The sequence below is a fragment of the Candidatus Pelagibacter sp. HTCC7211 genome (genome assembly GCF_000155895.1).
Taxonomy (GTDB): domain Bacteria; phylum Pseudomonadota; class Alphaproteobacteria; order Pelagibacterales; family Pelagibacteraceae; genus Pelagibacter.
In genome coordinates this window covers 1032330-1090000 of sequence record NZ_DS995298.1, presented here as the reverse complement: position 1 = coordinate 1090000, position 57671 = coordinate 1032330, and the positions used below count along the sequence as shown (strand labels likewise).

Here is a 57671-nt window from a genome sequence, read left to right as displayed (position 1 = left end):
GTAATTCTATATTTTTTAAATGTTTTATCATTGTAAACATAATTTCTTGTCATTAATGATTTTTTTAAATCTAAAATGTATTCATTTTTTAAAAAACCATCTTCTTTATGATCACATTTACTTAATATAATTATTTCAGCATCTAGTTTGAGAAATGTAAAAAAAATTAATATAAAAAATATAAAAAAATTATTTTTTTTCATTTTTATCTACATAAAAAAGAGCTATCAAAAAAATGATAGTCCATAAAAATATTGACATAGTTTTGATGAATGTAGTATTTGCCCCCCAAACATCAAAAAAAAGTGCTCCAATTATAACCCCTAAAATATAAGTAATTATTAATATTTTTAATTTGTTCATTTGAATTAATAGATCTATAGAATTTTAAAGCATAAAATTATCATTTTTTTATTAATTGTCATTGGACAAATAGTTTCAATAATATATAAAACCCCGTAATTTGTGGGGCGATGGCGGAATTGGTAGACGCGTTGGTCTTAGGAACCAATATTTTCGGATGTGAAGGTTCGAGTCCTTTTCGCCCTACCAAAAAAAAATTATGAAGGTAACAATAGAAAACATAAAAGGTTTAAACAAAGACGTAAAAGTTTTAATAGACAAAGAAACGATGAACTCTCATATGGATGAAAAATATGAAGAGATTAAAAGTACCGTCAACTTAAAAGGATTTCGTCCAGGTAAAGTTCCAAAAGAAGTCTTAAAAAGACAATTTGGAAAAGCAGTCTTTGGTGAAGTTTTAGATAAAGTTCTAAAAGACACTTCAGCTAAAGCATTAGAGGAAAACAAAATTAAACCTGCTGGTCAACCTAAGCTTGATCTTAAGACTTATGGTGAAGATAAAGAATTAGAGTATGTTATGTCAGTTACAGAGCTTCCTAAAGTTGAGACTAAATCATTAGAAAGTATTAAATTTGATGAATATTCAGTTAAAATCGATGATAGTGAGACAGATAAAAGAATTAAAGAAATTGCAAAAAATCAACCAAGTTTTAAAGAAGCATCTCCTGAAACAAAGGCAAAAGAAGGTGATTTAGTTACTTTAGATTATAACGCTACAATTGATGGTAAAGAATTTAAAGGTAGCGAAGGTAAAAATACTCAATTAACATTAGGAAAAGACTTATTCCTAAAAGGCTTTGATAAACAATTAATTGGTGCAAAAAAAGATGATGAAAAAATAGTTGAAGCCACTTTACCGGAAAATTTTCCTGAAAAAGAATTAGTAAATAAAAAAGCTAAATTTGTTTGTAAAATTTTAAATGTTAAAAATCCTGAAGATGTAAAAATTAATGATGATTTTGCAAAAAACTTAGGTGCTAAAGATTTAAATGATCTAAAGACATTAATTTCAAAACAAATTAATGATGAATATAAAAATTCTTTAGATCAGTTAGCTAAAAATCAAATTCTTAAGGAAATAGAGAAAATTAAAATTGATGAAATTCCAGAAAATTTAATTGAAGGAGAGATCAAAATTCTTTCACAAGGAATGTCTGAAGATGAAGCTAAAAAGAATAAAGCTAAATTTACTGAAACAGCTAAAACAAGAATTAAAACTGGATTAATTTTAAACGAATTTGGTGAACAAAATAAAATTCAAGTATCTGAACAAGAAATTCAGGCTGAAGTTCAGAAACAATTAAGAATGATGCCTGGACAAGAAAAAATGGTAATGGATTTTTATCAAAAAAATCCTTCAGCTGTAGCTAGCTTGAGAGGAACTGTTTATGAAGAAAAGATTTTAAATTTAATTAAAGAAAAAGCTAAACCCAATAAAAAAGAAATATCTAAAGCTGAAGCTGAAAAAATTTTAAAAGAAGCTCATAATCATGATCACAATCATGATACAGAAGCAATGGATGAGAAAAAAGAAACAAAAAAAGAAGCCAAACCAGAATCTGATGAGAAAAAAAAACCATCAGCAAAATCATCTAAATCTAAGCCTGTAGCAAAAAAAGTTAGCAAAAAGTAATCTCAAGTTGTATAAGTAATACGAATCAACTTATGACAACTAAATTATCTGAACATATGAATACATTAGTTCCAATGGTAGTAGAGCAATCAAATAAAGGTGAAAGAGCTTATGATATTTATTCAAGACTTTTAAAAGAGAGAATTATTTTTTTAACTGGTCAAATAAATGACAATGTAGCATCACTAGTTACTGCTCAATTATTATTTCTAGAGGCTGAAGATCCTAAAAAAGAAATTTACTTGTACATCAATAGCCCTGGCGGTTTGGTTACTGCTGGTCTTGGTATTTATGACACTATGCAATATGTTAAACCTGACATTTCAACTTTGTGTATTGGCCAAGCAGCTTCAATGGGATCATTTTTACTTGCTGCTGGCACAAAAGGAAAAAGATTTTCTCTCCCAAATTCAAGAGTTATGGTACATCAACCCTCTGCAGGTTTTCAAGGACAAGTAACTGATATTGAAATTCATGCAAATGAAGTCTCATCACTGAAAAAAAGATTAAATGAAATCTATTCTAAACATACAGGCAAATCTGTAGATGAAGTTAAGGCTGCTTTAGAGAGAGATAATTTTATGACAGCTGATGTTGCAAAAGATTTTGGTCTTATAGACGAAGTTGTAGAAAAAAGATCTTAATACACCATATATAGAATATCTGATAATCCAAACTTGATTAGTTGGAGTCTTATATAATAAAGTAAGATAATTGATTCGAAATAAATTTTATGACAACAAATAATAAAAATATTCTTTACTGTTCTTTTTGTGGAAAGAGCCAACACGAAGTTAGAAAATTAATTGCTGGGCCTACAGTATTTATTTGTGATGAATGTGTTGAACTATGTATGGATATTATTAAAGAAGAAAACAAAGATACGTTTGTAAAGCATCAAGACGGACTTCCGTCACCAAAAGAAATATGTTCTGTTTTAGATGATTATGTAATAGGTCAACCGCATGCTAAGAAAGTTTTATCTGTAGCAGTTCACAATCACTATAAAAGATTAAACTATGAGAATAAAACTAGTAAAAATGTTGAACTTGCAAAATCTAATATTCTATTAGTAGGACCAACAGGATGTGGTAAAACTTTGTTAGCTCAGACATTAGCAAGAATTTTAGATGTTCCTTTCACAATGGCTGATGCTACCACTTTAACAGAGGCAGGTTATGTTGGTGAAGATGTTGAAAATATTATTTTAAAACTTTTACAAGCTTCTGATTACAATGTTGAAAAAGCACAAAGAGGAATTGTATATATTGATGAAGTAGACAAGATTAGTAGAAAATCTGAAAATCCTTCAATTACAAGAGATGTTTCTGGTGAAGGTGTTCAACAAGCTTTGTTAAAAATTATGGAAGGAACAGTAGCAAGCGTTCCACCTCAGGGAGGAAGAAAACATCCTCAACAAGAATTTTTACAAGTTGATACAACAAACATATTATTTATTTGCGGAGGAGCTTTTGCCGGACTTGATAAAATTATCTCTCAGAGAGACAAGGGTACATCAATAGGTTTTGGCGCAGATGTTAAAAATACTCAAGATAAAAAGACTGGTGAATGGATGAAAACTCTTGAGCCAGAAGATTTATTGAAATTTGGTCTAATACCTGAATTTATTGGAAGACTACCCATGATTGCAACACTTGAGGATTTGGATGAAAAATCATTAATAAAGATTCTTCAAGAACCAAAGAATTCACTAACAAAACAATATCAAGAACTTTTTAAATTGGATGGTGCAAAACTAACATTTAAAGAAAATGCACTAAAAGAAATTGCACAAAAAGCGATTAGTAAAAAAACAGGCGCAAGAGGTTTAAGATCTATCTTGGAAAATATATTATTAAAAACAATGTACGACTTGCCAAGTCAAGATAATGTTGAAGAAGTAATAGTTGACGCAGGAGCAGCTAGAGGACAATCTCAACCTATTTTAGTTCATGCTAAAGGTGACAATAAATCAAAGTCAAACAAACCATCAGCGGCTTAATATCCTTAATAAGTAATAAAAACCTATTGCAATATAAAATATAATATCCATATTATTCCTATGGACGTCAAAATAACATTACCTTTATTGCCTCTCAGAGATATTGTTGTATTTCCAAGTATGGTCATTCCTTTATTTGTTGGTCGTGATAAATCTATCTCTGCTTTAAATGAAGTAATGAAAAAGGATAAAAAGATTATTCTTGTTACTCAAAAAAATTCCGAAATTGATGACCCTAAAAAAACTGATATTTTTATGTACGGTTGTGAAGGTAACATACTTCAACTATTAAAATTACCAGACGGAACAGTTAAAGTTTTAGTAGAAGGTATTAAAAGAATAAAAATCTTAGATTTTAAAGATAATGATAAGTTTATTACTTGTGATTATTCACATTACAATGACGTAGTTTCAAAGGATGAGGATTTATATCCATTAGCTGTAACAGCTCTAAGAAGATTAGAAAAACTGACTTCTATTAACAAAAAAGTTTCAAGTGAAACTATTAACACAATCAAACAATTAAAAGATCCATCTCAAATTGCTGACAACATAGCATCACACATAAATGCTACAATTTCTGAAAAACAACAAATTTTTGAAACAGTTGATGTAAAGAAAAGATTGAATGCCATAATTAAAATAATGGAAAATGAAACTAGCATTATTGGTGTTGAAAAAAGAATAAGAGGTAGAGTTAAGACTCAGATGGAGAAAACTCAAAGAGAATATTATTTAAATGAACAATTAAAAGCTATTCAAAAAGAATTAGGTGAAATTGAAGATGGTAAGGATGAAACTTCAAGTCTCAATAAAGCTATTACAAAAGCTAAAATGCCAAAAGAAGTTGAAAAAAAATGTTTACAAGAATTAAAGAAATTAAAAAATATGAGTCCTATGTCTGCGGAGGCTACAGTTGTGAGAAATTATTTAGACTGGATGACAGAACTTCCTTGGCACAAAAAAAGTGAAGTAGATATCGATCTAACTAAAGCTTTAAATATTCTTGATACTGATCACTTTGGTTTAGAAAAAGTTAAAGAAAGAATTATTGAATTTTTAGCAGTTCAAAAAAGAATGGATAAAATTAAAGGCCCAATACTATGTTTAGTTGGTCCTCCAGGAGTAGGAAAAACTTCTTTAGGTAAATCTATTGCTAAAGCTACTAACAGAGAGTTTGTTAGAATGTCAGTAGGAGGAATGAGAGATGAAGCTGAGATAAGAGGTCATAGAAGAACCTACATTGGATCTTTACCTGGCAAAATAATTCAAATGATGAAAAAAGCGGGTACTAAAAATCCTTTAATTTTACTCGATGAAATTGACAAAATTGGTAATGATTATAGAGGCGATCCATCTTCCGCTTTATTAGAAGCATTAGACCCAGAACAAAATACAACTTTCAACGATCATTACTTAGAAGTAGATTATGATCTTTCAGATGTAATGTTTGTAACAACTGCAAACACTCTAAATATTCTTCCGCCACTTTTAGATAGAATGGAAGTTATAAGATTAGCTGGTTACACAGAGGATGAAAAAATAAGTATTGCCAATAAGTATCTTTTGCCGAAACAAATAAAAGATAACGGTGTTAAAGACAAAGAGATGAAATTAGATGACAATATTATCAAAGAAGTTATCAGAGGTTATACAAAAGAATCTGGTGTTAGAAATTTAGAGAGAGAAATTTCAAAATTAGCAAGAAAAGTCGTTAAAAAAGTTGTAGCTGGTGAAGAAAAGGAAGTTAATATAAATGATAAAAACCTATCTGATTTTCTTGGTGTAGCTAAATTTAAATTTGGAGAGCTTGAACCTGAAAACAGAGTTGGCATTGTAACAGGTTTAGCGTGGACAGAATATGGTGGTGAGATTTTAAAAATTGAAACTGTCACTATGCCGGGTAAAGGTAGAATGCAAATCACCGGAAAACTTGGAGATGTTATGCAAGAGTCAGTTAAAGCAGCTAAATCTTTTGTAAGATCTAAGTGTTTAGAGTATGGAATTATACCTCCGTTATTTGAAAAGAAAGACTTTCACATACATGTTCCTGAGGGTGCAACACCAAAAGATGGTCCATCAGCAGGTATTGGTATGGTTACATCAATTGTTTCTTCAATAACAAACATTCCAATAAGAAGAGATGTTGCTATGACTGGTGAAGTTACTTTAACAGGCCAAGTTTTACCAATTGGTGGATTAAAAGAAAAATTATTAGCGGCCCATAGAGCTGGAATTAAAGAAGTGCTTATTCCAAAAGAAAATGAGAAAGACTTGGTTGATATGCCAAAAAAAATAACTGATGATATTAAAATTTCTCCTGTTGAGCACGCTGATCAAGTTCTGAAAATTGCCTTAACAAAAGATCTTAAGCCTACAGAATGGGTTGAAGTTGATATAGCTAAAAAAGACGATAAGTCACAAGCAAGCATCCAATAAGAGCAATCTTTTTCAATTCTTAATCATTATTAAGCTAGGAATCTGTTCATAATTTATGTAAGTTTTTATATATTAAATAAACTTTATAGAGGGGATAATATGAATAAATTTAGCAAAATATTAGTTGTTTTGTTTTCATCTTTATTTTTAAGTTTCGCAGTTAACTCAACAGAGGTTAAATTTGGACACGTAGGAAAACCTGGTTCACTATTTTCAGCATCAGTTGATCATTTTGCTAAACTTGCTAATGAAAGATTAGGTAGCAAAGGTAAAGTATCAGTATTTGGTTCTTCGCAACTTGGAAAAGATAAACAAGGTATGCAAAAACTTAAATTAGGTACAGTAAATATGTGGTTACCATCATCAGTAATGGCATCAATTCATGATGAATTTGGTGTATTTGATATGCCTTTTATTATTAAAAATAGAAGTCATATGAATAAGGTTGAAAGTCAAGTTTTACCAGGGATGTTTAAAAATCTTGAGGATAAAACTGGATATAAAGTTATTGCTGTATGGGAAAATGGTTTTAGACACATCACCAATAACACTAGACCAATAAACACTCCAAATGATTTGAAAGGAATTAAGTTAAGAACTCCTAAATCAAAATGGAGAGTTAAAATGTTCCAATCATATGGAGCTAACCCTACACCTATGTCTTTTTCAGAAGTTTTTACAGCATTGAAAACTGGAACTATGGATGGTCAGGAAAACCCATATGCGCAAATAGCTAGTGCTAAATTTCAAGAAGTTCAAAAATATTTATCAATCACAGGTCACGTTTACACTCCTGCTTATGTAACAGTACATAAAGATCATTGGAGTAAATTACCTGCAGATGTACAAAGTATTTTAGAACAAGCTGCACAAGATACACAAAAATTTGTTTATGAAGAAGCGGCTAAACTTGAAAAATCTTTGTTAGGAGTAATTAAGTCAGCAGGTGTTCAAGTTAACGAAGCTGATAAGGATGCTTTTATAAAAGCAAGTAAAGGAATATACGATCAATTTGCATCAGAGGTACCAACTGGTGGTGCGTTAGTTGATAAAGTTTCTTCACTAGCAAATTAATATAATTCAAAAATAATTTTTATCAGGCCCTCATTCTGAGGGCCTGAATGAAATATGACATTACAAAAATTTATAAATAGTTACGAAAAATTTTTAAAACTAATATTGTTTGTCATGATGGTGGCACTTGCAGTAACAGTTTTATTAGGTGTATCTTTTCGTTTTGCAGGTAGTGCATTAGTTTGGTATGACGAAGTTGCTGCAGTTCAACTTGCATGGATAACATATTATGGTTCAGCATATGCATCTTTAAAAGGAGCTCATATAAGTGTTCCAAGTATTTTTAAAGCCTTTCCACTATCATTAAGAAAAATATTTTTTGTTTTATCTAAATTAGTGGTTTATGGTTTTTTAATTTTGTTGGCATATTACGGTTATTTAGTTTTGACATTAATAACAGGCGAAACATTAGTAACACTTGAGTGGGTGCCCCAAACATTTGTTCAATCAGTAATACCAATTGCATCTTGTTTATTTATTTTATCTGAAACTTTAAGAATACCAGAAGATTATAGAAATTTAGTTTTGCAAACATCGGGTGTTGAGCAAACAGGAGATATTTAATGATAATATTAACAATGTTTGCAGTTCTACTTTTCCTTCTTTCAATAAATGTTCCTATTGCTATCGGTCTTGCAGTCACAACAATTGTTGCAATGGTTTTGAAAACAGGAACAAGTTTTTTAATAGATACAGCTATTGTTTTATTTGATGGATCAATGAAATTTCCATTAATCGCAATACCTTTGTTTATTCTTGCAGGCTCAATAATGAATAGTGCTGGAATTTCTAGGAGATTAATTGCATTTGCCTCAGCTTTAGTAGGATTTATTAAAGGTGGCTTAAGTATGATTAATATTGCTACATCAATGTTTTTTGCAGAGATTTCAGGTTCTGCTGTTGCCGATGTTGCTGCATTAGGCTCAATACTTATACCTGCAATGAAGAAAAAAGGATATCCGGGTGCATTTGCTGCAGCAGTAACATCATCATCAGCTTCTTTAGCAATAATTATTCCACCATCAATACCTATGATTGTTTATGCAGTAATGTCTCAAAGTTCTGTTGTACAATTGTTTGTAGCTGGAATTATTCCAGGTGTAATTGGAGGTTTCTTTTTAATGTTAGCAGCATATATTACTGCAAGACGTAAAAACTTTCCTGTTGAGGAAACATTTAATATTCCAAATGTTAAAAAAACTGCAAAGGATGCAGCATTAGCATTTTTACTACCTGTAATAATTTTGGGTGGAATTTTTGGTGGTGTTGTAACAGCTACTGAAGGTGCCGGTCTAGCAGTTGTTGCCTCACTAGTTATTGGATTTATTTATAGAGAAATTGATTTCAAAAGATTATACGAATCAGCTACAGAAGGAGCAATTCAAACAGCATCAGTGATGTTATTAGTTGCGGCTTCAGTTTTATTAGGTGAATTTTTAACAATTGAACAAATTCCACAAAAAGTTGCAGCATCAATTATTGATTTTACAAATAATAAATATGCAGTTTTAGCTATACTAAATGTATTTTTATTAATTATTGGTTTCTTTTTACACTCAGTGGCAGCAATAATACTTACTGTTCCAATAGTAATGCCTTTGGTAAATGCAGTTGGAATAGATCCAGTTCATTTTGGAATAATAGTTACTTTGAATTTAGCTATTGGACAACAAACACCTCCTGTAGCAAGTGTATTGGTCACCGCATGTTCAGTTGCTAAAGCTGATATTTGGGATGTAACAAGAGAAAATCTCTCATTTATTTGTGTATTATTGATATTGTTAATGTTGGTAACTTATGTTCCAGCCATTCCAATGACATTAGTTGAATACTTTTATAGGAGTTAAATGAGTAAACTAATTAAATTAAATCAAAAAAATATTTATTTAGCTGAAGTTGTTTTAAATAGACCAGATAAATTAAACGCAATGACTAAGCCGATGTGGATTCAGCTTGGAAAAGTATTTAAAACACTATCAAAAAATAAAAAATTAAGATGTATTATTATTAGAGGCGAGGGTGGAAAATCATTTTCTCCTGGAAATGACATTGGAGAGTTTAAGGAAGAAAGATCTTCATCAAAGCTTGCAAAAGACTATGGAAAATATTTACATGGAACTCTAGGTGAAATATTTAATTGCCCAATACCAACAGTGGCTTTAATTGAAGGAATTTGTGTAGGTGGTGGATTAGAAATAGCAGGTTGTTGCGATATTAGAATTTGCGGTAAAAGTTCAAGATTTGGTGTACCAATCAAAAGATTAGGACTAACAATGGCCGCTAAAGAATTAGAAGTACTTTTAAAGGTAACAAATTATTCAACAGCAATGGAAATTTTATTTGAAGGAAGAGTTTTTAGTGCTGAGGAAGCTTTTGAAAAAAAGCTCGTTAATAGAGTTGTTAATGATAAAGATGTAGAAAAAGAAGCTTATAAATCTGCAGAATTAATATGTGAAGGTGCTCCAAAAGTAGCAAGATGGCATAAGCAATTTGCTAGAAATATTCTTAAAAATGGCAAAGTAACTGAGAAAATAAATAATCTTGGTTATAAATGTTATGATACTGAAGATTTTAAAATTGGATACAAATCATTTTTAAATAAAACAAAACCAAAATTCAAAAATAAATAATAAATGCCAGCTTCATTAAAAGGCATTCGTGTTTTAGAAATGTCTCAAATTATGGCAGGACCAACTTGTGGACTTTTGTTAGCAGACTTAGGTGCAGAGGTAATCAAAATAGAAAAAACTCCTGGAGGTGATGATACAAGAAGATTTCTACCTCCTGATATAAATGGTGAAGCTGCTGCATTTATGATGATGAATAGAAATAAGAAGGGAATAGCATTAAACTTAAAAGACAAAGATGGAATAGAAATTTTTAAGAAAATGGTTAAAAATTCTGATGTAGTTTTAGAAAATTTTAGAAAAGGTACATTAGAAAAATTAGGTATTGGTTATGATGTAATTTCTAAAATAAATCCTAAAATTATTCTCTGTGAAATTTCTGGATATGGTAGAACAGGTCCTTATGCAGATAAAGGTGGGTTTGATTTAGTAGCTCAAGGTATGAGTGGTTTAATGAGTATTACTGGAGAAAGCAAAGATAAACCACCAATGAAAGTTGGTGCTCCTATTACAGATATTACTGCTGGCTTATTGGCTACAAGCGGTATTCTTGCAGCATTGGTTCATAGAAATAAAACAGGCGAAGGTCAAAAAGTTGATACCTCTTTATTTGAGGCTGGAATTGTACACACTTATTGGCAATCAGCTATTGCTGGAGCAACAGGAGAATCTCCTGGTCCATTAGGTTCAGCACATCCATTAACTGCCCCTTATCAAGCATTTAAAACTAAGGATAAGTGGATCACTGTAGGTGCTTCTAATCAAAATACTTGGTTAATGTTATTAAAAGCGATTGATCGAATGGATTTACAAGAAAATGAAATGTTTTCATCAAACTTCAATAGAAAAGAAAATATTACACAACTTGTAGAGATACTTAATAGTGAATTGATAAAAAAAACATCAAAAGAATGGTTAAAAATTTTCGATGAAAACGGTCTACCTTGCGGTCCAATAAATTCGATTAACGAAATGTTCGTGGACCCTCAAACAATTGAAAGAGAAATGATAATTGATGTAGATAATAAAAAAGCAGGAAAAAGCAAAGCTATTGGAATGCCTATTAAATTTTCGAAAAGTAAAACTGAAAAATCTAAAGGTGCACCTAACTTAGGTGAACACACAAAAGAAATCATGAAAATTTTTGATTACAATGACAAACAAATAGATGATTTTTATAATAGAAAAATAATAATTTAATTTACTGTTTCAAAAATTTGAAATAGTAATTCAGATACGTGTTTCCCTTTTTTTTTAGATAAATCAGAAATCTGATGCCTACAACTTGTACCATTAGCTACAATAAAATCTTTTTCATCACTATTATTAATCGCTGGTATCAATGATAAATTTGCCATTTTTTTGGATACTTCATAATTTTTACTATCATAACCAAACGAACCAGCCATACCACAACAACTTGAATCTATCATTTCATTTTTGATATCTAACTCAGATAAAAGATTTTTAAGTCCCTTCATTCTATCTTGCGACTTTTGATGACAATGACCATGAATTAATACATTTTGATCAAATTTATTCATTTTGATTTTATTATCATTCTTAATTTCTTCTAATACAAATTCTTCTAATAAATAAAATTTATTTTTTATTTTATCTTTATTTTTAACATTTTTTAATTTTTGATACTCATCACTAAATGTTAACAAACAAGAAGGTTCAATTCCAACTACTGGTAAATTAAAATAATTATTATCGATAATATAATTATTAAAACGATTTAGTTCCTCTGATGCTTTATCTAATTGACCGTATGATATGTAGGTTCTACCACAGCATAGCGCTCTATTTAATTTGTCTTTTCCAAAACTTGGTATAATCACTTGGTAACCAAACTTATTTAGTACTTTAATTGAATAAATTAAATTTTGATTTTCAAAATTAATATTAAACGTATCTGCAAATAAAATTACTTTTTTTTCTGAATATAATTGATCATTGTAAATTTCTCTTAAAATACTTTGATTTTGCACTTCTGGCATTTGTCTTTCTACTGCAAAACCAAATTTTTCAACTATATTTGAGATTAAAGGTAAATTTTTAATTTTATTAAATATTGGAGCAACAATTTTTAATAGCCAAATAAGTCTTGGCATATCGGATATAACTCTATCTTTAATCCGCATACTAAATTTTTTATAATAATGAGACAGAAACTCACTTTTCATTTTTGCCATATCAACTGACATTGGGCATTCTCTTTGGCAAGCCTTACAACTTACACAAAGTTCCATAGTTTCATACATTTCCTTTGATGCAAATGAACCTTCTGGTAATTGGTTTGATAATGCTAGTCTTAAAGTATTGGCTCTACCTCTAACTAAATCTTTCTCTTCTTTTGTGACTCTATAAGAAGGACACATTACTCCTGAGTCTAATTTTCTACAGGCACCGTTATTATTACACATTTCAACAGCATCACTAAATTGACCCCAACTAGACCAATCATAATGAGTGTTTATATTTTGAGCTTGATATCCTGATTTATATCTCATTAAAGATCTATCATTTGATTTAAGTGGTCTTACAATTTTTCCTGGATTTAATAAGTTTTTACTATCAAAAGTATCTTTAATTTCTTCAAATACATTTGTAATCTTTTTACCAAACATCATTTCATGAAATTCTGACCTTACAATACCATCACCATGCTCACCTGAGTGAGAACCCTTATAGTCTTTGACCATTTCAAAGGTTTCTTCTGAGATAGACTTCATATTTTTTATATCTTCATCAGATTTCATATTTAATACAGGTCTAATATGAAGTGTTCCAACAGATGCATGAGCATAAAACATTCCACTAGTATTATATTTTTTAAATATTTCATTTAATCTCGCTGTATAATCAGCTAAATGATCAAGTGAAACTGCACAATCTTCAATAAATGCAACTGGCTTCTTATCTCCCTTCATAGACATTAAAATATTTAGACCAGCTTTTCTAATTTCAAAAACTTCCTTTTGTTCATCTAGATTAGAATAATATGAAAATTGATTATTTTTATTTTGATTTAAAACTAAATACTCTAAATCTTTAATTTTCTTTTCATAAATACTTTGCTCAGTATCAATAAATTCAACCATCAAAACTGCTTGAGGGTTTCCTTTAATATATTTTTTTATACCCTCTGAATACATGGGTATTTCTCTTGCTAAATTTAATAAATTTTGATCCATTAATTCGACACATGTAGGTTTTAATTTAACTATCTCTTTAGTTAATTCCATTGCTTGATGAAAATTATCAAAATAACAAACACCTAATATTTTATTTTTTGGTATTTCAGAAAGTTTTAATTTTATTTTGTTAAATAAAGATAAAGTACCCTCTGATCCAACCAATATATTTGATGAATTAAAACCATTAGGGTCTATTAAATCAATGTTGTACCCCCCAACTCTTCTTTGTGTAGTTGGCCAATTTTCATCAATCTCGGCCCCAACTCTTTGTCTTAAATCAATAAATTTATCAATTATTTTATAAAATCTGTCTTGATTATTTTTTTGTGCTAAATAGTTTTTTTGTATTTCATCAAAAGTATGTATTGAACCATCATCTAATATTGTCTCAATCGCTAATACATTATGTACCATGTTTCCATAATATAAAGATCTTGAACCACATGAATTATTTGCAGACATCCCACCAATTGTTGCCCTGCTACTTGTTGATACATCAACTGGAAACCATAACCCATAAGGTTTTAGGTATGCATTTAAATGATCTAAAACTACACCTGGTTCTACCCAAACTGATTTTTCGTCAACATTTAAATCCAAAATTTTATTTTGATGTCTTGAGTAATCTAAAACCAAACTTTCTCCAACTGTTTGTCCACATTGCGAGCTTCCACCACCTCTAGCCAGCAAAGGAATTGAGTTTTTTTGTGAGTACTCCATCACATTCAGTACATCGTTGGTATCTTTTGGTAAAACTACTCCAATAGGTTTTATTTGATATACAGATGCATCTGTACTGTATCTTCCTCTTGAGAATTCATCGAATAAAGTTTTTCCATCAACTTTACTGCTAATTTCTTTTTCAATTTTTAAAATTTGATCTGAACTAAACATTAATAAATTAAATAAAGAATTATTTATTTTTGTAAACTAATTTACCGAACTTTTTTAACGCGGCTTCAGAAATTTGTAGCCCTAAACCTGGTTTTTCATTTAAATGTATCCATCCATTTTCCATTTTATGAGGATTTTCAAATAATTCTGCCTGCAAAGGATCTCTTTCATCATCAAATGACTCAACAATTCTGCCAGATGGAGTCGACGCAACTAATGGTGCATGAATATAACAATCATGATGTGGAGCTATATCTATATGATTTATTTCACATAATGCTGAAAGTTTTTTTCCATTAGTAAATCCTCCAAACATTGTGCAATCAAATTGTAAAATTTGAATAGCATCTTCTTCAATTATTGATCTACATCCATAGGTTGTTAGTTCACTTTCACCACCTGAAATGGGTATATCAGTCTGCTTAGATAATAATCTTAGAGTTCTTCTGTCATCTTCCCATCTTAATGGTTCTTCAATCCAAGTAGGTTTAAATTTTTTAAACTCTTTAACACCTTCTATTGCTGTTTTTAGATCCCAAGCTCTATTCACATCAATCATTAAATCTTTTTCTTCCCCAATCTCATCTCGAATTATCTCTAATCTTTTTTCATCTTCCTTAATAGTCAATCCACCTACTTTAACTTTAAAACTTTGATGACCAATTTTGATTAATTTATTTAATTCTTCTCTGAGCTCTGTATTACTTTTACCGTCACGATAATATCCACATGTCACATAAACTGGTACTTTGTTTCTATAACCACCAAAAAGTTTGTAGAGAGGGATATTTGACGATTTTCCAATCAAGTCCCAACAAGCGATATCTAAGGCTGCTGAAATTCTAATTATAGCTTCTTTGCTCCAACCTTTTTCATTACTAATTCTTGTATCGGTTAATTTAAAAATTTTTTGGTAAATTTTTTCAGGACAAAAGGGGTCTTCTCCAATTATTAAATCTGAAAGACCATTTGAGAAAGGTTTTATTAGCGGAGCAATATCTGTATAGCTTGTAGCTAAACCAAAACCAGAATTACCATCTTTATTTTTGATTTTTATAAGTAATTCATTTGCCGTAGGAACTATAAAGTGACTAACCCAGTGCGACTTAACATCAAATGGGTTACTTAAAGTATAAATTTCTAAACTATCTATTAAGTTACTACTATTTGTCATATATTTTAAATTTGATTATACATTTACTTTAACATATACAGCGTTATGGCAATTTCAAATACTATCAGACCTGGAAGACATTTTTTACAGATACCTGGACCTACAAACGTTCCAGATAGAGTTCTTAGAGCTATGGATTATCCTACTATTGATCATAGAGGACCTGATTTTGCAGAATTAGGTCTAAGGGTATTAGATAGAATTAAATTAATTTTTAAAACGTCAGAACCTGTAATAATTTTTCCAGCATCTGGCACTGGAGCTTGGGAAGCAGCAATGGTCAATACATTAAGTGCTGGAGACAAAATTTTGATGTTTGAAACAGGGCACTTTTCTACGCTTTGGTATGATATTGCTCATAAATTTAAATTAGAAATAGATTTTGTAAAAGGTGATTGGAGAACAGGTGTTGACCCAAACATTGTTGAGTCTAAATTAAAAGAAGATACAGAAAAAAAAATTAAAGCTGTATGTGCTGTTCATAATGAAACTTCAACAGGTGTGACGAGTAGAATTGGTGAAATTAGAAAAGCAATGGATAATGCAGATCATCCAGCTTTATTATTTGTAGATACAATATCCTCTTTAGGTTCTATAGATTATAGGCACGAAGAATGGAAAGTTGATGTAACTGTTGGAGGATCACAAAAAGGTTTATTATTGCCTCCAGGACTTTCTTTTAACGCAATAAGTTCAAAAGCATTAGATGCGTATAAAAATTCAGATTTACCCAAATCATATTGGGATTGGGAACCAATGATAGAAAATAATAAAAAAGGTTATTTTCCATATACCCCAGCAACTAATCTCTTATATGGGTTAGATGAAGCCATTAATATTCTTACAGAAGAAGGATTAGAAAATGTATTTAATAGACATAAACGATTTGCAGAAGCTACAAGAATTGCTGTCAATGCTTGGGGGTTAGAAATTTTATGTAAAAATCCTGATGAATATTCGAGCTCTTTGACTGCGGTGCTTGTACCGGAAGGACATGATGCGGACTCATTAAGAAAGATAATTCTAGATGATTTTAATATGTCGCTAGGAACTGGATTAGCGAAAGTAGCTGGTAAAGTTTTTAGAATTGGTCATTTAGGAGATTTTAATGAATTAATGTTAGCTGGAACTCTATCTGGTGTTGAGATGGGTCTTATGAAATCAAAAATTCCTTTTAACAAAGGTGGCATACTTAAAGCACTTGAATTTCTTTGCTAATATTTAGTACATTTTAATAAATTAATATTATTAATTAATAATTCAGCTATTTTTAAATAGTAATAGACCTTGACGTTAGTATTCTAAAAGATATAAAACACTATATTTTTTGGTAATGGGCGGTTAGCTCAGTTGGTAGAGCATCTCGTTTACACCGAGGGGGTCAAAGGTTCGAGTCCTTTACCGCCCACCAAAATTTTTGAAGTGGGGGTGTAGCTCAGTTGGTTAGAGCGATCGCCTGTCACGCGATAGGTCGAGGGTTCGAGTCCCTTCACTCCCGCCACTTTCTTTCAATTAAATTAATTAACAGCTTAAGTAATTGATATTATTAGTTTTTTTAAATTTATTAATCTAAATTATTGAAATTGTTAACTTTTTTTTTATGAAAAATGTGACGTATCAACGCTTCAACATAAAATAAAAACTGATATATAGACTCGCATGTTATCTGATTTTCTAAAAGATTACTTACCAATAATTATTTTTTTGATCATCGCTCTTGGTTTGAGCTGTGCATTTGTGGTAATTAATTTTATTCTTTCGCCAAAAAGACCTGATCCCGAAAAACTTTCAGCATACGAATGTGGATTTGAACCTTTTGAAGACTCTAGAATGGAGTTTGATGTTAGATTTTATTTAGTTGCTATACTATTTATTATATTTGATTTGGAAATTGCTTTTTTATTTCCATGGGCGATTTCACTTGGGAACATTGGATTATTAGGTTTTTCATCAATGATGATTTTTCTATTCATTCTTACAATTGGATTTATTTATGAATGGAAAAAAGGCGCTTTAGACTGGGAATAAATTATTAACCATAATGAATAATAAGATTGATCAAGTTCCTGAGGAATTTAAACAACTTGCAGAAGATTTTAGTAAGAATGGTTTTATAACCACATCACTTGATAACTTAATTAATTGGTCAAGATCAGGTTCACTTCATTGGATGACATTTGGACTTGCTTGTTGTGCAGTAGAGATGATGCAAACAGCAATGCCAAGATATGATTTAGAAAGATTTGGTGCTGCACCACGTGGTTCACCAAGACAATCAGATGTTATGATTGTAGCTGGAACACTTACTAATAAAATGGCACCGGCATTAAGAAAAGTTTATGATCAAATGCCTGAACCAAGATATGTAATTTCAATGGGAAGTTGTGCAAATGGAGGAGGTTATTATCACTACTCATACTCAGTGGTTAGAGGCTGTGATAGAATTGTACCTGTTGATGTTTATGTTCCTGGATGCCCACCATCCGCTGAGGCTTTATTATATGGAATACTTCAACTTCAAAAAAAAATTAGAAATAAAGGCTCTTTCATTAGGTAAACATGATTAACTTAGAAGATTTAGAAAAAAAAATAAATTCAGAGTTAACAACTAAGATTAATAGTACTGAAATTAAACACAATCAATTATATATAGAAACGGATAAGGATGATTTAATTGATGTAACTCTTTTTATTAAAACTAATCAAGACACTAAATTTAGACAACTTATTGATATAACAGTTGTTGATTATCCTGAGAATACACAAAGATTTAAAATGGTATATCTTTTTTTAAGTCATGAATACAATCAAAGAATTATTTTAAGTTATTCAATTAATGAAAATGAAATAATTCCATCATTAACAAGCATTTTTCCTGCATCAAATTGGATGGAAAGAGAAGTTTTTGATATGTACGGTGTTTCATTTAAAGATCACCCTGACCTTAGAAGAATATTGACGGATTATGGTTTTGAAGGTCATCCCTTAAGAAAAGATTTCCCATTAACCGGGCACACTGAAGTCAGATACAGTGAAGATCAAAAAAAAGTAATTAATGAACCAGTTAAATTAGAACAGAATTATAGAAATTTTGACTACGAGAGTCCTTGGGAAGGTACGAAATATATTAAAGAAGAATTAGATAGTAATGACAAAAAAAATTAAAAATTTAAATCTTAACTTTGGACCGCAACACCCAGCTGCACATGGTGTTCTTAGATTAATCTTAGAATTAGATGGGGAAGTAGTTGAAAAAGCTGATCCACACATTGGATTACTACATAGAGGAACAGAAAAATTGATCGAAAATAAAACTTATATGCAAGCAGTACCTTATTTTGATCGACTTGATTATGTTGCTCCAATGAATCAAGAGCATGCTTTTGCACTAGCTGTGGAAAAAATATTGGAAATTGATGTTCCGATTAGAGCTCAATATATAAGAGTTATTTTTTGTGAAATAGGAAGAATTTTAAGCCATATTTTAAATGTTACTACACAAGCACTTGATGTTGGTGCATTAACTCCATCACTGTGGGGTTTTGAAGAGAGAGAAACATTGATGACTTTTTATGAAAGAGCTTCAGGCTCAAGATTGCATGCAAATTATTTTAGAGCAGGTGGTGTTCATCAAGATTTACCACACGGATTAGAAAATGATATTGGCAAATTTTGCCAAACATTTCCAAAAATAATAGATGATCTTGAGAGTTTGTTAACTGATAATAGAATTTTCAAACAAAGAAATGTTGATATAGGCATAGTAACTAAGGAAGATGCTTTAGATTATTCATTTTCAGGAGTGATGATAAGGGGTTCAGGTGTACCATGGGATCTAAGAAAATCACAACCCTACGATTGCTATGATCAGTTAGATTTTAAAATTCCAGTTGGAAAAAATGGAGATTGTTACGACAGATATTTGTGCAGAATTGAAGAAATGAAGGAAAGTGTTTCTATTATAAAACAATGTTTATCTAAAATGGAAAAAGGTCCAATTAAATCGTTAGATGGAAAAATTAGTCCACCTGCTAAAAAAGATATTAAACAATCTATGGAAGCTTTAATTCATCATTTTAAACTTTTTACAGAAGGATACAGAGTACCTAAAGACGAGATTTATACTGCAGTTGAGGCACCAAAAGGAGAATTTGGTGTTTACTTAATATCTGATGGATCAAGCAAACCTTACAAATGTAAAATAAGAGCACCTGGATTTTCACACTTACAATCAATGGATTATCTAATTAAAGGACATATGTTGGCTGATGTACCAGCAGTATTGGGTTCATTAGATATAGTTTTTGGTGAGGTTGACAGATGAGTTTAAAAAGACCAGCAAAAGATCAACCAGAGAATTTTGAATTTAATTCTTCATCTTTAGAGGCTGTCAAAAATATTGTTTCAAAATATCCAAAAGGTAAGCAACAAAGCGCAGTAATGGCTCTACTTTACATAGCGCAAAGACAAAACAATAACTGGATACCTTTAGCTGCCATGAAGTATATCGCTAAATTTTTGGAGATGCCGTATATAAAAGTTTATGAGGTAGCAACTTTTTATACTATGTATAATTTATCTCCTGTAGGAAATTTTTTTGTTCAAGTTTGTACAACTACCCCATGCATGATTAGAGGAGCTAACAAACTTGTTGAAGCCTGCAAAGAAAAAATTTCTGAGAATGAGTGTGAGTTGTCAAATGATAAAAGCTGCTCTTGGATGGAAGTAGAGTGTCTAGGAGCTTGTGTAAACGCTCCAATGATGCAAATCAATGACGATTATTATGAAGATTTGGATAAAGAAAAAACATTAAAAATATTAGATAAGATTTTAAAAGGTGAAACACCTAAACCAGGTTCTTATAGAGGAAGAGTTAATAATGAGCCTGAAAATAATAGAAAAACATTAATGGATTTAAAAAATGCTTAAAGATAAAGATAGAATTTTTCAGAATTTATACAATGATTTAGGTTCTGATTTAAACTCATCGCAGAAAAGAGGTGATTGGGTCAATACAAAAGAATTAACAGACAAAGGTAGAGACTGGATAATTAATGAAATTAAATCCTCTGAATTAAGAGGAAGAGGTGGAGCAGGTTTCCCAACAGGGTTAAAATGGTCATTTGCACCTAAAGAAGTTGGATCAAGACCACATTATTTAGTAATCAATGGTGATGAGTCAGAACCTGGTACTTGTAAAGATAGAGATATCTTAAGATTTGAACCTCACAAATTGATTGAAGGATGTTTAATAGCATCTTACGCGGTTCAAGCCCATGTTTGTTACATTTATATAAGAGGTGAATATTTTATTGATGGTCAAAAACTTCAAGCTGCAATAGATGAAGCCTATAAAAAAAAATTGATTGGAAAAAATGCAGCAGGAACTGGATGGGATTTAGATATTTATATTCACTATGGTGCAGGTGCATATATTTGTGGTGAAGAAACAGCATTACTTGAAAGTATAGAAGGAAAAAAAGGTCAACCTAGATTAAAACCTCCTTTTCCAGCATTAATAGGTTTGTATGGATGTCCAACAATAATTAATAATGTTGAAACAATAGCTGTAGTTCCAACTATTCTTAGAAGAGGTGGTAAATGGTTTTCTTCACTTGGTAGAGAAAGAAACACAGGTACTAAAATTTTTTGCATATCAGGAAATGTAAATAATCCTTGTAACGTTGAAGAAGAAATGAACATTCCTTTAAAAGAATTAATAGAAGTTCATGCAGGTGGTGTTATTGGTGGATGGGATAATTTACAAGCTGTAATTCCTGGTGGATCTTCAATGCCGTTAATTCCTAAAAAAAAATGTGAAACATTAACGATGGATTTTGATTCATTAATGGCTGAAAAAAGCGGGTTAGGTACGGCAGGTATAGTTGTAATTAATAAAGACCAGGACATAATTAAATGTATGGCACGAATTGCAAGATTTTATAAACATGAAAGTTGTGGCCAGTGCACACCTTGTAGAGAAGGATCTGGATGGATGTGGCGTATGCTTGAGCGTATGGCAAAAGGTGAAGCTACAAAAGATGAAATTGAAATGTTAGGAGATGTAACAAATCAAATTGCTGGACACACAATTTGTGCATTTGGCGAAGGATCATCATGGCCAGTTCAAGGTCTTCTTAGACATTTTAAAAAGGAAATAGAGGAAAGAAATAATTTAGATCTTATTGTGGAGAAAAAAAATACAATTCCATACTTAGTAGATCAACATTTATTGGATAAAAAAAATGCTTAAACTTAAAGTAAATAATATTGATGTAGAAGTAGAAGAGGGTCTTACTGTCCTTCAGGCTTGTGAAAAAGCTGGAGTTGAAATTCCGAGATTTTGCTATCATGAAAAATTATCTATTGCTGGAAATTGTAGAATGTGTTTGGTTGAAATGGAAAAGTCTCCTAAGCCAGTAGCTTCATGTGCTATGCCGGCAGCAGATGGAATGAATATTAAAACGAATACAGCTTTTGTAGAAAAAGCAAGAAAAGGGGTTATGGAGTTTTTATTGGCTAATCACCCTTTAGATTGTCCAGTTTGTGATCAAGGTGGAGAGTGCGATCTTCAAGACCAGTCAATGTTTTATGGTGTAGATAAATCAAGATTTAAAGAAAACAAACGATCAGTTCCAGAAAAGAATATGGGACCATTGATTAAAACACAAATGACAAGATGTATTCATTGTACACGATGTGTAAGATTTGCAACGGAGGTAGCTGGTGTACCTGAAATTGGAGCGATTGGAAGAGGTGAGGATATGCAAATTACAACTTATTTAGAGCAATCCATGCAATCTGAGCTATCTGCCAATGTAGTAGATTTATGTCCAGTAGGAGCTTTAACATCAAAACCATATGTGTTTGAAGCAAGACCTTGGGAGCTTAAAAAAACGGAGTCCATTGATGTAATGGATGCAATCGGATCTAATATTAGAGTTGATACATATGACTGGGAAGTAAAAAGAATTTTACCAATAATTAATGAAGATATTAATGAGGAATGGATTTCAGATAAAACAAGATATGCTTGTGATGGTTTACTTCATCAAAGATTAGACACACCTTTCATTAAATATAATGGAAAATTTGAAAAAGCTTCATGGAATGAAGTTTATAAAATCATTAAATCAAAGTTTGAAAATATATCAAAAGAAAAAATTTGTGGATTTGTTGGAGATTTAACAAACATGGAGACTAGTTATATTTTTAAGGAATTTTTTGACAGAACATTAGATAATAATAATTACGAGTCTAGAACTGATAATCGATATTTAGATTTAAGTGAAAGAGAAAATTATTTATTTAATTCATCAATAAATGGCATTGAAGATTCAGACTTAATTTTTTTAATTGGTACAAATCCTAGATACGAAGCAACAATCTTAAATGCAAGAATTAGAAAATCATACTTAAATAATAATACTAAAATAATTTCTTTAAATGAATTAGGTGATTTAACTTATCCTTATGAAAGTTTAGATGGCCAAACTCAAACTTTGAAAGATATTTTTGATGGAAATCATGAAATTTCAAATTTTATTTCAAATGCAAGCAAACCAATAATAATTTTAGGTGAATCTTTTTTAAACTTAAATTCTTCAAAATATTTTTTCAAAAAAATTAAAAAATTTCTAATAGAAAATAATAAGATAAATAATGAGTGGAACTCTTTAAATACATTGTCTTGTGATGCTGCAACAGTAGGTAATTATGATCTTAAATTAATTAATAAAGATAAAAATTTATTAAAAGATTTGAAAGATCATAAATTTGAAATTGTTTACTTAGTTGGACAAGATAATTTGAACTTTGAAAAAAAAGATGAATTTGTAATTTATCAAGGAAGTCATGGTGATAAGGGAGCAGAATTAGCAGATATTATTTTACCAGGCTCTGCTTACACAGAACAAGATGGTTACTTCACAAATTTAGAGGGCAAATTACAAAAAGCTTATAAAGCTTCATATCCCCCAGGTGAATCCAAAGAAGATTGGTTAATTATCAATGAAATTGCTGAGTTTATGAACAATAGAAAACTATTTAACGATAAGGATGAATTAGAAAGCAGCATGTTTAACTACCTGAATTTACAAAAAGAAAAGCACTCAGATACAAAAAATAATGAAGAAAATGACAAAGCAAATGAATTTAATAACGAAATGTTAAAAATTAAAATTAAGGATTATTATTTTTCTAATGTTATAGCCAGATCTTCAAAAACAATGATTGAATGTAATAATTCAAAACATAACCTCAAATCTACAGGTACAGAAGGATAATATGGAATACTTTAATATTTTTTTTCAGGAAGTTTATAAGATTTTATTTTTGTTAGTTCCAGTCCTTGTCTCTGTTGCAATGATTGTTTGGCTTGATAGAAGAGTTTGGGCTTTTGTTCAAAAAAGACAAGGCCCTAATGTAGTTGGTCCATTTGGATTACTACAATCTCTTGCTGATGCTTTAAAATATATTTTTAAAGAAATAATCATCCCGTCTAGTTCAAATAAAATGATTTTTATTTTAGCTCCAATTGTAACAATGACATTAGCTTTAATATCATGGGCCGTAATACCTTTTAGCGCAACACAAGTTTTAGCAGATATTAATGTTGGAATTCTTTATTTGTTTGCAGTTTCATCTTTGGGAGTTTATGGTATTATTATGGGTGGATGGGCCTCCAACTCAAAATATCCTTTTCTTGGAGCAATTAGATCTGCAGCACAAATGGTATCTTACGAAGTATCAATAGGAGTTATTATTATCAATGTCTTACTTTGTGTTGGATCATTAAATTTAAACGACATTGTAGAAGCTCAAAAAAATTTATGGTTTGTAATTCCACTATTTCCAATGTTTGTTATTTTTTTTATTTCAGCTTTAGCCGAAACTAATAGACCTCCATTTGATTTACCTGAAGCTGAAGCAGAATTAGTTGCAGGATATCAAACTGAATATTCAGGAATGATGTACGCTATGTTTTGGTTGGGTGAATATGCAAATATTTTATTAATGTGTGCAATGGGTGCAATTTTATTTTTGGGTGGCTGGATGTCCCCTGTTGAAATTTATCCCTTTACACTAGTACCAGGGGCAATTTGGTTAATTCTTAAAATATTATTATTATTTATTTTATTTGCTTTAGTTAAAGCCATTGTTCCTAGATATAGATACGATCAATTAATGCGTCTTGGTTGGAAAGTTTTCTTGCCTCTTTCTCTAATATGGGTGGTACTAACAGCTAGCTACTTATTTTATTTCAATCTTTTACCGACAAATTAATTATGAAATTATCAAGATTTTTTAAAACAATATTTATGACCGACTTTATTGGAGGCTTAGTTATTGCAATTAAGGAATTATTTAAATCAAAAAAAACTATCAATTATCCTTTTGAAAAAGGTAAAATTAGCCCGCGGTTTAGAGGCGAACACGCACTTAGAAGATATCCAAATGGAGAAGAGAGATGTATAGCATGCAAATTATGTGAAGCAGTTTGTCCAGCTCAAGCAATTACCATCGAGTCAGCAGCTAGAGAAGATGGAAGTCGAAAAACTACTAGATATGATATCGATATGATGAAATGTATTTATTGTGGATTATGTGAAGAGTCATGCCCTGTTGATGCTATCGTTCAAGGCCCAAATTTTGAATTTTCTACAGAAACAAGAGAAGAGTTATATTACACAAAAGAAAAACTATTAGATAATGGTGATAGATGGGAGAATGTTTTAGCAGCTAATATTAAAGCTGATAATCCATACAGATAGATTAATGATCGCTCATGCCATATTCTTTTATTTATTTTCTTTAATTGCAATTGTTTCCGCAATTATGGTTACTGCATCTAAAAATACAGTTCATTCTGTTTTTTTTCTAATCTTAGATTTTATTAGTATTTCATGTTTATTCATTATGATTGGTGCTGAGTTTTTAGGAATGATAATGTTAATTGTCTATGTTGGTGCAGTAGCAGTTTTATTTTTATTTGTTGTAATGATGTTAAATGTCGCTCAACAAAAAAATCAATGGTTTGCCTCAGAAGAAAGTTCAGGTCATATACCTGTAGGATTAATTATAAGCACTCTTATATTTTTTGAATTAATAATTGTTATTGGAGGCTGGAAATACAAACCTGATTTATTTGATTTAAATAATTCAATGACAAATTATAGCTTAAGTAATACCCACTCAATTGGTCAAATTTTATACACTGACTACATTCATATTTTTCAAATTAGTGGAATGATTTTATTGGTAGCGATGGTAGGGGCTATAGTATTAACTTTTAGAAAAAGAGAGGGCGTTAAAACTCAAAGTTATTTAAAACAAATATCAAGAGAAAGATCTGAGGGAGTTAAGATTATTGAAGTAGAATCGAATAAAGGAGTTAAAATTGATGACTGAAATTGGTTTAGGACATTATTTAACTTTAGGTGCAATTATTTTCTCAATTGGAATAATTGGAATTTTTCTTAATAGAAAAAATATTATTGTAATATTAATGAGCATTGAATTAATATTACTTGCAGTTAATATAAATTTAGTTGCGTTTTCTATTTTCCTGGGCGACCTTGCAGGACAAGTTTTTACATTATTTATTCTAACAGTGGCTGCAGCTGAGGCTGCTATTGGTCTAGCTATTATAGTAGTTTACTATCGAAACTCCGGGACTATACGTGTGGAAGAAATAGATAAATTGAAAGGATAATATGGAAATTTCAATTTTGTTTCTTCCTTTGATAGCGTCAATAATATCTGGTTTTTTTGGAAAAATGATTGGTGACAGAAATTCAGAAATTGTTACTAGTTTACTCGTATCGATATCAGCACTGTTATCTATTTTTGTTTTATATCAAGTAATTGTTAATCAATATGAGGAAAATATTGTAATTGCTACTTGGATTAATTCAGGTTCACTTGATGTAAATTGGTCAATGCTGATTGATCCACTATCAGCGGTTATGTTAGTTGTAGTGACGTCAGTTTCATCTTTAGTTCATATTTATTCTATTGGATATATGTCTCACGATCCTCACAAACCAAGATTTATGGCTTATTTATCATTGTTTACTTTCGCAATGTTGATGTTGGTAACTTCAGATAATTTTATACAATTATTTTTTGGTTGGGAAGGTGTTGGTTTATGTTCATATTTCTTAATTGGATTTTGGTTTAAAAAAGAAAGTGCAAATGCAGCTGCAATTAAAGCATTTGTAGTAAATAGAGTAGGTGATTTTGGATTTGCCTTAGGGATATTTTTAATTTTTTATTTATTTGGAACAGTTAATTATTCAGAGGTATTTCAACAAATTCCAACTGTGGTAGATCAAAACTTATCTTTCTTAGGTTTTGAAGTCAAAGCTATAGATTTAATTTGTTTATTTTTATTCATAGGAGCCATGGGTAAATCTGCTCAGATTTTACTTCATACGTGGTTGCCAGATGCAATGGAAGGTCCAACTCCTGTATCAGCTTTAATTCATGCGGCTACAATGGTAACGGCAGGCGTATTTTTAGTTGTAAGATGTTCACCTATTTATGAGTACTCTCCATTGATATTAAACTTAATTACAATTGTAGGGATGACAACAGCTTTTTTTGCTGCAACAGTTGCATTAGTTCAAACAGATATAAAAAAAATTATCGCTTACTCAACTTGTAGTCAGCTTGGATATATGTTTTTTGCAGCAGGTGTTGGTGCTTACAATGTTGCAATGTTTCATTTATTTACTCATGCTTTTTTTAAGGCTTTATTATTTCTAGGATCTGGTTCTGTAATACATGCATTTAAAGATGAGCAAGATATAAATAATATGGGAGGTGTTTGGAAAAAATTACCTTACACTTATGCTTTAATGATCATAGGAACTCTGGCTCTTACTGGGTTTCCATTTTTATCAGGATTTTATTCTAAAGATGCTATTATTGAATTTGCTTATCTTAAAGGAAATACCACAGGTTATTATGCAGCTGGTATTGGAATTTTTACCGCTTTTTTAACTTCAATCTATTCATGGCGATTAATTTTCAAAACGTTTCATGGAGAATACAACAATAAAGAAGTCAAAATAGAAGAGACACATGAGTCACCGTTAGTGATGTTAATTCCTTTGTTAATATTATCTATTGGTGCAATTTTCGCTGGCTTTGTATTTAAAGACTTATTCATAGGACATAGTGGTGATAATTATTTCTGGGCAGAGTCTATAAAATTTTTAGAACCTCTTAGTAAAGAACATCCTCCTACTTGGTTTTTACTTTTAACACCTTGTTTAGTACTGATTTCGATACCAATAGCTTATTATTTATTTGTAAAAAATAAAAAATTACCCGAAGAAATTACAAATTTGAACAGGCCTTTATATAAATTTTTAATAAATAAGTGGTATTTTGATGAATTTTATGAGGTCACAATCATTAAACCTTCAAAAAAATTAGGTTTATTTCTATGGAAATTCTGTGATGGAAAGTTAATTGATGGGTTTGGACCTGATGGAATTTCATCCTTTATCAAAAAATGTTCTATTAAAGCAAATAAATTTCAAAGTGGTTTTATCTATCAATATGCATTTGTAATGCTATTAGGATTTTCAGCTTTATTAACTTTTTTAATTGTTAGATAATGAATTTTCCAATTTTATCTTCTTTAATTTTATTACCAACTATTGGTGCTTTATTTTTATTCTTTACTAAAGATAAAGAAGGAAACAACTCAACAGCAAAATATGTCTCTCTTTTTACTACATCTGTTAATTTTTTAATTTCTATTTATTTATGGGTTTCTTTTGATCAATCTACATCTAATTTTCAATTTATTGAGGATAGAACTTGGATTGAAGGATTTATTAATTATAAAGTAGGCGTTGATGGTATTTCAATCTTATTCATTATATTAACTACGTTTATTACACCACTTTGTATTATTTCAGTAAACAACTCAGTTAAAAAAAGATTAAGAGATTTTCTTATTGCAATATTAATATTGGAAAGTTTCATGATAGGAGTTTTTTGTGCTCTTGATTTGGTAGTCTTTTACTTATTCTTTGAAGCAGGTTTAATTCCTATGTTTTTAATAATTGGTATTTGGGGTGGACCTAAAAGGGTTTATTCAGCATTTAAATTCTTTTTGTATACTTTGTTAGGTTCAGTTTTAATGTTAGTTGCAATTATTTCAATTTACTGGATCTCAGGTACTACAGATGTCATTAAGTTATACGAATTGGGAATTGATGCAAAATATCAAAACCTATTATGGTTAGCTTTTTTTAGTTCATTTGCTGTTAAAACACCTATGTGGCCTGTCCATACTTGGTTGCCAGATGCTCACGTTGAAGCACCTACAGCAGGATCAGTATTACTTGCAGCTATATTGCTTAAAATGGCTGGGTATGGATTTATAAGATTTTCATTAGGTCTTTTTCCAATTGCATCAGAAGTATTCACACCTTTAATTTATGCTTTAAGCGTTATTGCCATCATCGTCACTTCATTAATTGCTTTAATGCAAGAGGATATGAAGAAACTTATAGCTTATTCTTCTGTAGCTCATATGGGTTTTGTAACCTTAGGTGTTTTTACAATTCAGCAACAAGGTATTGAAGGAAGTATAATCCAAATGATTAGTCATGGATTAGTTTCTGCAGCATTATTCTTATGTGTTGGTGTTGTTTACGATAGAATGCATTCTAGATTAATCAGTTCATATGGTGGTATTGTTACAATTATTCCTAAATATTCTATATTATTTATGATCTTTACCCTTGCTGCTCTTGGATTACCTGGAACAAGTGGATTTGTTGGTGAATTTTTAATTTTAATGGCTGTTTTTAAAGATAATTTCCTTGTAGCTGTTTTAGCAAGTATAGGAGTAATTTTAGGTGCTGCATATATGCTTTGGCTTTATAAAAGAGTTATATTTGGAAAATTAATTAATTCAGATTTAAAATCAATGATGGACTTAGATAGATCTGAGTATTTTATATTAACATGTTTAGCTATACCTACTTTGTATTTTGGATTTTATCCTGATCCTTTAATTAATACAATTGAAGTCTCGGTTAATGATTTAATTGATATGTATAATAAAAATTTACTAATCAAATAATATGGAAAATATCGATTTAATATTACCTGAAATATTTATTGCACTTTCAATTATGTTTCTATTAGTTTTAGGAGTTTTTAAAAAAAAAAGCTCTAAAATTGTTTTTAACATTTCTCAGTTAATACTTTTAATAACTGCAGTAATAACAATCAATGAAACTTTTGCTATTGATCGTATTACTTTATTTAAAGACAGTGTTGTAATAGATCACATGTCATCATTGATGAAAATAATTACTCTACTTGGAGCTTTTTTAGTTTTAACTATTTCTACAAATTATCTTAAAACATTTAAATTATTTAAAATTGAATATCCTGTTTTAATACTGAGTTCTGTTTTAGGTATGATGGTTATGATTAGCTCAAACGATTTAATTGTATTTTATATGGGTCTAGAACTACAATCTTTAGCACTTTATGTTTTGGCTACTTTTAATCGAGATCAATTACAATCTTCTGAAGCAGGATTAAAATATTTTGTTTTAAGTGCCCTATCATCAGGATTACTTTTATACGGTTGTTCATTAATATATGGATTCTCTGGATCAACAAATTTTGACATTATTTCAAGTCAGCTTAATTCAAACGAATATGTTCTAACATTTGGAATAGTATTTATTCTTGTAGGTTTAGCTTTCAAAATTTCTGCTGTTCCTTTTCATATGTGGGCGCCAGATGTTTATCAGGGATCACCTACATCTGTTACTTTATTTTTTACAATGGTACCAAAGATTGCTGCATTGACAGTATTCATTAGATTTCTCTACGTACCCTTTTTAAATTTAATAGATCAATGGCAAATGATAATAGTTTTTTTATCAATCGCCTCTATGCTTTTTGGAGCAATTGCTGCAATAGGTCAAACTAATATAAAAAGACTTATAGCTTACAGTTCTATTAGTCACATAGGTTATACGTTAGCTGGATTAGCAGCTGGAACTAATAATGGAATTCAGAGTTCAATTGTTTATATATCAATATATATAATTATGAATTTAGCACTATTTTCGTGCTTATTAATGTTGAAAAGAAATAATAAATATTACGAGGATATCAAAGATCTTTCAGGGCTTTCTAAAAATCATCCTTTATTGTCTTTATCTTTACTAGTAATTCTTTTTTCATTAGCTGGAATTCCACCACTTGCTGGTTTTTTTGCAAAATTCTATATTTTTAAAGCAGTAATAGAGCAGTCTATGTTCTTCTTGGCTGTAGTAGGTTTGCTATCAACTGTTGTAGCTGCATTTTATTATTTAAGAATTATAAAAATTATTTATTTTGATGAAGAAAAAGAAAAGTATGACGAAGATCATAGTATCTGGTTAAAATTTTCACTCACTTTTTCAACAATATTAATTCTACTATACTTCATTTTCCCAAGTCAATTAATTGACGTTGTATCAAGAATTAATATTATTTAATGAAATTTAAAAAATTTAATTTTAAAAAAGTTAAAAGTACAAACAACACAGCAATTCGAATTATTAAAAATACAAATTTTAAATTTGGTATGGTAATTTCAGATACTCAATTAAGCGGCAAAGGTCAGTATGGGAATAAATGGATTTCATATAAAGGAAATTTGTTTGTAAGTTTTTTCCACGAACTTAAAAATATTAATATGTCTTTATCAGCCTTAACTAAAATTAATTGTTTATTAGTCAAAAAGATATTAATCAAATATTGTAAAAAAAAAATTGTATTTAAAAAACCAAATGATTTATTGATAAATAAAAAAAAGGTAAGTGGAATACTGCAAGAAATTATATCAATATCAGATAAAAGTTTTCTAATTATTGGCATAGGCATAAATTTAATTAAAAGTCCTAAAATAAAAAAATATCCAACAACAAATTTATACGAAATAACAAATAAACGAATTAATAAGAAAAAATTCGAAAATGATCTAAAAGAAGTTTTTGAAAAAAACTTATCTAAAATGTATAAGATAAATTACAAAATGAATGGAATGTAAATGTACTTATTAGGTGATATTGGAAATAGTGAGACCAAACTTTTTTTGGTATCTAAACAAAATAAAATTCTTAAAAAAATAATTTTTTTAACTAAGGACATAAATCAAAAAAAACTAAAAAAAAATTTTAAAATAGATTTTAAGAAAATAGAAAAAATATTATTCTGTAGTGTTGTTCCAAAATCTTTTAATTTAATTAAGAAATATTTAATTAAAAAAACTAAAGTAAAATGCAATGAAGTTAAAAATTTGAATTTAAAATCTTTAATTAAAATTAAAGTTAATTATAAACAAGTTGGTTCAGACAGAATTACTAATGCAATAAGTTTAATGAATAATAAAGATAATTTTATAATTCTTGATTTTGGTACTGCTACAACATTTGACGTACTTATAAAAAATACTTATACAGGTGGAATAATTGCTCCAGGTATAAGACTTTCTTTAAATACCTTGTCAGACAAAGCAACTTTAATCCCTAAAATTAATCTAAAATTAATAAAAAAAGTTATCGGTAAAGACACAATCTCAGCTGTTAGATCGGGTTTTTTCTGGGGTTATGCTGGTTTAATTGACAATATCATTAATTTAATTAAGAAAGAGACAAGAAAATCTTTTAAAGTAATTATTACTGGGGGATTTTCTGAATTATTTAAAAAATCAATAAAAACAAAGGTTATTCATAATAAGGATATTACTATTAACGGACTTCTAAAGATCACAAAATTAATCAAATAAAATGAAAGATGAATTATTATTTTGTCCACTAGGTGGATCAGGCGAAATAGGCATGAACATGAACTTGTTTGGTTATGGCCAACCAAGCGACCATAAATGGATTATGGTGGATATAGGTGTTACATTTGCTGATGACACAATTCCTGGAGTTGATTTAATTTATCCTGACCCTGGTTTTATTGTAGAGAGAAGAGATAATTTACTTGGGATAGTTTTAACCCATGCTCATGAGGATCATATTGGAGCGATTGCTCATTTGTGGCCTCAATTAAAGTGTAAAATTTATGCAACTCCGTTTACAGCTGTTCTTATTAAAGAAAAATTTAAGGAAAAACAAATAGATATAACTAAAGATTTAAAAATAGTTGAACTAAATGGAAAGGTATCATTGGATCCTTTTGAGATCGAATATATAACACTTACTCATTCAATTTTAGAACCTAATGGTTTGAAAATAAAAACTCCTGCTGGATCTATCCTTCACACAGGTGATTGGAAAGTTGATCCAAATCCATTAGTAGGTGACAAAATTAATCAAGAGAGATTAAAACAAATAGGTGAAGAAGGTGTTCTTGCAATGATTTGTGACTCAACCAATGTTTTTAGCGCAGGAAGATCAGGATCTGAATTAGATGTTAGAAAAAATTTACTTAATGTAATGACACGTTTAAAAAAGAGAATAATCATTACCTCATTTGCATCCAATGTTGCGAGAATGGAAACAGCTTTTTATTGTGCTGAAAAAACAGGAAGACAAATTTCATTGGTTGGTAGATCAATGCACCGCATTTATAAAGCTGCTCGACAATGTGGCTACTTAAAAAATACCATTGAACCAATAGACGCAAGAGAGGCTAAGAATTTTTCAAGAGAAAAAATTGTTTATTTATGTACTGGTAGTCAAGGTGAGCCAATGGGTGCAATGATGAGAATTTCAAGCTATATCCATCCAGATGTCTTTATAGAAAAGGGTGATGCAGTTATTTTTTCTTCAAAGATAATTCCTGGAAATGAAAAAAAATTATATAAACTTCATAATCAATTAGTCAAAGATGGTATAGAAGTAATTTCTGAAGAAACAGAATTTATTCATGTTTCAGGCCATCCAAACAGAGAAGATCTTAAAGATATGTATAATTGGGTAAAACCCAAATGTGTAATACCAGTGCATGGTGAACATAGACATATGATTGAACACATAAACTTTGCAAAAGAAATGCAAGTTCCTCATCCTGTACAAGTTGAAAATGGTGATATTGTCAAATTATATCCTGGAGATAAACCAGAAGTATATGATAAGGCGCCAAGTGGAAGATTATATCTCGATGGAAGTATAAGTGTAGATGGTGACTCTCAATCGATTAAAGATAGAAAAAACCTAAGCGCAAATGGATATATGGAAGTAACAATTATCATCACTCCAAAAGGAAATATTCACAATAATCCAGTGCTTTCTTACAGGGGTTTGCCTGTATATGATAAAGATGAATTTGATTATGGGCTAGAATACGAAATAGAAAAGACAACAAGATCATTCAAAGTTGGTAGTCGACAACAAGAACATAATTTAATCGATGCTCTTAAAATAGCATGCAGAAAGTTTTCAAAAGAAAAAACTGGAAAAAAACCATTTACAAATATTAATTTAGTCCGGATTTAATGAGCATTACTGGTTTAGCCATCATTTATATAATTATTTGGTGGATTGTGTTTTTTGCTATTTTGCCAATAGATGTGAATAGAACAAAAACGGTTAAAATTGAAGGTGAAGATCCTGGATCACCAGAAAATCCAAAAATGTTAAAAAAGTTTATTTATTGTACTGGTATAACAAGCTTTATTTTCGTAATAATTTATTTATTGATGAAATATGAATACTTAAACTTAAGAAATATTATTAATTAATATGCTTTTATCAAAATCATTTATCCCAATTTTAAAAAACAATCCTTCAGAGGCCAAAATAAAATCTCATCAATTGATGTTGAGAGTTGGAATGATTAAACAAGCTTCTGCTGGTATTTACTCATGGTTGCCACTTGGCTTTAAAGTAATGAAAAAGATTGAAAAAATTGTCAGAGAGGAACAAGATAAAATTGGTGCTCAAGAAATTTTAATGCCAACAATTCAATCAAGTGAAATTTGGAAAGAAAGTGGTCGATATGATGATTATGGCGAGGAAATGCTTAGGATTAAAGATCGTCAAAATAGAGAGATGCTTTATGGACCAACCAACGAAGAACAAGTTACTGAAATATTTAGATCGTCTTTAAAATCTTATAAATCATTACCACAATTACTTTATCATATACAATGGAAATTTAGAGATGAGATTAGACCTCGATTTGGAATTATGAGGGGAAGAGAATTTTATATGAAAGATGCATACTCATTTGATATTACAGATGAAGATGCTTTTTTCTCATATAATAAATTTTTCTTATCTTATTTAAGAACATTTAAAAGATTATCTTTAACAGCTATTCCAATGGCAGCTGATACAGGGCCAATAGGCGGAAATTTATCACATGAATTTATAATTTTAGCTGATACTGGTGAAAGTAAAATTTTTACTGATAAAAGAATTTTTGATTTAACTAATGATGATACCGAACTAGAAAAATCATCTCTAGAACAAATGAGAAAAAGATATGAGAAATTTTATTCTGTAACAGATGAAAAATTTAATAAAGTTGAATTTGAAAAGATGGTCAGTGAAGAAAATAGATTAATAACAAAAGGTATAGAGGTAGGTCATATATTTTATTTTGGAGATAAATACTCAAAAGCAATGGATACAGCTGTAGATCTTCCTGGTGGAAAAAAAGATTTTGTTAAAATGGGCTCATATGGAATTGGAGTTTCAAGATTAGTTGGGGCTATTATTGAGGCTAAATATGATGATGAAAATGAAATCATGAAATGGCCATTGTCTGTTGCTCCATATGATATAGCACTAATTCCAATGATAAATAAAAATGACAATTCTGCTCTTGAAAAAGCAAATAAAATCAATTCAGAATTAATTAGAAATAATATTGAAGCAATTATAGATGATACAGATGAGAACTATTCGTCAAAAATTAAAAAGATGAACTTAATTGGTGCACCATACCAAATAATTATTGGAAAAAAATCAGATGGTGACCTTTTAGAATTTAAAGAACCTGGTGGTGAAACTCAAAATTTATCATTAGAGAAAATAATTGAGATTATAACAAAACAAAAAGCTTCCAATTGATTTCTACGTTAGAAAAAGAAATTACTTTTAGATTTTTAAAGGCTAGAAAAAAAGATGGCTTTCTGAATATCATTTCAATTTTTTCATTTATTGGCATCAGCTTAGGTGTTGCTGTTTTAATTATAGTTATGTCTGTTATGAACGGTTTTAGAACAGAACTGATCAACAAGATTGTTGGTTTTAACTCCCATATAACCGTTAAGTCTTATGAAGAAAACGGTATTAATCAAAATAAACTTAAGAACAATAATCTAAAACTTATTAGTAATGATATTATTTTTAGCAACTCAGGAGAAGCAATAATCTTAAAAAATAATACATCAAAAGGAATTGTTTTAAGAGGATACAAAAGTGATGATTTTTCAAAATTAACAATTATAAAAAATAAAAAATTTAAAGGAATAAGATCTCATTTAGACGAAAATTCTATATCGATAGGTAATGAGCTAAGTTTTAGTTTAGATCTTAAAATTGGAGATAAGATTACACTGATGTCTCCATCTGGAGTTGAGACTATTATAGGCAGTATGCCAAAACAGAAAATTTTTAAAGTCACTTCAATTTTTAACAGTGGATTAGCTGATTTTGATAATAATATTGCTTTAATTAACCTGGACACTCTTGATGATTTTTTTGGCTTTGAAAAAAAAGATAGAAACTTAGAAATCTATTTAAAAAATCCAAATAATATTGAAACTCAAAAACAAATTGTGCAAGAAATTTTTGATCAAGAATTTATTTACACTTGGGCTGATATGAATAAGTCATTATTTTCAGCTTTAAAAGTTGAACGAAATGTTATGTTTATTATATTATCACTAATAATTATTGTTGCAGCGTTTAACATAATATCCGGTTTAACAATTTTAGTTAAAAATAAGACACGTGATATTGCTATTTTAAAATCAATTGGTGTTTTAAATAAATCAATTATTAAAATCTTTTTTCTAATTGGAATATTAATTGGTACTTCAGCTACTTTATTTGGGATTTTTTTAGGAGTAACTTTTTCATTATACATTGAAAATTTAAGGCAATTTCTAAGTTCAACTTTTAATATTAGTTTATTTCCTGAGGAAATTTATTTCTTAAGTAAAATGCCCTCAGAAATTGATCCTTCATCAATATTATTGATATCAATTTGTTCAATATTAATAACAATAATTGTGTCAATATTTCCAGCATTTAAAGCTGCTAAACTAGATCCAATTAAAGCGTTGAAATATGAATAATTATCTTCAATTAAAAAATATTTCAAAAAACTTTAATATTGATAAAAAAATTAAGGTATTAAAAAATTTATCATATGATTTTCATAAAGGAAAAGTTTATGCTTTAATGGGTCCCTCTGGATCTGGTAAATCTACATTACTTAATTTAATTTCTTTGATTGATAGACCTTCACTTGGGTCTATTAAATTCAGTAATAATCAGATTAATTTTAACAACAAAAATAAGAATGACATCTTTAGAGCCAAAAATATTGGTATTGTTTATCAACAAAATAATTTGCTTCCTGATTTTACAGCGTTAGAAAATGTTTATTTAGCAAATCTATCTTTGAACAATAATAAAGATTTGGCAATATCAAAAGCAGAAAATTTATTAAAAAAAATTGGTTTATCAAATAGATCAAATCATTTTCCCTCTCAATTATCTGGAGGCGAGTCTCAAAGAGTTGCGATTGCAAGAGCTATTATTAACGATCCTGAAATTATTCTTGCAGATGAACCAACTGGAAGTCTAGATTTAAATACAGCAAAAGAAATTTTTCAACTTTTGGAAAGTCAAAAAAATCCTAATAGGCTCATAATATTTGCAACTCACAATAGATTTTTTGCAAATAAAGCAGATTTACTATTGGAGATGAGTGATGGTAAGATAAAACCTTCACATGGCTGAGTCTGCAATTCAAAACTTTAATCATCTTAAAATTCACACACAATATTCTATATGTGAAGGTGCTGTCAAAATTGATGATTTACAAGATTTTGCAAAATCAAATAAAATTAAATCATTAGCTCTTTGTGATACTTCAAATCTTTGTGGGGCACTTGAGTTTGCTGAAAAAATTTCTAAAGTTGGAACACAACCAATTGTAGGAACTCAAATTAATTTTAAATTTGGTGATACCGTTGGTTTGCTACCCTTATTTTCGCTAAATGAGAAGGGCTATAAAAGAATAATCAAACTTTCGTCTCTATCATTTCTTGAAAACGATAAGCTCTCTGATCCACATGTTGATTTTAATAATTTGTTAGAAAATAATGAAGGTGTAGCAATTTTTTCAGGTACAACATTTGGTTTATTTGGTGAATTATTTAATAAAGGAAAATTCACTGAAATTCATGATTTATACAAGAAACTTAATTCAACATTTGATGACAGGTTTTATATTGAGATACAACGTCATAATGATCAAAATGAATTAGGATTTGAAAAATTTAATTTAAATAAATCATTGGAATTAAAAATTCCTATTATTGCCACAAATGAAGTTTTTTATATTAATCAAGATATGCACGAAGCTCACGATGCACTAATTTGTATTGGAAACAAAACTTATATTAACGAAAAAAATAGAAAGCATTTAAGCAATCAACATTATTTTAAAAGTAATTCTGAAATGTCAGAACTATTTGCAGATTTACCAGAAGCATTAGAAAATAATTATAATTTTCCACTAAGATGTAATTTTAGACCTTTATTTTCAAATCCTATTTTACCAAATATAAGTTCTGAAGAAGGGGGAAATGCCGATGATCTTTTGAAGAAAGACTCATTAAGTGGTTTAAAAATTAAATTTAATAAAATTTTTGGAATTAAGGAAAATGAATTAGATAATGATAAAAACTACTTAGACTATAAGGATAGACTGAATCACGAATTATCAATAATAATTGAAATGAAATACTCAAGTTATTTTCTTATTGTTTCTGATTATATTAAATGGGCAAAAAACAACGATATTCCAGTTGGACCAGGTAGAGGTTCCGGTGCAGGTTCACTAGTTGCATGGTGTCTCTCAATTACGGATGTTGATCCAATTAAATTTAATTTAATTTTTGAAAGGTTTTTGAATCCTGATCGTATTTCAATGCCTGATTTTGATATAGATTTTTGTGAGGAAAAAAGGGATTTAGTTTTTGAATATTTAACAAAAAAATATCAAGATAGTGTTGCTCACATAATTACATTTGGAAAATTAAAAGCAAGAATGGTTGTTAGAGATGTTGGTAGAGTGTTGGGTTTGCCTTATGGATTTGTAGATAGCATTTCTAAAATGATACCTTTTGATCCATCAAGACCTCAAACATTAACCCAATGTATTTCTGGTGAACCAAGATTACAAAAATTAATAAATGAAGATCAAAGAGTAAAAAAATTAACAGATCTTTCTTTAAAATTGGAAGGTTTAAATCGGAATGTTGCAACACATGCTGCGGGTGTTGTTATAGCAGATAAAAAGCTTACAGAGGTTGTCCCTCTGTATAAGGATGCTTCATCAGAATTGTTATTACCTTCGACACAATTTGATATGTATTCAGCAGAAAATGCAGGATTAGTAAAATTTGATTTTTTAGGTCTTAAAACACTAACTGTAATTAATAATACTCAAAAATTAGTAAAAAAAATTGATAAAAATTTTGATATTGAAAAAATTAGTTATGAAGATCAAAAGGTTTTTGAGCTCTTATCTAGTGGAAATACAGTTGGGTTATTTCAAGTTGAAAGCTCAGGTATGAGAGAGGCATTAGTTCAAATGAAACCTAACCATATAGAGGATATTATTGCTTTAGTTGCTCTTTATAGACCTGGACCAATGAGTAATATTTCAACTTATAATGACTGTAAACATGGAAGACAAACACCAGACTACTTACATCCACTTTTAGAAGATATTTTAAAACCAACGTACGGTGTAATTATTTATCAAGAACAAGTAATGCAAATTGCACAAAAGTTGTCAGGTTTTACAGCAGGTCAAGCTGATCTTTTAAGAAGAGCAATGGGAAAAAAGAAAAGAGCTGAACTAGAAAAACAAAAACAGGGTTTTATAGCAGGAGCGGTACAAAATGGGATAGCCAAAGATGTAGCTGCTGGAATTTTTTTAAAAATTGAACCTTTTGCTGAATATGGATTTAATAAAAGTCATGCAGCTGCTTATGCAATTATTTCTTATCAAACAGCATTCTTAAAAACTTATTATCCAAAGGAGTTTATTGCAGCATCAATGACTATGGATATTTCTAATCAAAATAAACTTAGTGAATTTTATGAGGAATTAAAAAGACTGAATATTAAAGTTGTAAGACCTAATATCAATGAATGTTATGCAGACTTTAGAACAGAAGGAGATAAATTTTATTATGCACTTGGTGGCATCAAAGCAGTTGGCTATGAAGCCATATCTAATGTTATAAAAGAAAGATCTGAAAACGGTAAATTTGACTCTATTAATGATTTTTTGAAAAGAGTTAATCCAAAAGATATGAATAAATTACAATTGGAAGGATTGGTTAAAGCAGGAGCATTTGATAATTTAAATAATAATCGTCAGTCACTTTTTAACTCAATTCCAAACTTTATTCTGAAAACCAAAAATATATTTGATAACAAATCAGCAAATCAAATAGATTTATTTTCAGAGGATGAAAGTTTACAAAATGATATAACTCATGATATTGAAGATTGGAATTTTGAAGAACGATTATCAAAAGAGTTTGAAGCCGTTGGATTTTTTATTTCAAATCACCCTCTAAATCAATTTACTGAAATTTTTGATGATTATAAAATTAAAGATTATTCAAATTTTAATTCCAATGATGAAATTAAAGATGCAAATATTGCTGCAACTTTATTAAAACTTCAAGAAAGGAAAACTGCAAAGGGAAACGCATATGCTGTTTTAAAATTAACTGATCTAAATAGTGTTTTTGAATTGTTTATATTTTCTGACATCTTAGAATTAAATCGTGAGATTTTAAAAGAAGGTAATTCCTTAATATTAACTCTTATTAAAAATATTTCTAATGATGAAAATAGATTTAAACGTATCAATGTACAAAAAATTGGATCTTTAAAAGAACTTTATAATAGCCCTATTAATGAAGTTTCTTTTGATGTTAAATCTCATATTGAAGTTGATGAAATCTCAAAAATATTAAAGGAAGATGGCAAAACGATTGTTAACATTAATATGACCATTAATGAAAAAACATTAAAATTTAAGCTCAAAAACTTAAGAAATTTAGATAGAAAATCACTATATCTTCTTAGAAAAGAGGATATTTCAAGCACTATTAACTAAAAAAGCCTTGTTTTATTATCATAATCTTAGTAAATACATCCACAATTAAATTAACACGCACACAGTTGTTGGTTTTATACCTCCGGTCCTTAATTGGAAATTACTGTGGTGGCTTAACCGGGAATAAATATGAAAATACCAGAAATAACAATACAGCAATTATTAGAAGCAGGCGTTCATCTAGGTCATAAAACTTTAAGATGGAACCCAAAAATGAAAAAATACATTTTTGGAAAAAGAGACTCAATTCACATTATAGATTTAACACAGACTTTAGAGTTAACAAAAGTAGCTCTCGAAAAAGTCTATAATATTATTGCAAATAATGGCAAAATTTTATTTGTATCAACTAAAAAACAAGCATCAGAGGCTATTGCTGAAGTTGCAAAAGAAACAGATCAATACTTTGTAAATTACAGATGGCTAGGTGGTATGCTTACTAACTGGGGAACAATCTCTGGCTCTATAAAGAAGATGAAGAAATATGAGACTGCCTTAGCAGCTGAAAATAGAGGTTTCACTAAAAAAGAACTTTTAAAGATGAGTGTTAAAAAAGATAAACTTGAAAGATCTTTGGGAGGTATAGCAGAAATGAAAAAAACTCCTGATTTAGTATTTATTATTGATACGAATTATGAGTCTTTAGCAATAGCAGAATCTGTAAAACTAGGAATTCCAATAATTGCAATTTTAGATAGCAATTCAAATCCTGATAATATTGATTATCCTATTCCAGGCAATGATGACGCAAGACGAGCAATAGATCTTTATTGCAACTTAATTAAAGAGACAATTAATTATGCAAAAAGTTCAATTCCTTCTTCAGCACCAATAACTGAAAACTCTAATAATGATAAAAAGGATATTCAAGTTAAAACAGTTCAAGAATTAGATAGAGAAAAATTAGAAAAAAAATTTTCTACAGAAGATAAGGAGAAATTAAATTAAAATGAGCGATATAGAAAAAGTAAAAAAACTTAGAGAAGTTACTGGTGCTGGTTTTAAAGATTGTAATCTTGCTATTAAAGAGTCAGGTGGTGATATAGATAAAGCAACAGAGATACTAAGAGTAAAAGGAATTTCTAAAGCTTCAAAAAAAATGTCTAGAGACGCTAAAGAAGGTGTTGTAGCAGTCAGTGGAGATGAAAATAAAACATCTGTTGTAGAGGTAAATTGTGAAACAGATTTTGTTGCAAAAAATGAGGATTTTACAAACTTTGTTAAAGAATTAAGTGAATTAAATAACGAAAAAAACTCAAATATTGATGATTTAAAAATTTCAAAAATGTCAAATGGTGAGACAGTTGAAGATAATATTGTTGCTTTAATTGCAAAGATAGGTGAAAAAATTACAATAGGAAAAACAAAAACTATTGAAAATTCTGGATCATTAAACAATCATTATTTACATACAGTCGTAAAAGATAATATTGCAAAATTAGCAGTTGTTGTATCTTTAGAGACTCAAGATAAATCAGAAACAGTTAAAACTTTTGCAAAACAATTATCTATGCATATTGCTGCTTCAAATCCTTTAGCTTTAGAATCTAATTTAATTGATCAATCAATAATTGATAAAGAACAAGAACTTGTAACGGAAGAATTAAAAAACTCAGGCAAACCTGATGATATTGCAAAAAAAATTAGCATGGGTAAAATGAACAAATTTAAGGAAGAAAATGCACTATTGTCTCAAGCTTGGGTAATGGAGCCAAAAAAGAAAGTAGAAGATGTTTTGAAAGAACTTTCAATTGCTGACTTAAAAGTAAAAGAGTTTTATAGAATAAAGATTGGAGAATAAATGTTTGATGAAAAATCATACAGCCTTAAAATGGATAAAGCCATTGAGGTTTTCTCAAAAGAATTAACATCTTTAAGAACAGGTAGAGCTAATGCTGCAATGTTAGACTTAGTTAAAGTTGATGTTTATGGACAACAAATGCCAATCAATCAAGTTGGAAGTATAACAACACCTGAACCAAGGATGATAAATATTCAAGTATGGGATGCTAATAACGTATCGCTTGTTGACGCCGCAATACAAAAATCAGATTTAGGATTAAATCCTCAAATAGATGGTCAATTGATTAGACTACCAGTACCTGAGCTTAATGAAGAGAGAAGAACAGAATTAAAAAAACTTATAAAATCAATTGGAGAAAAATGTAAAGTTTCCATTAGAAACATTAGAAGAGAAGCTAACGAAGAATTGAAAAAACTTTTAAAATCAAAAGAAATTGGAGAAGATGAAGAAAAATCATCTGAAAAAAATGTTCAAACAATAACAGATGAACATATTAAAACTGTAGATGAAAAGGTTTCTTTAAAAGAAAAAGAAATAATGACAATATAAAATGAACCCTATAAATCACGTGGCCATTATTATGGATGGTAATGGGAGATGGGGCCTTAAACAAAAAAAATCAAGAAACGCTGGACATAAAGCTGGTTTAAAATCAGTTGAACGTATTATTAAAAAATCTATAGAATATAATATAAAGTTTTTAACATTATTTGCTTTTTCTACCGAAAATTGGAAAAGACCAAAAAAAGAAATAGATTATTTATTCAATTTATTAGAAAGTTTTTTAATTAGTAGAATTGATGAATTTGATAAACAAGATATTAAATTTAAAGTTATTGGTAAAAAAAATTTTTCTAAAAAATTGAATTTATTATTAAATTCAGCAGAAAAAAAGACTTCCAAAAATTCAAAAATCCAAATTAATCTCGCATTAAATTATGGTTCTAAATTTGAGTTAGTAAATGCATTTAAGAAAATTATAAAAAATAATATCAATATCGACGAAAAAAATATTGAAAAATTTCTATATACCAAAAATATACCCAACCCAGATATATTAATTAGAACTGGTAACACAAAAAGATTAAGTAATTTTTTATTATGGCAAATTGCTTACTCAGAAATTTTCTTTGAAAAAAAATTATGGCCAGATTTTAATGAAACAGATTATTCAAAAATAATTAATAAATTTAAAAAAGTGAAAAGAAATTACGGAAACATATGATTAAAAATGAATTTATAATAAGACTTTTTAGCGCCCTTATAATGGCTCCAATAGTACTTTTTATAATAATTGAAGGTTCCATTTTATTCAATTTTTTTATTTTTATATGTTTTGTCATAACCGCATATGAATGGCTACAAATGTCAAAATTTAATAACCAAAAAATAATTGGTTTATTTTTTATAATAATTTCATTTTACACAATATTTAAAATTAGAAATGATTTTAACCAAGATTATTTTCATATTTTGTTAATAGCAATAATATGTGTCTCAACAGATACCGGTGGTTATATTTTTGGGAAACTATTAAAAGGACCAAAATTAACTAAATTGAGTCCAAATAAAACATATGCCGGAGTGATTGGAAGTTTTCTGTTATCAATTATTACTACCATCTTATTTTTTAAATTAACTTTAAAAATCTATAATTTTAAATTTACAGAAGAAACATTTATCTTTGTATTATTTGTATCCTTAGTAAGTCAAATAGGAGATATAATTATTTCGTATTTTAAAAGACTTTCTAAAATTAAAGATACCGGAAATATCATTCCAGGACATGGCGGGATTTTAGATAGAATTGATGGTATGATTTTTGCTTATCCTTTCTCTTATCTTGTATTTTTGAATTGGAATTTTCAATGAAAAAAAAAATTGCAATACTTGGATCAACTGGATCTATTGGAAAAACTTTATTAGACATTGTAAATAAAGATCGTAAAAACTTTGAAATTATTCTTTTAACTGCAGACACAAATTATAAGTTATTATACAAACAGGCTAAAAATTTTAATGTAAAAAATTTAATTATTACAAATCCAGTGAAATATAATTTGTTAAAAAAAATTAATAAAAAAAAAAATTTGAATATTTATAATGATTTTAAAAATTTACATAGAATATTTAAGAGTAAAATTGATTATTCAATGAGCTCAATTACAGGTATCAATGGTTTAGAGCCAACTTTAAATATAATAAGGTATTCCAAAAAGATTGCTATCGCTAATAAAGAGTCAATTATATGTGGGTGGAATTTAATTAATAAAGAATTAAAAAAAAATAAAACACAATTTATACCAGTTGATTCAGAGCATTTTTCACTCTGGTATGGTTTAAAAAATTTGAAAATAAATAATATTGAAATGATATATTTAACAGCATCTGGCGGACCATTCAGCAAAATTTCATTGAATAAATTCAAAAGTATAAAAATTAATCAAGCTTTAAAACATCCAAATTGGAAAATGGGTAAAAAAATCTCCATAGACTCAGCTACTATGATTAATAAAGTTTATGAAGTTATAGAAGCTAGAAATATATTCAAAATTAATTATAAAAAGATTAAGATTTTAATTCATCCCAAATCTTATGTTCATGCAATTTTAAAATTTGATAATGGACTAACAAAAATTATTGCACATGATACAACTATGAAAATACCAATATTTAATACTCTTTATGATAATAATAGCAAAAAATTAAAGTCAAAAATAATAGATATAAATATTCTAAATAATTTAAATTTAAAAAATATAGAATTAAAAAGATTTCCTATGGTAAATTTATTGAATTTTTTACCATCAAAACAATCTTTATTTGAAACTGTTGTTGTTTCAGCAAATGATACTTTGGTTGAATTATTTCTTAATAATGAAATTAAATTTGTCGATATACAAAAAAAATTATTTAAAATTATAAACAAAAAGAAATTTTCAAAATATAAAAAAAAGTATCCAAAAAAAATTAAAGATATAGTTGAATTAAATAATTATGTTAGATTGATAACCCTTGAAAACAGTATATAAATCATCAATTATATATGAACAATGTTAAAGTAATTTTTTTGTCGTTTGTTTTAAATGTACTATTTTTGTCTTTTGCATTTAGTGAAATAATTAAAAAGATTGAAATTAAAGGTAACAAAAGAATTTCTGATGAAACAATTTTAATGTTTTCCAAAATTGATGAAGGTCAAAATTTTAATAATTTAATATTAAATGAAATATTAAAAAATTTATATGACTCAAATTTTTTTAGTAATGTTTCAGTTAAATTTGAAAATAGTATAATTGAAATTAATGTCAAAGAGGCTCCACTTATAAAAGATATAAAGATTAGTGGTATAAAAGCTGAAAAGTTTAAAAAATTAATCAAAGAAAGTTTAATTTTGAAACCAAGAGGATCTTTTAATAATTTTTTTTTATCAGAAGAAACAAAGATTATTCAATCAAAACTCAAATCAGCTGGATTTTATTTCTCTAAAATTGATCCTTTTATAGAAATATTAAATGACAATATGATTAGTATTGATTATCGTATTGATCTTGGTGAAAAATCTAAAATTGGAAAAATTTCTTTTATTGGCGACAAAGTTTTTAAAGATAATAAACTAAGAAGTATTTTAGTTAGTGAAGAATATAAATTTTGGAAATTTATTTCGGGTAAAAAATTTTTAAATGAAGATTTGATTGAACTTGACAAAAGATTACTTAAAAATTTTTACTTAAATAAAGGATATTACAATGTTGAAATTAATGCTTCATTTGCAAAATTAATCGATAAAAATAAATTTGAGTTAATTTATAATATAAATGCAAATAAAAAAATTTATTTTGGTGAAATGAAAGTTGTCTTACCAAATGATTTTGATGAAGAAAATTATAAGAATTTAAAGAATTTATTAGTAGATCTTAAAGGTGAACCTTATTCACTCTATTCTGTTGATAAAATTTTAGATGAAATTGATTCGATTACTACAACTGAAGAATTTAAATCATCCAATGCTTTCGCCCAGCAAAATATTGTATCTGATAAATTAAATATTGATTTTGTTGTTGAGAAAAGCAAAACTTTTTTTATTGAAAAAATTAATATACTTGGAAATAATGTTACGAGAGAAAATGTAGTAAGAAACCAGTTAGAAATCGATGAAGGTGATCCTTATAATGAAATCTTAGCAAAAAAATCTGAAAATAATTTAAAAAGTTTAAACTTTTTTAAAAGTATTAAATCTACAATAGTTGATGGTAAGAATCGAAATTCTAAAGTAATAAATTATGAATTAGTTGAAAAGCCAACTGGTGAATTAACTGCTGGAGCAGGGGTGGGTACTGATGGTGGATCTTTCTTTTTTGGTGTTAAAGAAAATAATTATCTTGGAAAAGGTGTTGCTGTTGATGCTGATATTACTTTTTCAACAGACTCTGTTAAAGGAAGTTATTCAATAACTAATCCAAATTATAATAATTCAGATAGATCAGTTTATTTTAATATTAAAGCTGAAGAAACTGATAAATTAAAAGACTTTGGATATAAGACTAATAAAACAGGATTTGAAGTAGGTACTTCATTCGAATATTTAAAAGACTTTAACTTAGGATTAGCAACAAGTTCTTTTTTTGAGAATATGGAAACTGACTCAACTGCTTCTGCAAGACAAAAAAAACAAGCAGGAAATTATTTTGATTCATTTTTGAAATTTAATTTTGACTACGATAAAAGAAACCAAAAGTTTAAAACATCAGATGGTTTTAGGTCAAATTATAGTATTAACTTTCCTATTATTAGTGAAACGAATACTTTTACAAATAGATATAATTATAAAGTATTTAATGAATTTTATGAAAATAATATAACTTCTTTTTCTGTATCTTTGGCGGGTGCCAATTCTGTTACAGATGATGATGTTAAGCTATCAGAAAGACTTTTTATTCCTTCTAGACGTTTAAGAGGTTTTGAAGCTGGTAAGATAGGTCCAAAGGATGGTGATGATTTTATAGGTGGTAACTATAGTGCTACATTTAATGCTCAATCAAATATACCAAGAATTTTTCAAAATTTTCAGAATTTAGATGCTATTATGTTTTTTGATGCTGGTAGCCTTTGGGGTGTAGACTATGACTCATCTCTTGATGATGGAGGTAAATTAAGAAGTTCAATTGGCGTTGGAGTTGATTGGTTTACAGTTATTGGTCCTTTAAATTTTACTCTTTCTGAGGTTATAACAAAAGAGGATAATGATATTACAGAAAGTTTTAGATTTAATCTAGGAACAACATTTTAATGAAATTTATAAATAATTTTTTTTTTATTTCTATATTTTTTTTTTTAAATATAGCTCAAGCTTATAGTAGTGAACCCATAGCATATATTGATATGGATTTTATTATAAAGAATTCTGAAATAGGAAAAAAAACTTTAAATTCTATAAATAATTTAAATGAAAAAAATTTAAATGAACTTAAAAATAACGAAAAAATATTAAAAGATCTTGAAAACGATATTATCAGCAAAAAAAATATAATTTCCAAAGAAGAATTTGATAAAGAGGTTTTATTTTTCAAAGAAAAAGCAAATAAATTTAAAGAAGATCAATCTAAAATGGTTGAAGATTTTAATAATTATAAAAAAAAAGAATTTGATGGTATTATAAGCAAGATCAGTCCAATCATAAATGCTTATATGGAAAAAAAATCGGTCAAAATTTTGCTAGATTCTAAAAATATATTAATTGGCAGATCTAACTTGAACTTAACAAACGAAGTAATAAAAGAAATAAATGAAAAAATTAAATAACTATGCTTAAATTGAATAAACAAGATATCGTAAATTTATTACCTCATAGAGAACCAATGCTTCTAATAGATGAATTATCAGACATAAAAAAATTATCATCTGCAACAGCTGTTGTAAAAGTTAGAAAAGATAGTTTTTTTGTTCAAGGCCATTTTCCAGATAATCCAGTAATGCCGGGTGTGCTAATTGTTGAGTCTTTTGGGCAAGCTGCTGCAGCATTAACTGCTCATGGACTAGATAAAACTACATATGAAAATAAATTAGTTTTTTTGATGGGTGTTGAAAAAGCAAGATTTCGAAATCCTGTGATACCTGATTGTGATTTAATTTTAAAAATTGAGGCAATTAGATCTCATGGTAGAGTATGGAAATATAAAGGTGAAGCTTTTGTAGAGGATAAAAAAATGGCAGATGCAATATGGTCTGCAACTATTGTTGACAAGAAATAAATAGCAATAATTATTGATAACTTATTTTAAAATGCTTTGGTAAAAGCATTTATGCCAAACGCATTCTTTAAAAATCATGGCCCACTTAAGATTTGTGATATATTACAAACTCTTAATCTTAAATCTGATGAAAAATATTCAAATGTCAATGTTAATGATATTAAAGATTTAATTACATCAAATAAAAATGATATTACTTTTTTTCACTCAAACAAATACAAAGAATTAGCAAATAATACTAAGGCTTCATTTTGTATTACTAATGAAAATTTAAAAGAAATATTACCAGATACTTGTACACCTGTAATTGTAAAAAATGTTCTATTAGCTACTTCAACCATTACAGCAAAATTTTATCCAAGTGCGATTAATGATAACTTTGATAGTACTGCTAACTTTATTGACAAAACTATTTACAAAGACAAAGTTAAATTTGGACACAATGTATTAATCGGCGATAATGTTTCAATAGGCTCTAATTGCATGATTGGACATAATACCGTAATTGAAAGAAATGTTTCTATTGGTGATTATTGCACTATTGGTTCAAATTCTGTCATCAGAAATACATTAATTGGCAATGATGTAAAAATTCTTGATAATTGTGTTGTTGGAAAACATGGATTTGGATTTTTTCCTGATAAAAAAACTAATGTGAGGTATCCACACATTGGAATTGTTATTATAGAAAATCATTGTGAAATAGGATGTGGATCAACAATTGATAGAGGATCAATGTCTAATACTATAATTGGGAGAAATACTTACTTAGATAATCAAATACATATAGCCCATAATGTTAAAATTGGTGAAAATTGTATAATAGCAGGACAAGTTGGAATAGCTGGAAGTACTATTTTAGGTAAAAATATTAAAATTGGTGGACAAGCCGGGATATCAGGACATTTAAAAATAGGTGACAATGTTGATATAGCAGGAGGCAGTGGTGTTATAAGAGATATTCCAGATAATTCAAAAGTAATGGGGTATCCAGCCAAAAATATTAGAGACTTTTTGAAAGAAAACAAATGATACATAAAACTGCCATTATAGATCCTAGTGCAAAAGTTCCTGAAAATATTAAAATTGGTGCATACTGTGTGATAGGATCAAATGTAGAAATTGGAGAAGGTAATGAAATTCAATCACATGTTAGTATAACTGGCAATACTAAAATAGGAAAAAATAATAAAATATATCCATTTGCATCACTAGGTAACGATCCTCAAGATCTCAAATTTAGTGGCGAACAAACAAATCTTATAATTGGAGATAATAATAAAATTAGAGAATATGTTACAATTAATCCTGGAACCAAAGGTGGAGGAGGGTTAACAAAAGTTGGAAATAATTGCTTATTTATGGTTTCATCTCATATAGCTCATGATTGTAATGTTGGTAATAATGTTATTTTAGCTAACAACGTTCCTTTGGGAGGACATGCTAATATAGAGGATAATGTTATAATTGGAGGTAATTCAGCAGTACAACAATTTACAAGAGTTGGAAGATCAGCAATGATAGGTGGAATGTGTGGCGTTGTAAGAGATATAATTCCATATGGAATAGCCCATGGAAATAGAAGTGTGCTTCAAGGATTAAATTTAATTGGTCTTAGAAGAAAAAATATATCAAATAAAGAAATAATCACTTTAAGTAACGCTTATAAAGAAATTTTTAAAAATGAAAATTTAACTGAAAATTTGAATAATTTAAATCAAGATTATAAAAAAAATGAATTAGTTTTAGAGGTTATTAATTTTTTAGAGAAAGACAAAAAAAGACCAATTTGTACACCTTTTTCAAAATAAGATGATAGGATTATTTTTAGGCGATACTGATTTCTCAGAAATTGTTCTTAAAAAAATTAAAAAATTAAAAAAGAAATATTTTATAATTGATTTTTCAAAAGATAATATATTTAAGAAAGACGTTAATTCACATAGAATAAGTATCGGCAAATTTGGAAATATAATAAATTTAATTAAAGAAAAAAATTCTAATAAAGTTTTATTTGCTGGAAAAATTGCTAAACCAAAATTTTCATCACTAAGATTAGATTTAAAAGGAATTTATTATATGCCCAGCGTAATTAAAGCATCAAAATTAGGTGATGCTGCTATTATAAAATCAATAATAAAAATTTTAGATAATGAGGGTATTAAAGTTATAAGTTCAATTTATTTTAATAAAGAATTGGCGCTTAAAGCTGGAAATTATTCTAAATTAAAACCTAATATAAATGAACTTAATTCAATTAAAAAAGGTGTTGTATATTTTAAGAAATTGAAAAGCTTAGATCATGTACAAGCAATTATTGTTAAAAATAATAGTATTTTAGCTACTGAAGGTAAGCAGGGTACAAAGAAAATGCTCTCAAAATTAAATAAAAATTCAAATGGTATTTTAATTAAACTACCTAAACCCAAACAAGATCTTAGAATGGATCTTCCTACCATTGGAATTAATACTTTAAAAGATTGTAAAAAATTTGGTTTAAAAGGAATAGTTTTAAAATCTAAGCAAAATATTTTTTTAGATAAGGATAAATGTATAAATTTTGCTAATAAAAATAAGATTTTTATAAAGATCATATGAAAAAGATTTTTGTATTAACTGGCGAACCTTCAGGAGACAAATTAGCATCTACAATTATTTCAAAATTAAAATCACAAAATGCTGATATCGAATATTTATCAGTAGGAGGAACACATCTTGGTAAATTAGGTATAAAATCAATATTTAATTTAAAGGATATTACCTACCTAGGTTTTACAAGTGTTTTATTTAATATTTTTAAAATTAGAGCAAAAATCAATAAGACTGTTGACGAGATTATAAAATTTAATCCAGATATATTATTTAGTGTAGATAGTCCTGATTTTACTTTGAGAGTTTCTGAAAGAGTTAAAAAGTTAAATAATAAGATAAAAACTGTTCATTATGTTGCTCCACAAGTTTGGGTTTGGCGAAAAAACAGGGTTAAAAAAATTAAATCATTCATTGACCATATACTTTTACTGTTTAGCTTTGAAAAAAAATATTTTGAAAAAGAAAATATTAAAAATACTTTTGTTGGTCATCCATTAATTGAAAAAAATAAGAATGTAAAAACTGTTTTAAATAATGTTATCTCTAAAGAAAAAAAAATTATATCAGTTTTTCCAGGTAGCCGCTCATCTGAAACCAAAGTTCTTTTACCAATTCTTTTAGATTTTATTAAACTTATGAATAATAAAAAACATGACTACAAATATTTTTTTCATGCAACAGATGAAAATAAAGAATTCATAATAAATAATATTAAAAAAACTAACTTTACTAATATTGATGTTGTATCTGATGAAATTATAAAGTCACAAGTTTTATCAAATTCAATTTTTGCTGTTTCTAAATCAGGAACTGTTTCTCTTCAAATATCTAATTTAAATATACCATCAATAATAATTTATAAATTAAGCTTTATAAATTTTATGATTTTTAAGTTATTAGTTAATGTTAAGTTTGCAAACATCATCAATATTATTAATGATAAAGAAATTATTCCTGAATTATTACAAAAAGAATGTAATGCTGAAGAAATTTGTAGAACTGTTATTTATTTTTTAAGAAATCCAGATCTTATTCAAAAGCAATTAGATGTTTGTAATAAAACTCTAGAAGGTATTAGATCTAATACTTCATCTTCAGGTGAAGCTGCTACAGTATTAAATAATTATCTGACTATTTAATCTTTTTTGAACTTCTTCTTTACCTAATGAAATTATAATATCGTATAAACCTGGTCCAAATTTTGATCCTGTCAATGCAACTCTTAAAGGTTGACCCACTCCTTTAAAATTTGTTTCATGTGATTTAATTAATTCTTTTACTACAGGTTCTAATGTTTCTTTCTTAAATTGATCTATTGCTAAAATTTTATTTTTGAATTCTGTTATTATTATTTTAGCTTTTTCATCTATTAATTTTAAATCTTCATCATTAAATTTAATTTCATCATGAATTATAAATTTTGCATTATTGTATATATCCTCTAGTGTTTTTGCTTTATTTTTAAGAAAGGACAATGATGGTTTAATCTTTGCCTCTTTTTCAGATTTAATTTTTTCTTTGTATTTTTCACAATAACTAACAAGTTGTTGATATAATTCGTTTTCATCGATTGATTTTATATAATGTTCATTCATTGATAAAATTCTACTCATATCTAGTTTTGATGGAGATTTACCTATTCCCTCTAAATTAAATAATTTGATACTTTCTTCTAATGTAAAAATTTCTTTATCTTCGTAAGACCACCCAAGTCTTAGTAAATAATTTCTTAATGCTTCAGGCATAATACCAATTTTAGAATAGTCATCTAAAGTTGAAGCATTATCTCTTTTTGATAGCTTTTTTCCTTCTATAGTATGAATTAGTGGAATGTGAGCAAATGCTGGCAAATTCCAATTCATTGCTAAATAGATTTGAATTTGTTTAAAGGTATTTATTTTATGGTCATCACCTCTAATAATATGTGTCATTCCCATCTGATGATCATCAACAGTTGCTGACAAATTATAAGTTGGAGTGCCATCGTTTCTTAAAATTATAAAATCTTCAATAGTACTGTTATCTATCTCAACATCTCCTTGAACTAAATCTTTAAGAATTGAAGTACCTTCAATTTTACTTTTAAATCTTATTACTGGTTTTATATCTTTTGGTGCTTCTGACTCTGGAATATCTCTCCATTTCCTATTATAAATATAAGGAAGTTTTTTTTGTCTAGCTCTTTTCTTTTGTTCTTCAATTTCTTCACTTGAGCAATAGCATCTATAAGCATTACCATTTTTAAGTAGCTCATTTGCTACTTTTGCATGATCATTAATTTTAGTTGATTGAATATATTCTTCACCATCATGTTCTACACCTATCCATTTTAAAGATTTGATAATTTGATCTTTATGTTCATCTTTAGATCTTTCCTTATCTGTATCTTCGATTCTTAAATGAAAAGTACCTTTATGATTTTTTGAATAAAGCCAATTAAATAAGGCTGTTCTTACACCACCAATATGAAGAGCTCCAGTAGGTGAGGGAGCAAATCGTGTTGCTACTTTTGACATCAATGATGTTTAGACTATTTTTTTAAAAGTTTCTATATAAAGATACCAATACTCCTTGAACTTTAACTCTATCAGGTCCAAAAATCTTAGTTTCATAGTTTCTATTAGCACTTTCAAGTGCAACTACTTTACCTTTTTTACGAATTCTTTTAAGCATAGCTTCATGTTCATCTATTAAAGCTACAACAATTTTTCCATTATCTGCGGTATCAGTTCTTTTAATAATAACAGTATCACCCTCATTAATACCGGCTTCAATCATTGAGTCACCTTGAACTTTTAGGCCGAAATAGTCACCATTTTTTTCTAAATTGTTCGGCAATGGAATTCTAGACACCTCATTTTGGATTGCTTCTACTGGTGTACCAGCAGCTATTTTACCAAGAACAGGAACTTCTATTTCATCAGAGTTTATATTTACTTCATCTAAGCCACCTTTAATAACACTTGGTGAAAAACTATTATAAATATCATTTGCTGAGGCAGTCTCAGGCAATTTAATTACCTCTAATGCTCTAGCTTTATGTGCTAATCTTTTAATAAATCCTCTTTCTTCTAAAGCACTTATTAATCTATGAATACCTGATTTAGATTTTAGATTGAGTGATTGCTTCATCTCTTCATAAGAAGGTGAAACACCAGAGCTTCTCAACTTCTTGTTGATAAATAAAAGCAGGTTTTTTTGTTTTTTAGTTAGCATAAGAACAAATATCGTACAAATAATGTTCTATAAAAGTTCTTTTGATTTAACAATACTAAAAATGCCAATAAAATAGGGGTTTATTTAACTATAAAACTGAAAATATAGAGTTTTTTTCTAAATTTTTCAAAAGTGATTCACCAATTAAAAAAGTATTGATGGATGTTTTGTTTTTTAAATTTAATAACTCCTCTTTAGTTTTTATTCCACTCTCAGAAATTAAAGGACCTTCATGATTAATTAGCACATTATAAATATCATAGGTTGTATTAATATCTGTTTTTAAAGTTTTTAAATTTCTATTATTTATTCCAATTAAAGCTTCCTTAAAATTTAAAGCTTTTTTAGCCTCATCAACAGTATGAACTTCTACAATAACTGACATGTTAAGTTTTAAGGCTTCTTCATATAATTGGTTCGCTAAATTTTCAGAGACACCAGCTAAAATAATCAAGATTGCATCAGCACCATAACTTTTTGCTAAAGGTATTTGAAAAGTATCTATAAAAAAATCTTTACATAATATTGGTAAGTTAATTTTTTCTTTTATTTTACTAATGTGAATTATATTTCCTAAGAAAAAATCTTCCTCTGTTAAAACAGATAGGCAAGTTGCTTTGTTATTCTTATAAATATTGGCTATTTCTACAGGATTATAATCATCGATAATTATGCCTGCAGATGGACTAGCTTTCTTTATTTCTGCAATAATGGATGTTTTATTATTAGAGATATTATTTTGAATTTTTTCTTTAAAATTTACAAAACTATTATTTACATTAATAATATCATTAAGTTGGTTCAAATTAATAGACTTTTTAAGATGGTCTATTTTTTCAATTTTTTTCTTAATTATTTTTTCAAGTATATTTTCAGACATTTTGTAGTTTTTTTAAATGCAGATAGGGTTTTCCTGATAAAATAAATTCTCTACTATGATTATATGCATCTGAAAATTCTGAAAATTTTTCATTAACAATTAAACCTGCTGCTGCATTTAAGCAAACAGCTTTAGAAAAATCATTGTCTTTACCTTTAAAAATTTCTATCATTTTATTTGCATTATAGTTAGCATCATCTCCAACAAGATTTTCAAATTTCTCAGCATTAATATTTAATAATTTTGGATCGATAGTAATTTCAGATATTTCACCATCTTTTAATTGCATGACATTAGTTTTAGCGTAAGGAGATATTTCATCCAATCCATCTTCACTATTTACAATCCAGGCAAATTTAATATTTAATTTTTTAAGTCCTTCAGCAAATATATTTAATAGACTTTTGTCAAATACCCCTACAACTTGTTTATTAACTAATGCTGGATTGCTTAGAGGTCCAATCATATTAAATATCGTTCTTTTACCAATTTTTTTTCTCACTGGACCAACAAACCTCATAGCATTATGATAATTTGGAGCAAACATAAAACCAAAATTATTATTATTAATTTCTTTTTCTATATCATTTGGCTCAAGATCTATTTTTATTTTTAGCGCTTCCAGAACATCACCTGATCCACATTTTGACGAAACAGCTTTATTACCATGTTTTGCTACTTTAGTACCCATACTTGCTAAAAGTAGTGCCGAAGCAGTAGAAATATTCAATGTATTCATTCCATCACCACCTGTTCCACAAGTGTCAACACAACCTTCAACATTTACTCTTTTTGACTTTTCTCTAAGTACATATACACCACCAGCTATTTCATCTGAAACCTCTCCCTTAGATGAAAGCAAGGTTAAAAAATTATATATTTGATCTTCCGATGCTTCACCTGTCATTAAAATTTCAAATGCAGATTTACTTTCATCAAATGATAGATTTTGTTTATTTCTAAGTTTTTCTAAATATTGATCCATTATTTTTTTTAATAATTTAAAAAATTTTTTAATATTTTAATTCCTAATTTAGTTTTAATACTTTCAGGATGAAATTGTACACCATGAATATTAAATTTTTTATGTTGAACACCCATAATTAATCCATCAGTTGTCTCAGCTGTTATTTCCAGGTCACTAGAAAGCGATTTTTTATCGATTATGAGACTGTGATATCGTGTTGCCTCAAAGGTAATTGGTAGATTTTTTAAAATTCCAATTTTTTTAGATTTAATTTTACTTGTCTTTCCATGCATAAGTTTTTTAGCTTGAATAATTTTTGAGCCAAATACTTGTCCTATGATTTGATGGCCAAGACAAACTCCAAGAAAAGGAATATCTTTGTGAAGATTCTTTAATATATCTAAACAATTTCCTGACTGATTTGGATTTCCTGGTCCTGGAGAAATTACAATTTTATTATATCTTTTATTGATAATATCTTTCGAAGTTATTTTGTCATTTCTGACAACATCAACTTTTGTATTCAAAGATGATAGGTAGTGATAAAGATTAAATGTAAAACTATCATAGTTATCAATTAATAATATTTTCATTATCTTAAAGCGTTGATTAAAGCTTTAGCTTTATTAACAGTTTCCTCGTATTCATTAATTGGTTTACTATCTGCAACAATACCTGCGCCTGCTTGAACATAAAATTTGTTATTTTTAGCAACAGCTGTTCTTAAAGCTATACAAGTATCAAATTCTCCATTTGCTGAAAAATATCCAATACCTCCAGCGTAAACTTTTCTTTTAGTTGTTTCTAATTCATCTATAATTTCCATAGCTCTAATTTTGGGTGCTCCCGATACAGTTCCTGCTGGAAAACCAGCTAATAATGATTTAAATCTTGAAAATTTTTTATTGTATTCACCTATTACGTTAGAAACTATATGCATTACATGTGAATATCTCTCAATAATGAAACTTTCTGTAACTTTTACTGAATTAATTTTTGATACTTTTCCAGCATCATTTCTTCCTAAATCTAAAAGCATCAAATGTTCAGACAATTCTTTTTTATCTTTAAGTAAATCTTTTTCAAAAAAGTTATCTTCTTTAATAGTTTTACCTCTAGGTCTTGTTCCTGCAATAGGTCTAACAGTAATTTTGTTATCTCTTAATCTGACCAATATT

General features: G+C 28.5%; 55 protein-coding genes and 3 tRNA genes (2 of these 58 cut by a window edge). 48 read left to right on the top strand and 10 right to left on the bottom strand.

The genetic code is table 11. From position 1 onward, the window contains the following. Window positions 1–203: the 5' end (the start) of a hypothetical protein gene (locus PB7211_RS05880; RefSeq protein ID WP_008544997.1), read on the bottom strand. It extends 220 nt beyond the left edge of the window; the window shows 203 of its 423 coding nt (coding positions 1–203); it begins with the start codon at window positions 201–203; its stop codon lies beyond the left edge, outside the window. Continuing rightward, window positions 190–363 carry a hypothetical protein gene (locus tag PB7211_RS07980; RefSeq protein ID WP_008545565.1) on the bottom strand — a complete coding sequence of 58 codons (174 nt, stop codon included), beginning with the start codon at window positions 361–363 and terminating at the stop codon, window positions 190–192. Before PB7211_RS07980 ends, PB7211_RS05880 begins: the two co-directional genes overlap by 14 nt. 104 nt (window positions 364–467) lie before the next feature. Between PB7211_RS07980 and PB7211_RS05875 the strand changes: the two genes are divergently transcribed. The 10 genes from PB7211_RS05875 (at window position 468) to PB7211_RS05830 (ending at window position 11338) form a co-directional block, all read left to right on the top strand. Beyond that, window positions 468–552: transfer RNA gene (locus tag PB7211_RS05875), tRNA-Leu, on the top strand. Between the two features lie 10 nt (window positions 553–562). Then, window positions 563–1996 carry a trigger factor gene (tig, locus tag PB7211_RS05870; protein ID WP_008544344.1) on the top strand — a complete coding sequence of 478 codons (1434 nt, stop codon included), beginning with the start codon at window positions 563–565 and terminating at the stop codon, window positions 1994–1996. Between the two features lie 32 nt (window positions 1997–2028). Then, window positions 2029–2640: an ATP-dependent Clp endopeptidase proteolytic subunit ClpP gene (clpP, locus tag PB7211_RS05865; RefSeq protein WP_008544446.1), complete on the top strand. Its 612-nt coding sequence runs from the start codon at window positions 2029–2031 to the stop codon at window positions 2638–2640. Window positions 2641–2729: 89 nt separating this feature from the next. Continuing rightward, the gene (gene clpX / locus PB7211_RS05860) at window positions 2730–3998 is read left to right on the top strand and encodes an ATP-dependent Clp protease ATP-binding subunit ClpX (protein ID WP_008544754.1); all 1269 of its coding nucleotides are present in this window, start codon (window positions 2730–2732) and stop codon (window positions 3996–3998) included. 60 nt (window positions 3999–4058) lie between these two features. Beyond that, a complete protein-coding gene (gene lon / locus PB7211_RS05855; protein WP_008544970.1) occupies window positions 4059–6437 on the top strand; it encodes an endopeptidase La in 2379 nt (792 codons plus the stop codon). A gap of 99 nt (window positions 6438–6536) precedes the next feature. Further along, window positions 6537–7511: a TRAP transporter substrate-binding protein gene (locus tag PB7211_RS05850; protein ID WP_008544722.1), complete on the top strand. Its 975-nt coding sequence runs from the start codon at window positions 6537–6539 to the stop codon at window positions 7509–7511. A 54-nt stretch (window positions 7512–7565) separates the two neighbouring features. Next, window positions 7566–8075 carry a TRAP transporter small permease gene (locus PB7211_RS05845; protein ID WP_008545472.1) on the top strand — a complete coding sequence of 170 codons (510 nt, stop codon included), beginning with the start codon at window positions 7566–7568 and terminating at the stop codon, window positions 8073–8075. After that, on the top strand, window positions 8075–9358 hold the full coding sequence (locus PB7211_RS05840) for a TRAP transporter large permease (protein ID WP_008545419.1): 1284 nt from the start codon (window positions 8075–8077) through the stop codon (window positions 9356–9358). The genes PB7211_RS05845 and PB7211_RS05840 overlap by 1 nt, the downstream gene beginning before the upstream one ends. Beyond that, window positions 9359–10141, top strand: a complete 783-nt coding sequence (locus PB7211_RS05835; RefSeq protein ID WP_034399136.1) for an enoyl-CoA hydratase/isomerase family protein — start codon at window positions 9359–9361, stop codon at window positions 10139–10141. Between the two features lie 3 nt (window positions 10142–10144). Beyond that, window positions 10145–11338, top strand: a complete 1194-nt coding sequence (locus PB7211_RS05830) for a CaiB/BaiF CoA transferase family protein (RefSeq protein ID WP_008544834.1) — start codon at window positions 10145–10147, stop codon at window positions 11336–11338. Here the strand turns inward: PB7211_RS05830 and PB7211_RS05825 are convergent. Both PB7211_RS05825 and PB7211_RS05820 read right to left on the bottom strand, forming a co-directional pair. Continuing rightward, window positions 11335–14235 carry an FAD-binding and (Fe-S)-binding domain-containing protein gene (locus PB7211_RS05825; RefSeq protein WP_008544083.1) on the bottom strand — a complete coding sequence of 967 codons (2901 nt, stop codon included), beginning with the start codon at window positions 14233–14235 and terminating at the stop codon, window positions 11335–11337. The genes PB7211_RS05830 and PB7211_RS05825 overlap by 4 nt on opposite strands. A 19-nt stretch (window positions 14236–14254) precedes the next feature. Next, window positions 14255–15409 carry a mandelate racemase/muconate lactonizing enzyme family protein gene (locus tag PB7211_RS05820; protein WP_008544247.1) on the bottom strand — a complete coding sequence of 385 codons (1155 nt, stop codon included), beginning with the start codon at window positions 15407–15409 and terminating at the stop codon, window positions 14255–14257. A gap of 45 nt (window positions 15410–15454) precedes the next feature. On the opposite strand from PB7211_RS05820, the gene PB7211_RS05815 reads away from it, so the two are divergent. The 38 genes from PB7211_RS05815 (at window position 15455) to lpxB (ending at window position 52569) form a co-directional block, all read left to right on the top strand. Then, on the top strand, window positions 15455–16627 hold the full coding sequence (locus PB7211_RS05815) for a pyridoxal-phosphate-dependent aminotransferase family protein (RefSeq protein ID WP_008546137.1): 1173 nt from the start codon (window positions 15455–15457) through the stop codon (window positions 16625–16627). Window positions 16628–16744: 117 nt separating this feature from the next. Then, window positions 16745–16820, top strand: a tRNA-Val gene (locus PB7211_RS05810). 13 nt (window positions 16821–16833) lie between these two features. Then, window positions 16834–16910 (top strand) — tRNA-Asp (locus tag PB7211_RS05805). A gap of 158 nt (window positions 16911–17068) precedes the next feature. After that, window positions 17069–17437: an NADH-quinone oxidoreductase subunit A gene (locus PB7211_RS05800; protein ID WP_008544136.1), complete on the top strand. Its 369-nt coding sequence runs from the start codon at window positions 17069–17071 to the stop codon at window positions 17435–17437. A 13-nt stretch (window positions 17438–17450) separates the two neighbouring features. Further along, a complete protein-coding gene (locus tag PB7211_RS05795) occupies window positions 17451–17966 on the top strand; it encodes a NuoB/complex I 20 kDa subunit family protein (RefSeq protein WP_008545579.1) in 516 nt (171 codons plus the stop codon). 2 nt (window positions 17967–17968) lie between these two features. Next, complete coding sequence (locus tag PB7211_RS05790) at window positions 17969–18574, top strand: NADH-quinone oxidoreductase subunit C (RefSeq protein WP_008544076.1); 606 nt, start codon at window positions 17969–17971, stop codon at window positions 18572–18574. Next, window positions 18558–19733: an NADH-quinone oxidoreductase subunit D gene (locus PB7211_RS05785; protein WP_008545245.1), complete on the top strand. Its 1176-nt coding sequence runs from the start codon at window positions 18558–18560 to the stop codon at window positions 19731–19733. The genes PB7211_RS05790 and PB7211_RS05785 overlap by 17 nt, the downstream gene beginning before the upstream one ends. After that, entirely contained in the window at window positions 19730–20338 is a 609-nt protein-coding gene (gene nuoE / locus PB7211_RS05780) for an NADH-quinone oxidoreductase subunit NuoE (protein ID WP_008544289.1), read from the top strand. Before PB7211_RS05785 ends, nuoE begins: the two co-directional genes overlap by 4 nt. Continuing rightward, a complete protein-coding gene (gene nuoF / locus PB7211_RS05775) occupies window positions 20331–21662 on the top strand; it encodes an NADH-quinone oxidoreductase subunit NuoF (RefSeq protein WP_008546021.1) in 1332 nt (443 codons plus the stop codon). The genes nuoE and nuoF overlap by 8 nt, the downstream gene beginning before the upstream one ends. Continuing rightward, on the top strand, window positions 21655–23694 hold the full coding sequence (gene nuoG / locus PB7211_RS05770; protein WP_008545581.1) for an NADH-quinone oxidoreductase subunit NuoG: 2040 nt from the start codon (window positions 21655–21657) through the stop codon (window positions 23692–23694). The genes nuoF and nuoG overlap by 8 nt, the downstream gene beginning before the upstream one ends. 1 nt (window position 23695) lies before the next feature. Further along, complete coding sequence (nuoH, locus tag PB7211_RS05765; protein ID WP_008545747.1) at window positions 23696–24694, top strand: NADH-quinone oxidoreductase subunit NuoH; 999 nt, start codon at window positions 23696–23698, stop codon at window positions 24692–24694. Window positions 24695–24696: 2 nt separating this feature from the next. Beyond that, window positions 24697–25182 carry an NADH-quinone oxidoreductase subunit NuoI gene (gene nuoI / locus PB7211_RS05760; RefSeq protein ID WP_008544974.1) on the top strand — a complete coding sequence of 162 codons (486 nt, stop codon included), beginning with the start codon at window positions 24697–24699 and terminating at the stop codon, window positions 25180–25182. 4 nt (window positions 25183–25186) lie between these two features. Beyond that, window positions 25187–25819, top strand: coding sequence for an NADH-quinone oxidoreductase subunit J (locus tag PB7211_RS05755; RefSeq protein WP_008544999.1), 633 nt, complete (start codon window positions 25187–25189; stop codon window positions 25817–25819). After that, window positions 25812–26123, top strand: coding sequence for an NADH-quinone oxidoreductase subunit NuoK (nuoK, locus tag PB7211_RS05750; RefSeq protein ID WP_008545829.1), 312 nt, complete (start codon window positions 25812–25814; stop codon window positions 26121–26123). Before PB7211_RS05755 ends, nuoK begins: the two co-directional genes overlap by 8 nt. Window position 26124: 1 nt before the next feature. Further along, window positions 26125–28038, top strand: a complete 1914-nt coding sequence (gene nuoL / locus PB7211_RS05745; RefSeq protein ID WP_008546127.1) for an NADH-quinone oxidoreductase subunit L — start codon at window positions 26125–26127, stop codon at window positions 28036–28038. Further along, on the top strand, window positions 28038–29519 hold the full coding sequence (locus tag PB7211_RS05740) for an NADH-quinone oxidoreductase subunit M (protein ID WP_008544657.1): 1482 nt from the start codon (window positions 28038–28040) through the stop codon (window positions 29517–29519). The genes nuoL and PB7211_RS05740 overlap by 1 nt, the downstream gene beginning before the upstream one ends. 1 nt (window position 29520) lies before the next feature. Further along, on the top strand, window positions 29521–30939 hold the full coding sequence (gene nuoN, locus PB7211_RS05735; RefSeq protein WP_008544226.1) for an NADH-quinone oxidoreductase subunit NuoN: 1419 nt from the start codon (window positions 29521–29523) through the stop codon (window positions 30937–30939). After that, entirely contained in the window at window positions 30939–31493 is a 555-nt protein-coding gene (locus PB7211_RS05730) for a biotin--[acetyl-CoA-carboxylase] ligase (RefSeq protein WP_034399126.1), read from the top strand. The genes nuoN and PB7211_RS05730 overlap by 1 nt, the downstream gene beginning before the upstream one ends. Further along, window positions 31494–32231: a type III pantothenate kinase gene (locus PB7211_RS05725; protein ID WP_008545959.1), complete on the top strand. Its 738-nt coding sequence runs from the start codon at window positions 31494–31496 to the stop codon at window positions 32229–32231. It begins immediately after the preceding gene. A 1-nt stretch (window position 32232) separates the two neighbouring features. Next, window positions 32233–33891 carry a ribonuclease J gene (locus PB7211_RS05720; RefSeq protein ID WP_008546147.1) on the top strand — a complete coding sequence of 553 codons (1659 nt, stop codon included), beginning with the start codon at window positions 32233–32235 and terminating at the stop codon, window positions 33889–33891. Continuing rightward, on the top strand, window positions 33891–34136 hold the full coding sequence (locus PB7211_RS05715) for a DUF1467 family protein (protein WP_008545956.1): 246 nt from the start codon (window positions 33891–33893) through the stop codon (window positions 34134–34136). The genes PB7211_RS05720 and PB7211_RS05715 overlap by 1 nt, the downstream gene beginning before the upstream one ends. A gap of 1 nt (window position 34137) precedes the next feature. Beyond that, window positions 34138–35472 carry a proline--tRNA ligase gene (proS, locus tag PB7211_RS05710; protein ID WP_008544177.1) on the top strand — a complete coding sequence of 445 codons (1335 nt, stop codon included), beginning with the start codon at window positions 34138–34140 and terminating at the stop codon, window positions 35470–35472. Then, window positions 35469–36704, top strand: a complete 1236-nt coding sequence (locus PB7211_RS05705) for a lipoprotein-releasing ABC transporter permease subunit (protein ID WP_008545175.1) — start codon at window positions 35469–35471, stop codon at window positions 36702–36704. Before proS ends, PB7211_RS05705 begins: the two co-directional genes overlap by 4 nt. Beyond that, window positions 36697–37374 (top strand): ABC transporter ATP-binding protein, encoded by a 678-nt coding sequence (locus tag PB7211_RS05700; RefSeq protein ID WP_008546109.1) that lies wholly within the window; start codon window positions 36697–36699, stop codon window positions 37372–37374. The genes PB7211_RS05705 and PB7211_RS05700 overlap by 8 nt, the downstream gene beginning before the upstream one ends. Beyond that, on the top strand, window positions 37367–40783 hold the full coding sequence (gene dnaE, locus PB7211_RS05695; protein WP_008545870.1) for a DNA polymerase III subunit alpha: 3417 nt from the start codon (window positions 37367–37369) through the stop codon (window positions 40781–40783). Before PB7211_RS05700 ends, dnaE begins: the two co-directional genes overlap by 8 nt. A gap of 129 nt (window positions 40784–40912) precedes the next feature. Beyond that, on the top strand, window positions 40913–41731 hold the full coding sequence (rpsB, locus tag PB7211_RS05690) for a 30S ribosomal protein S2 (RefSeq protein WP_008544582.1): 819 nt from the start codon (window positions 40913–40915) through the stop codon (window positions 41729–41731). A 1-nt stretch (window position 41732) separates the two neighbouring features. Continuing rightward, window positions 41733–42584, top strand: coding sequence for a translation elongation factor Ts (tsf, locus tag PB7211_RS05685; protein WP_008545832.1), 852 nt, complete (start codon window positions 41733–41735; stop codon window positions 42582–42584). After that, entirely contained in the window at window positions 42585–43136 is a 552-nt protein-coding gene (gene frr / locus PB7211_RS05680; RefSeq protein WP_034399121.1) for a ribosome recycling factor, read from the top strand. 1 nt (window position 43137) lies between these two features. Continuing rightward, window positions 43138–43812 carry a polyprenyl diphosphate synthase gene (gene uppS / locus PB7211_RS05675; RefSeq protein ID WP_034399118.1) on the top strand — a complete coding sequence of 225 codons (675 nt, stop codon included), beginning with the start codon at window positions 43138–43140 and terminating at the stop codon, window positions 43810–43812. 140 nt (window positions 43813–43952) lie between these two features. Continuing rightward, window positions 43953–44459: a phosphatidate cytidylyltransferase gene (locus PB7211_RS05670; RefSeq protein ID WP_198001878.1), complete on the top strand. Its 507-nt coding sequence runs from the start codon at window positions 43953–43955 to the stop codon at window positions 44457–44459. Continuing rightward, complete coding sequence (locus tag PB7211_RS05665; RefSeq protein ID WP_008545620.1) at window positions 44456–45619, top strand: 1-deoxy-D-xylulose-5-phosphate reductoisomerase; 1164 nt, start codon at window positions 44456–44458, stop codon at window positions 45617–45619. Before PB7211_RS05670 ends, PB7211_RS05665 begins: the two co-directional genes overlap by 4 nt. 14 nt (window positions 45620–45633) lie before the next feature. After that, window positions 45634–47877: an outer membrane protein assembly factor BamA gene (gene bamA / locus PB7211_RS05660; protein WP_008544146.1), complete on the top strand. Its 2244-nt coding sequence runs from the start codon at window positions 45634–45636 to the stop codon at window positions 47875–47877. Next, window positions 47877–48389, top strand: coding sequence for an OmpH family outer membrane protein (locus tag PB7211_RS05655; RefSeq protein ID WP_008545778.1), 513 nt, complete (start codon window positions 47877–47879; stop codon window positions 48387–48389). The genes bamA and PB7211_RS05655 overlap by 1 nt, the downstream gene beginning before the upstream one ends. Window positions 48390–48391: 2 nt before the next feature. Then, window positions 48392–48838 carry a 3-hydroxyacyl-ACP dehydratase FabZ gene (gene fabZ / locus PB7211_RS05650; RefSeq protein WP_008544144.1) on the top strand — a complete coding sequence of 149 codons (447 nt, stop codon included), beginning with the start codon at window positions 48392–48394 and terminating at the stop codon, window positions 48836–48838. A gap of 51 nt (window positions 48839–48889) precedes the next feature. Next, on the top strand, window positions 48890–49870 hold the full coding sequence (gene lpxD, locus PB7211_RS05645; protein ID WP_008544861.1) for a UDP-3-O-(3-hydroxymyristoyl)glucosamine N-acyltransferase: 981 nt from the start codon (window positions 48890–48892) through the stop codon (window positions 49868–49870). Then, window positions 49867–50649: an acyl-ACP--UDP-N-acetylglucosamine O-acyltransferase gene (lpxA, locus tag PB7211_RS05640; protein WP_008545228.1), complete on the top strand. Its 783-nt coding sequence runs from the start codon at window positions 49867–49869 to the stop codon at window positions 50647–50649. Before lpxD ends, lpxA begins: the two co-directional genes overlap by 4 nt. A 1-nt stretch (window position 50650) precedes the next feature. Then, complete coding sequence (gene lpxI, locus PB7211_RS05635) at window positions 50651–51436, top strand: UDP-2,3-diacylglucosamine diphosphatase LpxI domain-containing protein (RefSeq protein ID WP_008544138.1); 786 nt, start codon at window positions 50651–50653, stop codon at window positions 51434–51436. Then, window positions 51433–52569, top strand: a complete 1137-nt coding sequence (lpxB, locus tag PB7211_RS05630) for a lipid-A-disaccharide synthase (RefSeq protein WP_034399112.1) — start codon at window positions 51433–51435, stop codon at window positions 52567–52569. The genes lpxI and lpxB overlap by 4 nt, the downstream gene beginning before the upstream one ends. Here lpxB and gltX read toward each other — a convergent pair. The 6 genes from gltX to trpE form a co-directional block, all read right to left on the bottom strand. Then, a complete protein-coding gene (gltX, locus tag PB7211_RS05625) occupies window positions 52546–53946 on the bottom strand; it encodes a glutamate--tRNA ligase (RefSeq protein ID WP_008544436.1) in 1401 nt (466 codons plus the stop codon). The two genes, lpxB and gltX, sit on opposite strands and share 24 nt — an antisense overlap. 22 nt (window positions 53947–53968) lie before the next feature. Further along, on the bottom strand, window positions 53969–54646 hold the full coding sequence (lexA, locus tag PB7211_RS05620) for a transcriptional repressor LexA (protein ID WP_008544828.1): 678 nt from the start codon (window positions 54644–54646) through the stop codon (window positions 53969–53971). An 88-nt stretch (window positions 54647–54734) separates the two neighbouring features. Beyond that, window positions 54735–55526, bottom strand: coding sequence for an indole-3-glycerol-phosphate synthase (locus PB7211_RS05615; protein ID WP_008544516.1), 792 nt, complete (start codon window positions 55524–55526; stop codon window positions 54735–54737). Then, a complete protein-coding gene (trpD, locus tag PB7211_RS05610; RefSeq protein WP_008544658.1) occupies window positions 55519–56511 on the bottom strand; it encodes an anthranilate phosphoribosyltransferase in 993 nt (330 codons plus the stop codon). Before trpD ends, PB7211_RS05615 begins: the two co-directional genes overlap by 8 nt. A gap of 8 nt (window positions 56512–56519) precedes the next feature. After that, a complete protein-coding gene (locus PB7211_RS05605) occupies window positions 56520–57086 on the bottom strand; it encodes an anthranilate synthase component II (RefSeq protein WP_008544645.1) in 567 nt (188 codons plus the stop codon). Then, window positions 57086–57671: the final stretch of an anthranilate synthase component I gene (trpE, locus tag PB7211_RS05600; RefSeq protein ID WP_008545520.1), read on the bottom strand. Its footprint extends 875 nt past the window's final position; the window shows 586 of its 1461 coding nt (coding positions 876–1461); its start codon lies off the right edge, out of view; its stop codon occupies window positions 57086–57088. The genes PB7211_RS05605 and trpE overlap by 1 nt, the downstream gene beginning before the upstream one ends.

Coding starts and splice junctions, on each gene's coding strand:
- PB7211_RS05850 (WP_008544722.1), top strand. CDS start 6,537: ATGAATAAATTTAGCAAAATATTAGTTGTTTTGTTTTCATCTTTATTT.
- rpsB (WP_008544582.1), top strand. CDS start 40,913: ATGAAAATACCAGAAATAACAATACAGCAATTATTAGAAGCAGGCGTT.
- PB7211_RS05825 (WP_008544083.1), bottom strand. CDS start 14,235: ATGTTTAGTTCAGATCAAATTTTAAAAATTGAAAAAGAAATTAGCAGT.
- PB7211_RS05700 (WP_008546109.1), top strand. CDS start 36,697: ATGAATAATTATCTTCAATTAAAAAATATTTCAAAAAACTTTAATATT.
- frr (WP_034399121.1), top strand. CDS start 42,585: ATGTTTGATGAAAAATCATACAGCCTTAAAATGGATAAAGCCATTGAG.
- tsf (WP_008545832.1), top strand. CDS start 41,733: ATGAGCGATATAGAAAAAGTAAAAAAACTTAGAGAAGTTACTGGTGCT.
- clpP (WP_008544446.1), top strand. CDS start 2,029: ATGACAACTAAATTATCTGAACATATGAATACATTAGTTCCAATGGTA.
- PB7211_RS05755 (WP_008544999.1), top strand. CDS start 25,187: ATGATCGCTCATGCCATATTCTTTTATTTATTTTCTTTAATTGCAATT.
- nuoN (WP_008544226.1), top strand. CDS start 29,521: ATGGAAAATATCGATTTAATATTACCTGAAATATTTATTGCACTTTCA.
- bamA (WP_008544146.1), top strand. CDS start 45,634: ATGAACAATGTTAAAGTAATTTTTTTGTCGTTTGTTTTAAATGTACTA.
- PB7211_RS05795 (WP_008545579.1), top strand. CDS start 17,451: ATGAATAATAAGATTGATCAAGTTCCTGAGGAATTTAAACAACTTGCA.
- PB7211_RS05845 (WP_008545472.1), top strand. CDS start 7,566: ATGACATTACAAAAATTTATAAATAGTTACGAAAAATTTTTAAAACTA.
- lpxA (WP_008545228.1), top strand. CDS start 49,867: ATGATACATAAAACTGCCATTATAGATCCTAGTGCAAAAGTTCCTGAA.
- PB7211_RS07980 (WP_008545565.1), bottom strand. CDS start 363: ATGAACAAATTAAAAATATTAATAATTACTTATATTTTAGGGGTTATA.
- PB7211_RS05830 (WP_008544834.1), top strand. CDS start 10,145: ATGCCAGCTTCATTAAAAGGCATTCGTGTTTTAGAAATGTCTCAAATT.
- nuoH (WP_008545747.1), top strand. CDS start 23,696: ATGGAATACTTTAATATTTTTTTTCAGGAAGTTTATAAGATTTTATTT.
- PB7211_RS05800 (WP_008544136.1), top strand. CDS start 17,069: ATGTTATCTGATTTTCTAAAAGATTACTTACCAATAATTATTTTTTTG.
- clpX (WP_008544754.1), top strand. CDS start 2,730: ATGACAACAAATAATAAAAATATTCTTTACTGTTCTTTTTGTGGAAAG.
- PB7211_RS05730 (WP_034399126.1), top strand. CDS start 30,939: ATGAAATTTAAAAAATTTAATTTTAAAAAAGTTAAAAGTACAAACAAC.
- nuoG (WP_008545581.1), top strand. CDS start 21,655: ATGCTTAAACTTAAAGTAAATAATATTGATGTAGAAGTAGAAGAGGGT.
- lpxB (WP_034399112.1), top strand. CDS start 51,433: ATGAAAAAGATTTTTGTATTAACTGGCGAACCTTCAGGAGACAAATTA.
- tig (WP_008544344.1), top strand. CDS start 563: ATGAAGGTAACAATAGAAAACATAAAAGGTTTAAACAAAGACGTAAAA.
- nuoF (WP_008546021.1), top strand. CDS start 20,331: ATGCTTAAAGATAAAGATAGAATTTTTCAGAATTTATACAATGATTTA.
- PB7211_RS05740 (WP_008544657.1), top strand. CDS start 28,038: ATGAATTTTCCAATTTTATCTTCTTTAATTTTATTACCAACTATTGGT.
- PB7211_RS05820 (WP_008544247.1), bottom strand. CDS start 15,409: ATGACAAATAGTAGTAACTTAATAGATAGTTTAGAAATTTATACTTTA.
- trpD (WP_008544658.1), bottom strand. CDS start 56,511: ATGGATCAATATTTAGAAAAACTTAGAAATAAACAAAATCTATCATTT.
- PB7211_RS05715 (WP_008545956.1), top strand. CDS start 33,891: ATGAGCATTACTGGTTTAGCCATCATTTATATAATTATTTGGTGGATT.
- nuoK (WP_008545829.1), top strand. CDS start 25,812: ATGACTGAAATTGGTTTAGGACATTATTTAACTTTAGGTGCAATTATT.
- nuoE (WP_008544289.1), top strand. CDS start 19,730: ATGAGTTTAAAAAGACCAGCAAAAGATCAACCAGAGAATTTTGAATTT.
- PB7211_RS05670 (WP_198001878.1), top strand. CDS start 43,953: ATGTCAAAATTTAATAACCAAAAAATAATTGGTTTATTTTTTATAATA.
- gltX (WP_008544436.1), bottom strand. CDS start 53,946: ATGTCAAAAGTAGCAACACGATTTGCTCCCTCACCTACTGGAGCTCTT.
- proS (WP_008544177.1), top strand. CDS start 34,138: ATGCTTTTATCAAAATCATTTATCCCAATTTTAAAAAACAATCCTTCA.
- PB7211_RS05665 (WP_008545620.1), top strand. CDS start 44,456: ATGAAAAAAAAAATTGCAATACTTGGATCAACTGGATCTATTGGAAAA.
- uppS (WP_034399118.1), top strand. CDS start 43,138: ATGAACCCTATAAATCACGTGGCCATTATTATGGATGGTAATGGGAGA.
- PB7211_RS05840 (WP_008545419.1), top strand. CDS start 8,075: ATGATAATATTAACAATGTTTGCAGTTCTACTTTTCCTTCTTTCAATA.
- PB7211_RS05815 (WP_008546137.1), top strand. CDS start 15,455: ATGGCAATTTCAAATACTATCAGACCTGGAAGACATTTTTTACAGATA.
- PB7211_RS05785 (WP_008545245.1), top strand. CDS start 18,558: ATGACAAAAAAAATTAAAAATTTAAATCTTAACTTTGGACCGCAACAC.
- nuoI (WP_008544974.1), top strand. CDS start 24,697: ATGAAATTATCAAGATTTTTTAAAACAATATTTATGACCGACTTTATT.
- lon (WP_008544970.1), top strand. CDS start 4,059: ATGGACGTCAAAATAACATTACCTTTATTGCCTCTCAGAGATATTGTT.
- PB7211_RS05605 (WP_008544645.1), bottom strand. CDS start 57,086: ATGAAAATATTATTAATTGATAACTATGATAGTTTTACATTTAATCTT.
- nuoL (WP_008546127.1), top strand. CDS start 26,125: ATGGAAATTTCAATTTTGTTTCTTCCTTTGATAGCGTCAATAATATCT.
- dnaE (WP_008545870.1), top strand. CDS start 37,367: ATGGCTGAGTCTGCAATTCAAAACTTTAATCATCTTAAAATTCACACA.
- lpxD (WP_008544861.1), top strand. CDS start 48,890: ATGCCAAACGCATTCTTTAAAAATCATGGCCCACTTAAGATTTGTGAT.
- PB7211_RS05835 (WP_034399136.1), top strand. CDS start 9,359: ATGAGTAAACTAATTAAATTAAATCAAAAAAATATTTATTTAGCTGAA.
- lexA (WP_008544828.1), bottom strand. CDS start 54,646: ATGCTAACTAAAAAACAAAAAAACCTGCTTTTATTTATCAACAAGAAG.
- lpxI (WP_008544138.1), top strand. CDS start 50,651: ATGATAGGATTATTTTTAGGCGATACTGATTTCTCAGAAATTGTTCTT.
- fabZ (WP_008544144.1), top strand. CDS start 48,392: ATGCTTAAATTGAATAAACAAGATATCGTAAATTTATTACCTCATAGA.
- PB7211_RS05615 (WP_008544516.1), bottom strand. CDS start 55,526: ATGTCTGAAAATATACTTGAAAAAATAATTAAGAAAAAAATTGAAAAA.
- PB7211_RS05720 (WP_008546147.1), top strand. CDS start 32,233: ATGAAAGATGAATTATTATTTTGTCCACTAGGTGGATCAGGCGAAATA.
- PB7211_RS05655 (WP_008545778.1), top strand. CDS start 47,877: ATGAAATTTATAAATAATTTTTTTTTTATTTCTATATTTTTTTTTTTA.
- PB7211_RS05790 (WP_008544076.1), top strand. CDS start 17,969: ATGATTAACTTAGAAGATTTAGAAAAAAAAATAAATTCAGAGTTAACA.
- PB7211_RS05725 (WP_008545959.1), top strand. CDS start 31,494: ATGTACTTATTAGGTGATATTGGAAATAGTGAGACCAAACTTTTTTTG.